General features: G+C 70.2%; 36 protein-coding genes and 1 pseudogene (1 of these 37 running past the window's edge). 29 read left to right on the forward strand and 8 right to left on the reverse strand.

The features are described 5' to 3' along the window. Positions 1-154: the 3' end of a hypothetical protein gene (locus ACFYMC_RS12705; protein WP_388523092.1), read on the forward strand. 290 nt of this gene lie to the left of the window's left edge; only the last 154 of its 444 coding nucleotides appear in the window; its start codon lies beyond the left edge, outside the window; the stop codon is at positions 152-154. Between the two features lie 159 nt (positions 155-313). After that, positions 314-2,131: a chitinase gene (locus tag ACFYMC_RS12710; RefSeq protein WP_388523095.1), complete on the forward strand. Its 1,818-nt coding sequence runs from the start codon at positions 314-316 to the stop codon at positions 2,129-2,131. On the opposite strand, the gene ACFYMC_RS12715 is transcribed toward ACFYMC_RS12710, so the two are convergent. Together ACFYMC_RS12715 and gabT are read right to left on the reverse strand one after the other, a co-directional pair. Further along, positions 2,119-2,703 carry a phosphatase PAP2 family protein gene (locus ACFYMC_RS12715; protein WP_388522987.1) on the reverse strand — a complete coding sequence of 195 codons (585 nt, stop codon included), beginning with the start codon at positions 2,701-2,703 and terminating at the stop codon, positions 2,119-2,121. The two genes, ACFYMC_RS12710 and ACFYMC_RS12715, sit on opposite strands and share 13 nt — an antisense overlap. Positions 2,704-3,150: 447 nt before the next feature. Further along, positions 3,151-4,485, reverse strand: coding sequence for a 4-aminobutyrate--2-oxoglutarate transaminase (gabT, locus tag ACFYMC_RS12720; RefSeq protein ID WP_388522990.1), 1,335 nt, complete (start codon positions 4,483-4,485; stop codon positions 3,151-3,153). A gap of 215 nt (positions 4,486-4,700) precedes the next feature. Here gabT and ACFYMC_RS12725 point away from each other — a divergent pair, with 215 nt between their 5' ends. From ACFYMC_RS12725 to ACFYMC_RS12770, 10 genes are all read left to right on the forward strand, one after another. After that, on the forward strand, positions 4,701-6,794 hold the full coding sequence (locus ACFYMC_RS12725; protein ID WP_388522993.1) for an ATP-binding protein: 2,094 nt from the start codon (positions 4,701-4,703) through the stop codon (positions 6,792-6,794). Between the two features lie 138 nt (positions 6,795-6,932). Then, positions 6,933-8,684, forward strand: coding sequence for a PucR family transcriptional regulator (locus ACFYMC_RS12730; protein WP_388522995.1), 1,752 nt, complete (start codon positions 6,933-6,935; stop codon positions 8,682-8,684). A 178-nt stretch (positions 8,685-8,862) separates the two neighbouring features. Then, on the forward strand, positions 8,863-10,308 hold the full coding sequence (locus ACFYMC_RS12735; protein WP_388522998.1) for an aldehyde dehydrogenase family protein: 1,446 nt from the start codon (positions 8,863-8,865) through the stop codon (positions 10,306-10,308). 680 nt (positions 10,309-10,988) lie between these two features. Next, on the forward strand, positions 10,989-12,959 hold the full coding sequence (locus ACFYMC_RS12740; RefSeq protein WP_388523001.1) for an acyl-CoA dehydrogenase family protein: 1,971 nt from the start codon (positions 10,989-10,991) through the stop codon (positions 12,957-12,959). An 80-nt stretch (positions 12,960-13,039) separates the two neighbouring features. Next, positions 13,040-14,290: a 1-deoxy-D-xylulose-5-phosphate reductoisomerase gene (gene dxr / locus ACFYMC_RS12745; protein WP_388523003.1), complete on the forward strand. Its 1,251-nt coding sequence runs from the start codon at positions 13,040-13,042 to the stop codon at positions 14,288-14,290. Further along, positions 14,287-15,588, forward strand: a complete 1,302-nt coding sequence (locus ACFYMC_RS12750; RefSeq protein WP_388523006.1) for a M50 family metallopeptidase — start codon at positions 14,287-14,289, stop codon at positions 15,586-15,588. Before dxr ends, ACFYMC_RS12750 begins: the two co-directional genes overlap by 4 nt. A gap of 190 nt (positions 15,589-15,778) precedes the next feature. Further along, the gene (gene ispG / locus ACFYMC_RS12755) at positions 15,779-16,936 is read left to right on the forward strand and encodes a flavodoxin-dependent (E)-4-hydroxy-3-methylbut-2-enyl-diphosphate synthase (protein ID WP_388523009.1); all 1,158 of its coding nucleotides are present in this window, start codon (positions 15,779-15,781) and stop codon (positions 16,934-16,936) included. 82 nt (positions 16,937-17,018) lie between these two features. Further along, positions 17,019-17,864 carry a GNAT family N-acetyltransferase gene (locus ACFYMC_RS12760; RefSeq protein WP_388523012.1) on the forward strand — a complete coding sequence of 282 codons (846 nt, stop codon included), beginning with the start codon at positions 17,019-17,021 and terminating at the stop codon, positions 17,862-17,864. Between the two features lie 56 nt (positions 17,865-17,920). After that, positions 17,921-18,469 (forward strand): GNAT family N-acetyltransferase, encoded by a 549-nt coding sequence (locus ACFYMC_RS12765; protein WP_388523015.1) that lies wholly within the window; start codon positions 17,921-17,923, stop codon positions 18,467-18,469. 77 nt (positions 18,470-18,546) lie between these two features. Further along, positions 18,547-20,244, forward strand: coding sequence for a proline--tRNA ligase (locus tag ACFYMC_RS12770; protein ID WP_388523018.1), 1,698 nt, complete (start codon positions 18,547-18,549; stop codon positions 20,242-20,244). Between the two features lie 49 nt (positions 20,245-20,293). Here ACFYMC_RS12770 and ACFYMC_RS12775 read toward each other — a convergent pair whose 3' ends face one another. Both ACFYMC_RS12775 and ACFYMC_RS12780 read right to left on the reverse strand, forming a co-directional pair. Then, entirely contained in the window at positions 20,294-21,196 is a 903-nt protein-coding gene (locus ACFYMC_RS12775; RefSeq protein WP_388523021.1) for an aminoglycoside phosphotransferase family protein, read from the reverse strand. Positions 21,197-21,212: 16 nt separating this feature from the next. Then, complete coding sequence (locus ACFYMC_RS12780) at positions 21,213-21,686, reverse strand: ferritin-like domain-containing protein (protein ID WP_388523098.1); 474 nt, start codon at positions 21,684-21,686, stop codon at positions 21,213-21,215. A gap of 735 nt (positions 21,687-22,421) precedes the next feature. Between ACFYMC_RS12780 and rimP the strand changes: the two genes are divergently transcribed. The 9 genes from rimP to ACFYMC_RS12825 all read left to right on the forward strand — a co-directional run bounded on the left by rimP (position 22,422) and on the right by ACFYMC_RS12825 (position 34,523). Then, complete coding sequence (gene rimP / locus ACFYMC_RS12785) at positions 22,422-22,928, forward strand: ribosome maturation factor RimP (protein WP_388523024.1); 507 nt, start codon at positions 22,422-22,424, stop codon at positions 22,926-22,928. A 2-nt stretch (positions 22,929-22,930) separates the two neighbouring features. Continuing rightward, complete coding sequence (gene nusA / locus ACFYMC_RS12790) at positions 22,931-23,926, forward strand: transcription termination factor NusA (RefSeq protein ID WP_388523026.1); 996 nt, start codon at positions 22,931-22,933, stop codon at positions 23,924-23,926. Between the two features lie 123 nt (positions 23,927-24,049). Then, on the forward strand, positions 24,050-24,325 hold the full coding sequence (locus ACFYMC_RS12795) for a YlxR family protein (protein ID WP_388523029.1): 276 nt from the start codon (positions 24,050-24,052) through the stop codon (positions 24,323-24,325). A 147-nt stretch (positions 24,326-24,472) separates the two neighbouring features. Continuing rightward, a complete protein-coding gene (gene infB / locus ACFYMC_RS12800; protein ID WP_388523031.1) occupies positions 24,473-27,595 on the forward strand; it encodes a translation initiation factor IF-2 in 3,123 nt (1,040 codons plus the stop codon). 146 nt (positions 27,596-27,741) lie between these two features. Beyond that, on the forward strand, positions 27,742-28,035 hold the full coding sequence (locus ACFYMC_RS12805; protein WP_388523034.1) for a DUF503 domain-containing protein: 294 nt from the start codon (positions 27,742-27,744) through the stop codon (positions 28,033-28,035). A gap of 26 nt (positions 28,036-28,061) precedes the next feature. Further along, on the forward strand, positions 28,062-28,502 hold the full coding sequence (gene rbfA, locus ACFYMC_RS12810) for a 30S ribosome-binding factor RbfA (protein ID WP_388523037.1): 441 nt from the start codon (positions 28,062-28,064) through the stop codon (positions 28,500-28,502). Further along, positions 28,499-29,416, forward strand: a complete 918-nt coding sequence (gene truB, locus ACFYMC_RS12815) for a tRNA pseudouridine(55) synthase TruB (RefSeq protein ID WP_388523040.1) — start codon at positions 28,499-28,501, stop codon at positions 29,414-29,416. Before rbfA ends, truB begins: the two co-directional genes overlap by 4 nt. A gap of 333 nt (positions 29,417-29,749) precedes the next feature. Further along, the gene (locus ACFYMC_RS12820) at positions 29,750-33,523 is read left to right on the forward strand and encodes a serine protease (RefSeq protein WP_388523043.1); all 3,774 of its coding nucleotides are present in this window, start codon (positions 29,750-29,752) and stop codon (positions 33,521-33,523) included. 43 nt (positions 33,524-33,566) lie between these two features. Then, positions 33,567-34,523, forward strand: a complete 957-nt coding sequence (locus ACFYMC_RS12825; protein ID WP_388523045.1) for a bifunctional riboflavin kinase/FAD synthetase — start codon at positions 33,567-33,569, stop codon at positions 34,521-34,523. A 63-nt stretch (positions 34,524-34,586) separates the two neighbouring features. On the opposite strand, the pseudogene ACFYMC_RS12830 reads toward ACFYMC_RS12825, so the two are convergent. Further along, positions 34,587-36,329: pseudogene (locus ACFYMC_RS12830) on the reverse strand (AAA family ATPase); the annotation flags it as partial. Positions 36,330-36,635: 306 nt separating this feature from the next. Beyond that, positions 36,636-36,875, reverse strand: coding sequence for a DUF397 domain-containing protein (locus tag ACFYMC_RS12835; protein WP_388523047.1), 240 nt, complete (start codon positions 36,873-36,875; stop codon positions 36,636-36,638). Positions 36,876-37,216: 341 nt separating this feature from the next. Here ACFYMC_RS12835 and rpsO point away from each other — a divergent pair, with 341 nt between their 5' ends. The 5 genes from rpsO to ACFYMC_RS12860 all read left to right on the forward strand — a co-directional run bounded on the left by rpsO (position 37,217) and on the right by ACFYMC_RS12860 (position 42,634). Then, positions 37,217-37,504 carry a 30S ribosomal protein S15 gene (gene rpsO / locus ACFYMC_RS12840; protein ID WP_322725099.1) on the forward strand — a complete coding sequence of 96 codons (288 nt, stop codon included), beginning with the start codon at positions 37,217-37,219 and terminating at the stop codon, positions 37,502-37,504. Between the two features lie 281 nt (positions 37,505-37,785). Beyond that, a complete protein-coding gene (locus tag ACFYMC_RS12845) occupies positions 37,786-40,008 on the forward strand; it encodes a polyribonucleotide nucleotidyltransferase (protein ID WP_388523100.1) in 2,223 nt (740 codons plus the stop codon). Beyond that, the gene (locus tag ACFYMC_RS12850; protein ID WP_388523050.1) at positions 40,005-41,384 is read left to right on the forward strand and encodes a M16 family metallopeptidase; all 1,380 of its coding nucleotides are present in this window, start codon (positions 40,005-40,007) and stop codon (positions 41,382-41,384) included. Before ACFYMC_RS12845 ends, ACFYMC_RS12850 begins: the two co-directional genes overlap by 4 nt. A gap of 26 nt (positions 41,385-41,410) precedes the next feature. Beyond that, positions 41,411-42,163 carry a 4-hydroxy-tetrahydrodipicolinate reductase gene (gene dapB / locus ACFYMC_RS12855; protein WP_388523053.1) on the forward strand — a complete coding sequence of 251 codons (753 nt, stop codon included), beginning with the start codon at positions 41,411-41,413 and terminating at the stop codon, positions 42,161-42,163. Positions 42,164-42,178: 15 nt separating this feature from the next. Beyond that, on the forward strand, positions 42,179-42,634 hold the full coding sequence (locus ACFYMC_RS12860) for a hypothetical protein (protein WP_388523056.1): 456 nt from the start codon (positions 42,179-42,181) through the stop codon (positions 42,632-42,634). Positions 42,635-42,764: 130 nt separating this feature from the next. Here ACFYMC_RS12860 and ACFYMC_RS12865 read toward each other — a convergent pair whose 3' ends face one another. Together ACFYMC_RS12865 and ACFYMC_RS12870 are read right to left on the reverse strand one after the other, a co-directional pair. Further along, positions 42,765-43,334, reverse strand: a complete 570-nt coding sequence (locus tag ACFYMC_RS12865; RefSeq protein WP_388523059.1) for a hypothetical protein — start codon at positions 43,332-43,334, stop codon at positions 42,765-42,767. Positions 43,335-43,428: 94 nt separating this feature from the next. After that, positions 43,429-43,668, reverse strand: a complete 240-nt coding sequence (locus ACFYMC_RS12870) for a hypothetical protein (RefSeq protein ID WP_388523061.1) — start codon at positions 43,666-43,668, stop codon at positions 43,429-43,431. A 184-nt stretch (positions 43,669-43,852) separates the two neighbouring features. Between ACFYMC_RS12870 and thyX the strand changes: the two genes are divergently transcribed. The 3 genes from thyX (at position 43,853) to ACFYMC_RS12885 (ending at position 47,667) form a co-directional block, all read left to right on the forward strand. Further along, entirely contained in the window at positions 43,853-44,587 is a 735-nt protein-coding gene (gene thyX / locus ACFYMC_RS12875; protein WP_388523064.1) for an FAD-dependent thymidylate synthase, read from the forward strand. A gap of 370 nt (positions 44,588-44,957) precedes the next feature. Beyond that, on the forward strand, positions 44,958-45,857 hold the full coding sequence (gene dapA / locus ACFYMC_RS12880) for a 4-hydroxy-tetrahydrodipicolinate synthase (RefSeq protein WP_388523067.1): 900 nt from the start codon (positions 44,958-44,960) through the stop codon (positions 45,855-45,857). 124 nt (positions 45,858-45,981) lie between these two features. After that, entirely contained in the window at positions 45,982-47,667 is a 1,686-nt protein-coding gene (locus tag ACFYMC_RS12885; RefSeq protein ID WP_388523070.1) for a ribonuclease J, read from the forward strand. Positions 47,668-48,075: the final 408 nt, after the last annotated feature.

The following is a 48,075-nucleotide window of genomic DNA, read 5'->3' on the forward strand; positions in this document are numbered from 1 at the left end:
CATCGGTACCGGGAGCTGGGTCGTCGTGCCCTATCCGGGTCGGGAGACGGGCGGGGTGCGCTGGTTGGTACCTCCTGACGGGTCCGGCGCCCTCAACGACCCGGTGGCTTTGGAGCTTGCGATGCACGAGGCGGCGGGCGGCCAGCTGCCATAGGCATGACCGCCGAAGTCCGTTACGGCCAGAGCTACTTCGGTGGTGGAGCGAGGGGGCTTCGGCGTGCGGGGCCCTTGACACCGGGATTGGTCCGGACCAAGTTGAGGGTGCTCGGCACCCCTCGACCCCCCCCCACCACCGGAGGCAGTTGTGTCGTCCGTGCACACGCGTGCCCGCACCCGGATCCCAATCCTGTCCACGCTCCTGGCCGGAGCCCTCGCCCTGACTGGCCTCCTCGCGGCCGGTTCCACCGCCACCGCAGCCGACCCCGACCTCGCGCGCAACGGCGGATACGAAGCCGGCCTCGACGGCTGGAGCTGCAGTGCGTCCAGCGCAGTCGTCGTCGCCACCCCGGTGCACGGCGGCAACTCGGCGCTGGGGGCCACCCCGAGCGGTCAGGACCGCGCCCAGTGCAGCCAGCTCATCCAGGTCGAGCCGGACTCCTCCTACACGCTCAGCGCCTGGGTCCAAGGCGGCTACGTGTACCTGGGCGCCTCCGGCACCGGCACCACCGACGTCTCCACCTGGACCCCCGCGGCGGCCAGCTGGCAGCAGCTCAGCACCACCTTCCGGACCGGCCCCGCCACCACTTCGGTGACCGTCTACACCCACGGCTGGTACGGCCAGTCCGCCTACTTCGCCGATGACCTCACGCTCAGGGGCCCGGCCCCCGGCGGCGACCCCGATCAGCCGCCAACTGCTCCGACCGGCCTGACCGTGGTCTCCCGTGCCGCCACCTCGATCGGACTCAAGTGGCAGCCGGTCGAGGGCGCCACCACGTACCACCTCTACCGGGACGGGAGTAGAGCCCTCTCCGTAGAGGGCACCTCGGCCCAGATCGGCGCTTTGGAGCCCGAGACGAGCTACACCTTCCAGGTGAGCGCGGCCAATGCGGCGGGGGAGTCCGCCAGGAGCTCCGCCGTCACCGCCGTCACCACGGGCGGCAGCCCGCCCGGCGACGGTCTGCCGGTCCACGCCCTCGTCGGCTACCTCCACAGCAGTTTCACCAACGGCTCGGGCTACGTCCGCATGAGCGACGTCCCGGACTCCTGGGACGTAATCAACCTCGCCTTCGGTGAGCCGACCTCGGTCACCTCCGGGGACATCCGCTTCAGCCCCTGCCCGGTGGCCAGTTGCCCGAACGCGGAATCGCCGGAGGAGTTCAAGGCGGCCATCAGGGCCAAGCGTGCCGCGGGCAAAAAGGTCCTCATCTCCATCGGCGGCCAGAACGGGCAGGTCCGCCTGACCACCACGGCCGCCCGCGATGCCTTCGTGTCCTCGGTCAGTCGGATCATCGACGAGTACGGACTCGACGGACTCGACGTCGACTTCGAGGGCCACTCGCTCTCCCTGGCCACCTCAGACGATGACTTCCGCAACCCCACCACCCCCGTGATCGTCAACCTCATTTCGGCGCTGAGGACCCTGAAAGCGAAGTACGGGGCCGGATTCGTGCTGACCATGGCGCCGGAGACCTTCTTCGTGCAGCTCGGCCACCAGTTCTACGGTTCGGGTCCGTGGGGCGGCCAGGACCCGCGTGCCGGTGCCTATCTCCCGGTCATCCACGCTCTGCGCGAGGACCTCACGCTGCTCCACGTCCAGGACTACAACTCCGGTCCGATCATGGGGCTGGACGGTCAGTACCACTCCATGGGGGGCGCGGACTTCCACATCGCGATGACGGACATGCTGCTCGCCGGCTTCCCGGTCGCAGGCAACAGCGCCCGCGTCTTCCCGCCGCTACGTCCCGAACAGGTGGCCATCGGCCTGCCGGCGACCACTCAGGCGGGCAACGGCCACACCTCGCCCGCCGAGGTGGTCAAGGCGCTGGACTGCCTGACCCGAGGGGCCGGCTGCGGTTCCTACCAGACCCACGGCACTTGGCCCGGCCTGCGAGGGCTGATGACCTGGTCGATCAACTGGGACCGCTTCGGCCACTGGGAAATCTCCCGGAACTTCGACTCCTACTTCGGCTGATCCCGGCGCACGGCCCAGCGCACAGGGGCCAGCAGCGCGATGCACAACAGGGCGCTGGCCAACACGTCCAGCGGCCAGTGGAACCCTCGCAACACCAGACCGATCGCCGTCGCCCCCGTGAGCAGCAAGGCGACGGCCATCGGCCAGCGCGTTGTGGTGTACGGGGCGAGCAGCAACGCGGTGCCGACGTAGGCCACGGCCGCCGTGGCGGTATGGCCGGAGGGGTAGTAGCCGGATGCCCAGGGCTCCAGTGGTCCGGGTCGGGCCGTCCACACCTTCAGTGGAACGACCAGGGCCGGTATGGCGGCCATGGCCAGCCCCGCGAAGAGCGGTGCCCGCCACCAGTTACGGAGGCCTCCCGTCCGGCCGCGCCAACCCGCGAAGACCAGCGCCGTGGCCAGGACGGGAACCGCGACCGTGATGTTGCCCAGGTCGCTGAGGCCCTCGGTGATCCGGTCGGGGACACCCTGGACCACAAGGCTGCTGAGCCGTGCGTCAGCCACCAGCAGGGGTCCGTTGTTGAGCACCTGCCAGGTGATCAGCCAGAAGGCGGCGAAGGAGGCGGAGAGCACCAGGGCGGCGGACGGCCTCCGAAAGACGGAGGCGGCCGGCCGTCCCGGAACGGGGGGGATGGTTCCGGGAGGGCCGGCCGGATCGGTGTGCCGCGCGCCCCGGGGGGTGTGGGGCGTGCGGCCGTCCGATCGGTGAGGAGTGCCGGAGCGGGGAGCTCCGGCGTGGTGCGCCGTGGCGCGCCCAGGTGGGAGCTGGGGAAGCTCCGGTCCTGGATCGTCCGCGGATTCCCGCGGACGGGGTGTTTCTCTCATCTGCCCACACCGTACGGCAGCGAAAGGGGGGCCGGCAGTAGGAAACCTCGCGCCGCCATCGCCCCCCCACAGCTTCTTCACAGGCCCTGACCGTTACCGGCGGTACCTACGTGTTACCGGTGGTACCTGCGGGCGGGCCGTCCCTCGCATCCCGACACGGGCGCGAGGACGGCCAAGGACCCGGCCCTGCCTCGTTCAGATGCCGGCAAACGCGTTCTCGATGATGTCCATGCCCTCGTTCAGCAGGTCCTCACCGATCACGATCGGAGGCAGGAAGCGCAGCACGTTGCCGTAGGTACCGCAGGTGAGCACCAGCAGTCCCTCCGCGTGGCAGGCCTTGGCCAGCGCACCGGCCGCCTCGGGGTTGGGCGTCTTCGAGGCGGGGTCCTTCACGAGCTCGATGGCGATCATGGCGCCGCGGCCACGGATATCGCCGATGATCTGGTACTTCTCCTGCATGGCGGCCAACCGGGTCTTCATGATCGACTCGATCTTCTTCGCCTTGGCGTTCAGGTCGAGCTCGCGCATCGTCTCGATGGAGCCCAGCGCACCGGCGCAGGCAACCGGGTTGCCACCGTAGGTGCCACCGAGGCCGCCCGAGTGCGGGGCGTCCATGATCTCGGCGCGACCGGTCACCGCCGCCAGCGGCAGACCGCCGGCGATGCCCTTCGCGGTGGTGATCAGGTCCGGGACGATGCCCTCGTCCTCACAGGCGAACCACTGGCCGGTACGGCAGAAGCCGGACTGGATCTCGTCGGCGACGAAGACGATGCCGTTCTCGTTGGCGAACTCGACGATCGCCGGCAGGAAGCCCTTCGCCGGCTCGATGAAGCCGCCCTCACCCAGTACCGGCTCGATGATGATCGCGGCGACGTTCTCCGCGCCGATCTGCTTGGTGATCTGGTCGATCGCCTGCGCGGCGGCCTCCGGGCCGCAGTTCTGCGCACCGGTGGGCCAGCGGTAGCCGTACGCGACCGGGACCCGGTAGACCTCCGGGGCGAACGGGCCGAAGCCCTGCTTGTACGGCATGTTCTTCGCCGTCAGCGCCATCGTCAGGTTGGTGCGGCCGTGGTAGCCGTGGTCGAAGACGACCACGGCCTGGCGCTTGGTGTAGGCGCGGGCGATCTTGACGGCGTTCTCGACCGCCTCGGCGCCCGAGTTGAACAGGGCCGACTTCTTGGCGTGGTCGCCCGGGGTCAGCTCGGCCAGCGCCTCACAGACCTCGACGTAGCCCTCGTAGGGCGTGACCATGAAGCAGGTGTGGGTGAAGTCGGCCAGTTGCGCGGAGGCGCGGCGGACCACGGCCTCGGCGGAGGCACCGACCGAGGTCACCGCGATGCCGGAGCCGAAGTCGATCAGCCGGTTGCCGTCCACGTCCTCGATGACGCCACCGTCCGCGCGGGCGGTGAAGACGGGCAGCACGGAGCCCACGCCGCCGGCGACCGTCTGCAGCCGGCGGGCCTGCAGTTCCTGCGACTTAGGGCCGGGGATGGCGGTGACGAGGCGGCGCTCCTGCGGGAGGGAGGTCATCGGGGGCTCCTGGATGTTTCGGACGCAACTGTGTCTTTCCCGCAGGCTAGGGCTGGCCGGTGGCCCACGGCATGCTCCGTTCGGGAGTGAACACCACGTGTCCTTGTCCGCGGCGGACATAGGCACGCCGAAACGGTGGCTGCCCGCCTACGGGCCGCACACCGCCGGCGGGCACTAGATTGAGCGCGAGCGGTACGGCAAAGGGGGCACGGGTCATGGACACCGAGGACACGAAGGACGCCACGGCGCCTCGCGCCGGACAACTGCCGCTACCACGGCCCCCGGTACCGCCGCCCCCCACGCACGCCCCCGCCAGCGGCCCCTCCATCACGGAATGGCTGCGCACACCGCGAAGTGCCGATGGGCCGGGAGTGTGGAGCTACGGGCACGCTCCGCGAGGCGCTGAGGAACCCGAGCGCACCCCCACCCGCCAACTCGTCAGCGGTGCGCTGATCTCCCTGCTCGCGGGTCTGCTCCTGTGGTCGCTGCTGTGGAACGGCTACCTCGGCCAGTTCTGGGTCTGGCCCCTCTACATGTTCACCCCCGACTCCTGGGTCGACCCCGAGCCCACGATGGCCGCCGTCGTCGCCTCCTACCTCTGGTACGCGCTGGTCATCGGCGCGCTGCTGTTCACTTTCGGTCGCCTGGGGCGCTGGCCGGAACTCGGCCGGCGCCTCGTCGCCCCCTTCACCGGAGCGGCAGCCGGTGCCAGGGCACAACCGGGGTCCGAACCGAGGAGAGAGGCGGATCCGGCAGCCTGGCCGCAACTGCGTGCCGCCGGCCTCGACGAACCCGCCGACCGGCTCGCCGCCGAGATCGGCGCCGGCCGGATGAACGACGTCGACTACGCCCGGATCCGCCGCGCCTGGCAGTCGGTACAGAGCGACCCCAGCCGACTCGCCGCCTTCGCCGAGGCGGTGCGGACCCGGGGCGCAGCTGCCTGCCTGCACCCGTCCGGCGCCCGTGACCTGCCGCTCCGGGCGGCCCGCCACGATCTCGCGGCCCGCCAGGTGCTCCTTGGCACCGTCGAGGCGAGCCCCCGCAACCCCTACCAGCGGCGTGGCACCGGACTCGCTCTCGACCCCGGTGTGCTGGGCACCTCGCTACTGGCGGTGGGCCCCTCCGGCGCGGGCAAGACCCGCAAGTTGGTGCGGCCCGTGGTGGAGTCCCTCGCCCTCCAAGCGCTCGCCGGGCAGGCCGCCGTCATCGCGGTGGGCGCCGCCGGCGCCCCGCTCGGTCCCGACGCGGCCTACGACGTGGTGATCCGCATCGGTGATCCCGACTCCGTCTACGACCTCGACCTCTACGGCGGGAGCAGTGATCCCGATGAGGTCGCCGCAGTCCTCGCGGAGGCCTTCGTCGGCCCGTTGCCCGGCGTGGACACCCGCCGGGGCGCCACGGTGCTGGCCCAGCTGATCGGTCCCTTCCGCACCGCGCACGGCCGCTTCCCGTCGGTCCCGGAGCTACGGGAACTCCTCGACGGTTCGGCCACGGCCCTGGGCGAGTTGCGTGCTCGACTGGAGGGGGCCGGGGAGCAGGCGATGTTGCGCGAGATCGATGCCCGGGCCCGCCAGCAACACGCCGCCGGCGATCTCGGTGCGCTCCTGGCCGACCGTGTCGCGCTCCTCGACCGGCCGGCCTTCGCCGGGTTCTTCGACACCAGCGGGCAGGGGCGGCCGTTCAGTCTGCGTACCCTCGAACACCCCTTGCGGGTCCGCATCGATCTGCCCGAACGCGGCCATGCGGATGCCTCCCGGATGCTGGCCCGCCTGGTGCTGGCCCAGTTCAACGCGAGCGCCGCGGCCCGCGCCGACCGTTCCTTGTTCGTGTGCCTGGTCCTCGACGACGCCTCGCACACCCTCACCGCCGAGACGGTTCGCGGGGTGCAGCGGTTGCGCTCCGCCCATGCCGGAGTCGTTCTGACCCTGCGCAGCCTGGAAGACGTCCCGGAGGAACTGCGTACACCGTTGCTGGGAGCCGTTGGCTGCCGGATGGCCTTCTCGGGGGTGACCACCTGGGACGGCAAGCGGTTCGCCGAGGCCTGGGGCACCGAATGGGTGGAGGCCCGCGACGTGACCAGCCGGACGGTCTTCGCGGACCAGCCGCTGACCCGGGCCATCCACTCCTTCCGGAAGCTGGTCACCGGAAAGGCGGTGACCACGGACGCAGTCACCGTCCGCCAGGTGGAGCGGGAGCGCTGGTCCGCCTCGGAGCTGGCGCACGCCGTTCCCGCCGGGTGCGCCGTGCTGTCGCTGACCTCGGTGCGCGGGGAGTACGTGGCGCCTCTCCTGGTCGAGCTGCGGGGCTGAGAAGCCGGGCCTGGGCGGTCCCCGCCCCCGCCGGTACGGCTGTCGACGATCCGTACGGGGTGGCAGAATCGAGCTGGGCCGTTCATACGGAACGGCGAAATCCGGGGCTGCCCCCATCCCCCGCCCGAACAGGTGCCCATGCCGCTCACCCTTGCCACGCTCGTCCAGCACTCGGCTCTCAAGCTCAAAGTCCGGGCCGGGGAGCGCCAGCTCGACACACCGGTCCGCTGGGCACACGTCAGTGAGCTCACCGACCCCGTGCCGTATATGGAGGGCGGCGAGCTGCTCCTGATCACGGCGATGAAGCTGGACGCCGAGGACCCGGCGGAGATGCGCCGCTACGTGCGGCGGCTCTGTGCCGCCGGAGTGGTCGGCATCGGTTTCGCCGTGGGAGTCAACTACGAGGACATCCCGCAGGCGCTGCTGGACGCGGCGCGCGAAGCGGACCTGCCGTTGCTGGAGGTGCCGCGACGCACGCCCTTCCTCGCCATATCCAAGGCCGTCTCGGCGGCCCTGGCGGCGGACCAGTACCGGGCCGTCACCGCCGGATTCGAGGCCCAACGGGAACTGACCCGTGCAGCCCTCTTCGCTGACGGGCCCGGCGAACTCCTGGCCAGACTGGCCGCGCACGTGCACGGCTGGGCAGCGCTCTACGACGCCTCCGGAGCGGTCGTGGCCGCCGCACCGGACTGGGCGGCGCGCCGGGCCGCCCGGCTCACCCCCGACGTGGAGCGCCTCCGGGACCGGCCCACCCCGGCCACCGCCGTGGTGGGAGGCTCCGAGGACCGGGTGGAACTCCAGTCCCTGGGGACCGGCCGGCGATCACGCGGCGCGCTCGCCGTCGGCACCGGAGCACCCCTGGGCACCGCCGAGCGGTACGCGGTGCACTCCGCCATCGCGCTGCTGACCTTGACCACGGAGCGGTCCCGCTCGCTGCGGGACGCCGAATCCCGGCTGGGCTCGGCAGTCCTGCGGATGCTCCTCGACGGCGAGGCAGAACATGCCGAGGCGGTCGCGGGCGAGCTGTACGGCTCCCTGCTTCGCAACCGGGTCCGCCTGGTCATCGCCGAACCCACGGCTTCGGGCGCGCCCCCCACGGCACCCGCACCGCAGGAGGCCGCCGCCGGGCAGCGCACCGCTCCCGGGCGCCCCGGCGGGCGCTCCGGGCGATCCGGCCCCGCGGTTACGGCGCCCGGTCCGGACCCGGCGGTCGCCACGGGAGGCGACCACAAGGCCCGGGCCGCGCCCGAAGCCCTGGGGCAACTGGTCGACGCCATGGAGTCGGCCGCCGCGCGCACCGGCGAGTCGGTCCTACTGGTCGTCGAGGAGGAGCGCCTGATCGCCCTCGTGGCGGACGAGGGCGCCGCGATCGATGCCTGTCTGACACACGCACGTGCGACGGAGTCACGCCAAGGCGCGTCCTTCGCCCGCCACGGTCCCGCAGCCACCGGCCCGGCCCCCGAGGAGCTGGTGATCGGTCTGTCCGCCCCGGCCGACCCGGTGGCCGCGGGCATCGCCCGGCGGCAGGCGGAACAGTCGCTCGCCGTCGCCCGCCGCCGGGGCCGCACTTTGGTGGAGCACGAGGAGTTGGCCGCCGGTTCCGTGCTGCCGCTGCTCGCCGACGACGCCGTCCGGGCCTTCGCCGACGGGATGCTGCGCTCCCTGCGCGAACACGACGCCACCGGCCGCGGTGACCTGATCGCCTCCCTCCAGGCCTGGCTGTCCCGCCACGGCCAGTGGGACGCGGCTGCGGGTGACCTCGGCGTGCACCGGCACACCCTCCGGTACCGGATGCGGCGGGTCGAGGAGATCCTGGGGCGTTCGCTGGACGACCCGGACGTACGCATGGAGCTCTGGCTGGCGCTCAAGGCGAGCCCGGGGCCCGAATAGGACGCGCAGGCGCGCACAGGACTCCGGCGCGGCCGAACCACAGGTTCGGCCAGGGCGCAGGTGACAAAGAGGCGAACCAGTACCCCCGGGCGCTCCACCCCGGACAAACGCCGAACTCCCTCCGCCGCCCTACGGTGGAGGAAACAGGACCACCACTCTTGAAGGGCCGGGAACCGCGATGACTTCCACCCACGCCTTCTGGCTCGCCGGCCGCCAGGCCACCGGCGAGGACAGCTTCGACGTCACTTCCCCGTGGGACGGCCGACTGGTCGGCAAGGTCAGCGTGCCCACCGATGCCCAGGTCGAGGAGGCCGTGGCAGCAGCGCACGCCGCGACCGCCGCCTTCTCCGCGACCCCCGCGCACGTCCGCGCGGCAGCCCTCGACCACGTCTCCAAGCGGCTGGTCGAGCGCACCGAGGAGATCGCGCAGCTGATCTCCGCCGAGAACGGCAAGCCCATCAAGTGGGCCCGGGGCGAAGTCGGCCGGGCCGTCTCCGTGTTCCGCTTCGCCGCGGAAGAGGCGCGCCGGTTCAACGGCGGCGAGGCCCAGCGACTGGACACCGACGCCGGTGGCGTCGGCCGGCTCGCGCTGACCCGGCGCTTCGTCAAGGGACCCGTCCTCGGCATCGCTCCCTTCAACTTCCCGCTGAACCTCTGCGCACACAAGGTGGCCCCCGCCATCGCCGTCGGCGCGCCGATCATCCTCAAGCCGGCTCCTGCCACCCCGCTCTCCGGCCTCGTCCTCGGCGAGCTGCTGGCCGAGACCGATCTGCCGGTCGGCTCCTGGTCCGTACTGCCGGTGGCCAACGACAAGATGCCGGCCCTGGTGCAGGACGAGCGACTGCCCGTCATCTCCTTCACCGGTTCCGACAAGGTCGGCTACGCCATCCAGCAGTCCGTGCCGCACAAGCACTGCACGTTGGAGCTCGGCGGCAACGCTGCCGCCGTGGTCCTCGATGACTGGTCCTCCGAAGCCGACCTGGACTGGGCCGCGACCCGTATCGCGACGTTCTCCAACTACCAGGCCGGCCAGTCCTGCATCTCCGTGCAGCGCGTGATCGCCGACGCAAGCGTCTACGACGCCCTGGTCGAGAAGGTCGTCGAGAAGGTCGGTGCGCAGGTCACCGGTGACCCGACCGATGCCGCCACGGACGTCGGCCCGCTGGTGAGCGAGGACGCCGCCAAGCGCGTCGAGTCCTGGGTGGACGAGGCCGTGGCCGCCGGTGCCAAGCTGCTGGCCGGTGGCAAGCGGGACGGCGCCTCCTACGCGCCGACCGTGCTCGCCGAGGTCCCGGGTGAGGTCACCCTCGCCACTGAGGAGGTCTTCGGCCCGGTCCTGACCCTGACCCGGGTCGACGGAACCGACGAGGCCTTCGCCGCGGTCAACGACTCCAAGTTCGGCCTGCAGACCGGCGTGTTCACCCACAACGTACAGACCGCCTTCCGGGCCCACCGCGAACTTGAGGTAGGCGGTGTGATCGTGGGCGACGCCCCCTCCTACCGTGCCGACCAGATGCCCTACGGCGGTGTCAAGCAGTCCGGCGTGGGCCGTGAGGGCGTGCGTTACGCCATGGACGACTACACCTACGAGCGGGTGCTGGTCCTCACCAACATCGACCTCTAGGAGGCCGATGCACGAAACCGGCGGCCGGAGCCCACTGTGCGGGGGCTCCGGCCGTCCCCCTTTTTTCCTTGCTGACCCGGGAGAACAGCGGGGTCGGCGGTGCGGGCGCTGAATCGATCGGATGCGGCGGGACGAGCGTCTCGAACCCGCGTGCCGGCGCCCTTGAGGCAGGTGGGTCAAGGTCTGAGAGCCGTCCACGGTGGACGACCTCGCCGACCTCCCTCGTGGCATACGGCGCTGAGGGTTGCCCTTGTTCCCACCGGGATGAGCAGGGACAAGGCAGGGACAAGATCGCGGGCAGCCGCTGCGGGCACGGACCGGACGAGGAACGCGCTGGTCGGCGCGGAACCGCAGGTCAGCGGGATCCGCTGGGTGGTCGCTGCACGTGGCTCCGGCCGTCGCGGGCGCTGGCCTGGTGGCCGCCACCGAGATGCGGCGCAATCGCGGGAGTGTCGAGCAGCAGCGGTGCGCGGGTAGCCCTCCTCGCATGGCGGGCCGCGGAATTCGCCCAGCCCGGGATTCAGCCAACTGCGCGACCACTGGTGCGCTCCTCGCGGATCGGGTACAGACTCCCTGGAGAGCACCGACTCCGAAGTAGCACCGGCCGGTAGCCCGCGAACGGCTGGCCGCCGGCGTCCATGACGCTCCATCGGCCGAACCAGTGGCGAGGTGAGCCCTTCATGTCTGCACCATCCACGCCGTCCCAGTCCTCCGGGCAGATTCCCCAGACACCCCCAAAGGTGACCGAGCGCGAGGCCCGCCAGGTCGCCGAGGCCGCTCGGGAGCAGGACTGGCGCAAGCCGAGCTTCGCCAAGGAGCTCTTCCTCGGACGTTTCCGGTTGGACCTGATCCACCCGCACCCGCTACCCGCCGCTGAGGACGTGCGCCGTGGTGAGGCCTTCCTGGAGCGCCTGCGGGAGTTCTGTGAGCGCGAGGTGGACGGCGCCCGGATCGACCGCGAGGCGCAGATCCCCGACGAGACCATCCGTGGCCTGCGGGAACTAGGCGCGCTCGGCATGAAGATCGACGTGAAGTACGGCGGACTGGGCCTGACCCAGGTGTACTACAACAAGGCCCTGGCACTGGTGGGGTCCGCGAGCCCGGCCATCGGCGCCCTCCTCTCCGCCCACCAGTCCATCGGTGTGCCCCAGCCGCTCAAGATCTTCGGGACCGAGGAGCAGAAGGACACCTTCCTGCCGCGCTGTGCCCGTAGCGACATCTCCGCCTTCCTGCTGACCGAACCGGACGTCGGCTCCGACCCGGCCAGGCTCGCCACCACGGCCGTTCCGGACGGGGAGGAGTACGTACTCGACGGGGTGAAGCTCTGGACCACCAACGGCGTGGTCGCCGACCTCCTGGTGGTCATGGCCCGGGTTCCGCGCAGCGAGGGGCACCGCGGTGGCATCACCGCCTTCGTCGTCGAGGCCAACTCACCCGGCGTCACCGTCGAGAACCGCAATGCCTTCATGGGATTGCGCGGCTTGGAGAACGGCGTCACCCGCTTCCACCAGGTCAGGGTCCCGGCGGATCAGCGCATCGGACCGGAGGGCGCAGGCCTGAAGATCGCTCTGACCACCTTGAACACGGGCAGGCTCTCGCTGCCGGCCATGTGCGTGGGTGCCGGCAAATGGTGTTTGAAGATCGCGCGTGAGTGGTCCTCGGTACGTGAGCAGTGGGGGCGCCCGGTCGCCCGTCACGAAGCCGTGGGCTCCAAGATCTCCTTCATCGCCGCCACCACCTTCGCGCTGGAAGCCGTCGTCGACCTCTCCTCCCAGATGGCGGACGAGGACCGCAACGACATTCGTATCGAGGCGGCGCTCGCCAAGTTGTACGGCAGTGAGATGGCCTGCCTGATGGCCGACGAACTGGTGCAGATCCGTGGCGGCCGGGGCTTCGAGACCGCCGATTCGCTGGCTGCCCGCGGCGAGCGGGCGGTGCCGGCCGAGCAGATGCTCAGGGACCTGCGGATCAACCGCATCTTCGAGGGTTCTACCGAGATCATGCACCTGCTGATCGCCCGTGAGGCCGTCGACGCCCACCTGTCGGTGGCCGGGGACCTCATCGATCCGGACAAGGACCTCGCCGACAAGGCCAGGGCGGGCGCCCGTGCCGCCGGGTTCTACGCCCGCTGGCTCCCCAAGCTCGCGGCCGGACCTGGTCAACTACCCGTCAGTTATCGTGAGTTCCACCCGCCGGGGCATCCCGATCTGGCGGCCCATCTGCGCTACGTCGAACGTGGTTCGCGCCGGTTGGCCCGCTCCAGCTTCTACGCCATGTCCCGCTGGCAGGGCCGGATGGAGAGCAAACAGGGGTTCCTCGGGCGGCTCGTCGACATCGGCGCCGAGCTCTTCGCGATGAGCGCGGCCTGCGTGCGGGCCGAACATCTGCGGGCCAGTGGTGACCACGGCCGGGAGGCCTACCAGCTCGCCGACGCCTTCTGCCAACAGTCCCGGTTGCGCGTCGAGGAGCTCTTCGGTCGCCTGTGGAACAACACCGACGACCTGGACCACAAGCTGGTCGACGGGGTGTTGGGCGGTGCCTACGACTGGCTGGAGCGCGGAGTGGTCGACCCCTCCGGCGAGGGCCCTTGGATCGCGGACGCCTCGCCCGGCCCGTCCAAACGGGAGAACGTCCACCGGCCGGTGCGCTGAGGGCTGGTCCCCGGGCCCGCGGACCAGCCCGTGGGGGACGCCCTGTCCACCGCGCGGACGGATAAGGCAACAATGGGGGGATGAGCGACAGCCCATCCCCCCTCGCCGATCCGCATCTCCTCTTCGACCCCGCACCGGGTCGCCGGGACATCGTGATCCTCGGCTCCACCGGCTCCATCGGCACCCAGGCCATCGATCTGGTGCTGCGCCACCCCGACCGCTTCCGGGTGACCGCGCTGTCAGCGGCCGGCGGGCGGGTCGAACTGCTCGCCGAGCAGGCCAGGAAGTTGCGGGTGCAGACCGTGGCGGTGGCCCGGCAGGACGTGGTTCCGGCGCTGCGCGCCGCCCTGGCGGCCGGCTACGGCACGGAGCCGCTCCCCGAGATCCTGGCGGGGGCGGACGCGGCCACGCAGGTGGCGGCCTCGCCCTGCCACACGGTGCTGAACGGGATCACCGGCTCGATCGGGCTGGCTCCCACCCTGGCCGCGCTGCGGGCGGGCCGGACCTTGGCGCTCGCCAACAAGGAGTCGCTGATTGTCGGCGGGCCGTTGGTGAAGGCACTGGCCGAGCCCGGGCAGATCATCCCGGTCGACTCCGAGCACGCGGCGCTCTTCCAGGCTCTGGCGGCGGGTACCCGGGCGGAGGTGCGCAAACTCGTCGTGACGGCTTCGGGTGGGCCTTTTCGTGGTCGGTCCCGGGCGGAGCTGGAGCGGGTCACCGTCGCGGACGCGTTGGCCCACCCGACGTGGGCCATGGGGCCGGTGATCACGGTCAATTCCGCCACCTTGGTGAACAAGGGGCTGGAGGTGATCGAGGCGCACCTGCTCTATGACATTCCCTTCGACCGGATCGAGGTCGTCGTCCACCCGCAGTCCTACGTTCACTCGATGGTGGAGTTCAGCGACGGTTCCACGCTGGCCCAGGCCACCCCTCCGGACATGCGCGGCCCGATCGCGATCGGTCTGGGTTGGCCGCAGCGGGTGCCGGACGCGGCGCCTGCATTCGACTGGACCCGGGCCTCCAGCTGGGAGTTCTTCCCCCTGGACGTCGAGGCGTTCCCGTCTGTCGGCCTGGCCAGGCACGTCGGTGAGCTTGGTGGTACCGCGCCGGCCGTGTTCAATGCGGCGAACGAGGAGTGTGTGGCGGCGTTTCTGGCCGGTCGGCTTCCGTTCACAGCGATCGTCGATACCGTCGCGGATGTGGTTGCAGACCACGGGACGCCCACGGCGGGAACTTCTCTGACCGTCGCGGACGTCCTCGAAGCGGAGACCTGGGCCCGCGCCCAAGCGCGGGAAAGGGCCGCTAAGGCCGCAGTGGAGGCGGGCGCATGACAATCCTGATGACGGTCGTCGGCATAGTCGTCTTCTTCGTCGGACTGCTCTTCTCGATCGCTTGGCACGAACTCGGTCACCTCTCGACCGCCAAGCTCTTCGGTATCCGCGTGCCCCAGTACATGGTGGGCTTCGGCCCGACCATCTTCTCGCGCACGAAGGGCGAGACCGAGTACGGCGTCAAGGCCATCCCGCTCGGCGGCTACATCCGGATGATCGGCATGTTCCCGCCCGGTGACGACGGCAGGGTCACCGCTCGTTCGACTTCACCATGGCGCTCGATGATCGAGGACGCGCGGTCGGCCGCCTACGAGGAGCTCGAACCGGGCGACGAACAGCGGCTCTTCTACACGCGCAAGCCGTGGAAGCGCGTCATCGTGATGTTCGCCGGCCCCTTCATGAACCTCATCCTGGCGGTGGCGATCTTCCTCGGCGTGATGATGACCTTCGGGGTCAACACCCAGACCACCACCGTCGGCAAGGTCTCCGACTGCGTGATCCAGCAGAGCGAGCGCCGGGACACCTGTGGCGCCTCGGACCCGGTCGCCCCCGCCAAGGCGGCGGGTCTCCAGGCACGCGACAAGATCGTCGCCTTCGACGGGGCGAAGATCGACGACTGGGCAGCTCTCCAGCAGCACATCCGCGAGACGGTCGGACCAGCCACCATCACCGTGGAGCGGGACGGCAAGACCCTCGACCTCCAGGCGAGCCTGATCAGCAACCAGGTCAGCAAGTCCGACGGACACGGCGGCTACGTCGAGGGCCAGTACGTCACCGCCGGCTTCCTCGGCTTCAGCCCGGCCTCCGGCATCGTGGAACAGTCCTTGGGCCAGTCCGTGCAGCGGATGGGCGACATGATGGAATCCGGCGTCCAGTCGCTGGTCGCCATCCCCTCCAAGGTGCCCGACCTGTGGAACGCCGCATTCAGTGACGGCGAACGCAAGGCCGACTCGCCGATGGGTGTGGTCGGTGCCGCACGCGTCAGTGGAGAGATCGTCAACCTCGACATCCCGCCGCAGAACCAGCTGGCGATGTTCCTCTTCCTCGTCGCGGGGTTCAACCTCTCACTGTTCCTGTTCAACATGGTTCCGCTGCTGCCCCTCGACGGCGGTCATATCGCCGGCGCCCTGTGGGAAGCGGTGCGCCGCAACACCGCGCGCCTCTTCCGTCGCCCCGATCCGGGGCCGTTCGACGTCGCCAAGCTGATGCCCGTCGCCTATGTGGTCGCCGGCATCTTCATCTGCTTCACCCTGCTCGTCCTGGTGGCGGACGTGGTGAACCCAGTGAAGATCACCTGATCCGGCCGGCCGGAACCCGGAGGGGTGAGCGGATATCGGCCCGCGGGGGTGGACCCAACCGGGTCCGCCCCCGCGATCGAGTGCACCCGCCCGGTCGGATGCACGGGAGCGGCGCTGTTTGGCGTAACCTCGAACCCTCAGTGCCCGCCGATCTCGGGACTTTGATCCACACCTTGGGGTTGCACAGCAGATGACTGCCATTTCTCTCGGAATGCCGTCCGTCCCGACGAAGCTCGCCGAGCGCCGGGTCAGCCGGAAGATCCAGGTCGGTACGGTCGCCGTCGGCGGCGACGCACCCGTGTCCGTGCAGTCGATGACGACGACCCGGACCTCCGACATCGGTGCGACGCTCCAGCAGATCGCCGAGCTGACGGCTTCCGGCTGCCAGATCGTCCGAGTCGCCTGCCCCACCCAGGACGATGCGGACGCGCTGGCCACCATCGCGCAGAAGTCGCAGATTCCGGTGATCGCCGACATCCACTTCCAGCCGAAGTACGTCTTTGCGGCGATCGACGCCGGCTGCGCCGCGGTGCGGGTCAACCCGGGCAACATCAAGCAGTTCGACGACAAGGTCAAGGAGATCGCCCGGGCGGCTTCCGCCACGGGTACGCCCATCCGGATCGGCGTGAACGCGGGCTCCCTGGACGCGCGCCTGCTGAAGAAGTACGGCAAGGCCACTCCCGAGGCGCTGGTGGAGTCCGCGCTGTGGGAGGCCTCCCTCTTCGAGGAGCACGGCTTCCGCGACATCAAGATCTCGGTCAAGCACAACGACCCGGTCGTGATGGTCAACGCCTACCGGCAGCTGGCCGCCCAGTGCGACTACCCCCTGCACCTGGGCGTGACCGAGGCAGGTCCGGCCTTCCAGGGAACGATCAAGTCCGCCGTCGCTTTCGGTGCCCTGCTCTCGGAGGGCATCGGCGACACCATCAGGGTCTCCCTCTCGGCCCCGCCCGCGGAGGAGGTCAAGGTCGGCATCCAGATCCTGGAGTCCCTGAACCTGCGCCAGCGCCGACTGGAGATCGTCTCCTGCCCCTCCTGCGGCCGTGCCCAGGTGGACGTCTACAAGCTCGCCGACCAGGTCTCCGCAGGTCTGGAGGGCATGGAGGTCCCGCTGCGGGTGGCCGTGATGGGCTGCGTCGTCAACGGCCCCGGCGAGGCCCGTGAAGCCGACTTGGGCGTGGCCTCCGGCAACGGCAAGGGGCAGATCTTCGTCAAGGGCGAGGTGATCAAGACGGTCCCCGAGTCCAAGATCGTCGAGACCCTCATCGAAGAGGCGATGAAGATCGCCGAGCAGATGGAGAAGGACGGCGTGATGTCCGGCGAGCCCGAGGTGTCGGTCGCAGGCTGACGGCCGATCGCAGCGCGGGCGCACCCGCCCGCCTGCGGGTACAGTGCGGGGATCAGCAGACCCGCATGGTGAGGCCCCGCCCGTGTTGACGCAGACCACCACCAGGGTCCTTGAGCCCAGCGACCTCGCCGCCGCGCTTGAGGTCCTCGATCGCGACCCGGTCGCCAACGCCTTCATCGCCGCGCGGGTCCAGGTCGCCGGGCTCGACCCCTGGCGGCTGGGCGGCGAGATGTGGGGTTGGTACGCGGACGGGGTCCTCACCTCGCTGTGCTACGCCGGCGCCAACCTCGTCCCGGCGTGCGCCACCCCCGAAGCCGTAAGGGCCTTCGCTGACCGGGCCCGCAGGACCGGGCGGCGTTGCTCTTCGATCGTCGGCCCGGCGGAGCCCACCGCACAGCTCTGGCGGCTCCTCGAACCCAGCTGGGGGCCGGCCCGCGAGGTCCGCGCCCACCAGCCGCTGATGGTCACGGAGGCGTCCTCAGCGCAGGTCCGGCCCGACCCCCTGGTCCGGCGGATCCGCAAGGACGAGATGGAACTGATCATGCCTGCCTGTGTGGCCATGTTCACCGAGGAGGTCGGGATCTCCCCACTCGCCGGTGACGGCGGCCTGCTCTACCAGGCCAGGGTCGCAGAACTCGTCGGAGCCGGACGGTCCTTCGCCCGGGTCGACGACGGGAAGGTCGTCTTCAAGGCCGAGATCGGTGCCGCCACGGATCGCGCCTGCCAGATCCAGGGGGTGTGGGTGGCCCCCGAGTTCCGCGGCCGAGGACATTCCGAGACGGGCATGGCAGCCGTCCTTGAATACGCGCTCGCGGACGTCGCTCCCGTGGTCAGCCTCTACGTCAACGACTACAACACCGCAGCGCGGGCCGCCTATCGACGGGTTGGATTCCGTGAGGTCGGCGCGTTCATGAGCGTGCTGTTCTGAGACGGGTTGCCCGCATCCGGTGCTGACGGGCGGGGCCGCGAAGTAAGGTTCCCGGCATGCTGCATTCCTCTGCCGAGGTCGAGATCGGCGCTCTGGACCTGGCCGCCCGGGTGGACGAGGCACTGGCCGTCCAGGCCGTGGCCTTCGGGCTGAGCCCTGAGGAGGTCGGCGTCCGCCGGCACATCGTGCAGCGCCACATGGCCTGCCCGGGTGCCCGGGCCCTGGGAGCCGTCACCGCCGGCGGGAGATTGGCCGGGTTCGTCTACGGGATGCCCAACGACCGCCTGCACTGGTGGTCCACGGTGGTCGAGCCCTATCTGCGCGCAGACGGCCTCGGTGGCTGGCTCGACGACTCCTTCGCCATCACCGAGCTGCACGTGCACCCGGAGTTCCAAGGGCGCGGCATCGGCCGCTCGTTGATCACGAAGATCACCGACACCGCGGAGCAGCCCCGCTCGATCCTTTCGGCCATCGACACCGAGAGCCCCGCACGCCGCCTCTACCACGCACTCGGATATACCGACCTCGCCCGCCGGGTCTACTTCCCCAGCGCTCCCCAGCCGTACGCCGTCATGGGCGCCGTTCTGCCACTACGCCGTGGATAAGGATTTCCGAGCGTCACGACGCCCGCACTAACCTCTGGCTCACCGAACCAGCACCCTTCCCCGAGCAGGAGCCCCCCATGTCGCAGGTCCAGCGGATGTCCCGGCTGATGGTCAAGACCCTGCGAGAGGACCCGGCGGACGCGGAGACGCTCAGCCACCGGCTCCTCGTGCGTGCCGGCTACGTACGTCGCAACTCCGCCGGGGTGTGGACCTGGTTGCCGCTCGGCAAGAAGGTGTTCGACAACGTGGCCCGCGTGGTGCGCGAGGAGATGGACGCCATCGGCGGGCAGGAGGTGCTGCTCCCCGCACTGCTGCCCAAGGAGCCCTACGAGGCAAGCGGCCGCTGGGAGGAGTACGGCGACCTGCTGTTCCGCCTCAAGGACCGCAAGGGCGCCGACTACCTGCTCGGCCCCACCCACGAGGAGATCTTCACCCAGGTGGTGAAGGACATGTGTTCCTCGTACAAGGACCTGCCGGTCATCCTGTACCAGATCCAGACCAAGTTCCGGGACGAGGCGCGCCCCCGCTCGGGGGTCCTGCGCGGTCGCGAGTTCCAGATGAAGGACTCGTACTCCTTCGACACCACAGACGAGGGGCTCGCCGAGTCCTACCGGCTGCACCGCGAGGCCTACATCCGCATCTTCGACCGGCTGGGGCTGGACCACCGGGTCGTCTCGGCGGTCTCCGGGGCGATGGGCGGCTCGGCCTCCGAGGAGTTCCTGGCGCCCGCCGCGGCGGGCGAGGACACCTTCGTGGACTGCCCCGGCTGCTCCTACGCCGCGAACACCGAGGCGGTGACCTTCGAGGCGCCGGAGGTCCGCGGGACCGCAGAGCATCCGGCACTGCAGGAGCTCGACACCCCGGACACACCCACCATCGAGGCGCTCGCCCAGTACATGGAGGTACCGGCGTCCGCCACGCTGAAGAACCTGCTGGTGAAGGTGGACGGGGAGATCGTGGCCGTGGGCGTTCCCGGAGACCGGGAGGTGGACCTCGGCAAACTCTCGGAGCACCTCGCGCCCGCAGTCGTCGAACTCGTCACGGAGGAGGACTTCGCGGCCCGACCCGACCTGGTGCGCGGCTACGTGGGTCCGCAGGGCCTGGACAAGGTGCGCTACCTCGCGGACCCGCGGGTGGCACCGGGCACCGCGTGGATCACCGGCGCGAACCGACCCGGCACGCACGCCCGCAACGTGGTGTGCGCTCGCGACTTCGAGGTGGACTCCTATCTCGATGTCGTCGTGGTCCGCGAGGGAGACCCCTGCCCGTCCTGCGGAAGCGGCCTGCGTCTGGACCGCGCCATCGAGATCGGCCACATTTTCCAGCTCGGTCGAAAGTACGCCGACACCTTCGCCCTCGACGTCCTCGGGCCCCAGGGCAAGCCGGTGCGCGTCACCATGGGGTCCTACGGCATCGGGGTGTCGCGTGCGGTCGCTGCGCTGGCCGAGCAGACCGGGGACGGGCAGGGCCTGTGCTGGCCCGCCGAGGTCGCCCCTGCTGACGTCCACGTCGTGGCGGCAGGCAAGACCGCCCAGACCGAGCTCGCCCTGCGGGCTGCGCAGGCCCTGGCCGCCGCCGGCCTGCGGGTGCTGGTCGATGACCGGCCCGGGCTCTCCCCTGGCGTGAAACTCACCGACGCCGAGCTGATCGGCGTGCCGAAGATCCTGGTGGCCGGCCGGCGGGCCGCCGAGTCGGTGCTGGAGCTGAAGGACCGTCGCACCGGGGACCGTGAGGAGCTTCCCCTCGAAGAGGCGGTCCGCGTGCTCGCCGGCTGACCGGGCCGGTCCCCTCGGTTGGCCGCCGAGGGGGCCCCAAGTCCGCGGGCTACAGCCAGGCGGCGAACTCCAGGAGCAACTCGGCGTCCTGCCGACGTCCCGCGGTCAGGGCCCGGGCCCCGCTCTCCACGGCGCGGAACAGCGTCCAGCCGCGCAGCCGCTCCCGATCCACCTCCAGGGAGTCGGCGAGCCGGTTCACCCGGCGCCGGGCCGCTGCGGCGCCACCGCTCGCCGCGACCTGGTCGTCCAGCCGGTCCCTGACCAACCGGGCCAGGTCGTAGGCGCGTTCACCCACCAGTGGATCGGGACCGACCGCCAGCCACGGTGCCCGCTCGCCGGCCAGCACCTTGCCCTGTTTGAAATCGCCGTGCAGCAGCAGTTCCTCCGGCGGCGTCGGGGCCAGTTCGGCCTGTGCCGCCCGTGCCGCCGCCACCAGGTCCGCGACCTCGGAGGGTGCCCGCTCCAGGACGGTCAGCTGTCGGCGGGTGTGCTCGGCGACCGTCTCGAAGGGATGCCCGGCGGGCGGGGTCACCCACAGGCGCCGGATGATGCCGGCCGCCTCCAGGAGGGCCTTGGACTCGGGCAGCGAGCGCAGCGAGATCTCGGGGCGAAGTCGCTCCAGCAGCAGCGCCCCGTCGTGGTGTCGGCTGTCCAGCAGGCGCACGGCGCCGAAGCCGCCCCAGTGGCCCAGTGCGGCGAGCTCGCGCTCGGGGCGCGCCACGGGTGGCGCGAACTTCAGCGCGGCCGGGGTTCCGTCTGTGTACTCGACGAGCACCACCAGGCTGCTGCGACCTCCGGGTTCGAGTACCCGCTGAGCCGTCAACTCGCGTAGGGACAAGGCCTTCTCGACGGTCGCGGGGAGTTCGGCGAGCCATCCGGCCGTGCCCTCCCCACCGTCCTGGGGCATCTCGCCGAGCGCCCTGACAAGCCGCTGCGGCGGTTCGAAAGCCATACGTGCAAGGTCCCTTTCAGCTGGTTGGGGCTCGTTCGGCGAGCCCAGGGAAGGCTACGCCGCCGCCGCGCCAGCGCGCCGCCCGCAGCGCGGCTTCACGGAGCGCTTCGGCTGCCAGGGTGCGCAGCTGCCCCTCGCCGGCGCGCACCAGATCCCCGTAGGAACCAGCGATTCGCTCCTCGATCCAGACGGCCAGTCGTACGGTGTCCGCCGGCGCGGACACCCCGAAGGGCAGGGCGTACGCCGCCAGGGAGGGCCGAGGTGATCCGCCCAGTTCGTGCACCGCCTCCAGCAGCGCGTCCCGCCCGTCCCGGTGCGCCGCATAGTCCTGTCGGGCTTCGGCGCGTCGGTCCGCGGACGTCCTCGCGCCGATGACGCCGTAGCCGTAGACCGCGGCGTGCTCGGCGGCCAGTGCGGACTGGGCGGCTGTGAGGGCGGCGGCCCGCTGGGGTGTGTCCCGGTCGTCGTCAGGGAGCCCGGCGGGGGTGATCCGCTGCCCGTTCCCGGGCTCGTCAGTGTTCAACAGCTGCACGTGTACGGCACCGCAGGCTGCCACGGAGGCCAGTACTCGGGCCAGTTCGCCGGGGGCCTGGGCCAGAGCGGTGGTCCGGGCGGCGGCGGTGGCGCGCTCTGCCTGCGCCAAGGCGGCCAGAGCGGCGGCGGCATCGGCCGGCGCAGGCGCCGACGCGCTGCTCCTCGGGGTGGCGGTGGCGCTGGGGGAGGGGCCGGGCGGTAGCCCGGGACCGCTGGGCGGGGGAGCGAAGGCGGTGCTGTGGGCCGCCACCGCCTTCCTCAGCGGGCCGAGGCGGGCGGCGAGCGCGGGATGTGCGGCGAGAGTCGCGTCGTAGGCCGCCTGGAGCCGCAGGCTCTCCCGGACGGCTGTTTCGCGGATCCGCTGTTCGGGGGAAACGCGTCGCCCCCCGCTGCCCTGGCCGAGTCCCTCGGTGGACTCCTCGGAGCAGCCGGCGAGCGGGACCAGGCCGGCCGCGACGGCCAGCAACAGCGACCTGCGGTGCGGCCCTGCGGGCCGCGGCGGTGGCGGCGGAAACGGCACGGTTCGTCCTTGGTGTGGAGGTGCGGACGGGAGGGGGGCTCGGGCCCGTGATCACCGTACCGGTGGCCGCGTGGATACGGGGCGTACGGCAACACCCCTTGGGACCGGATACCCTTTGACCTGACACGCGACGGAAACCACAACAGCACACGCGGCCGAGGAGTCACCCGGATGAGCACCACCCAGAGCGACAGGCTGCGCGAACTGCTGGCGCCGCTCGTCACGGAGAGGGAGCTGGACCTCGAAGAGATCGAGGTCTCCCGGGCCGGCAAGCGGCGGATGCTGCGGATCACCGTGGACTCCGACGAGGGCGTGGAGCTGGACGAGTGTGCCGAGCTCAGCCGCCTCATCTCCGAGAAGCTGGATGCTACCGATGCGATGGGCGAGGGCGAGTACGTCCTCGAAGTGAGCTCTCCGGGTGCTGACCGGCCGCTGACCGAGCACCGTCACTACGTACGGGCCGTCGGCCGCCTCGTGAAGTTCCAGCTGTCCGCCGGGGCGGGGGGCGGCGATCTCGTCGCCCGGATCCTCGAAGTGGACGAGGACGGGCTTGACCTGGAAGTGCCGGGCCTGAAGGGCCGCAAGGCCACCGGTCGCCGCCTCGCCTTCGTCGAGATCGTGAAGGCGCGTGTCGAGATCGAGTTCAGCCGCAAGGACAAGAAGGAAGAGGAGGCGTAGCCGTGGACATCGACATGAGTGCCCTGCGGGGTCTGGTCCGCGAGAAGGAGATCTCCTTCGACCTGCTCGTCGAGGCGATCGAGTCGGCCCTCCTCATCGCGTACCACCGCACTGAGGGAAGCCACCGTCGGGCTCGCGTCGAGCTGGACCGCGCCAACGGTCACGTGGTCGTCTGGGCCAAGGAAGACCCGCAGGACCTGGAGGAGGGGCAGGAGGCCAAGGAGTTCGACGACACACCGTCGGGCTTCGGCCGGATCGCCGCGACCACCGCGAAGCAGGTCATCCTGCAGCGTCTGCGGGATGCCGAGGACGATTTGACGTTCGGTGAGTTCGCGGGCCGTGAGGGCGATGTCATCACGGGCGTCGTCCAACAGGGCAAGGACCCGAAGAACGTCCTGGTGGACATCGGGAAGCTGGAGGCGATCCTGCCGGTGCAGGAGCAGGTCCCGGGTGAGGAGTACACCCACGGGTTGCGTCTGCGGACGTATGTCGTGCGGGTGGCCAAGGGGGTGCGCGGTCCGTCCGTGACCCTCTCGCGCACCCACCCCAACCTGGTGAAGAAGCTGTTCGCGCTGGAGGTGCCGGAGATCGCCGACGGGTCCGTGGAGATCGCGGCGATCGCTCGCGAGGCGGGTCACCGCACCAAGATCGCCGTACGGTCCACCCGCTCGGGCCTCAACCCCAAGGGCGCCTGCATCGGGCCGATGGGTGGCCGGGTGCGCAATGTCATGGCCGAACTGCACGGCGAGAAGATCGACATCGTCGACTGGTCGGACGATCCCGCGGAGATGGTGGCCAACGCCCTCTCACCCGCCCGGGTGAGCAAGGTCGAGGTCGTGGACTGGGACGCCCGCTCCGCGCGCGTAACGGTGCCCGACTACCAGCTCTCCCTTGCCATCGGCAAGGAGGGGCAGAACGCCCGCCTCGCCGCCCGGCTCACCGGCTGGCGCATCGACATCCGCCCCGACACCGAGCAGCCGGCGTCTGACGCGGAATAAAACCACTACCCGTCGGGGTTCCCCGGCGGGTAGACACAGAGCGCGGGGGCGAGTGTTCCGCGACAACATCCGTTCGATTTTTCGCCCAAAGGGGTGAGGTCGGCGCGGGGAGGTAGACTAACTGTGTCTGGCCGGACGCATGTCCGCGCATGCCCTGAGCGCACCTGTGTGGGGTGCCGGGAGCGAGCGGCCAAGAGCGATCTGCTGCGCATCGTGGCGATCGGGGACCAATGCGTACCCGATCCTCGCGGTACGCTGCCCGGCCGGGGTGCTTATCTGCACCCCGCCGTGGTCTGCCTCGACCAGGCGGTCCGCCGCCGGGCGTTCGCCCGGGCCCTACGGACCCAGGGAACGCTCGATACCGCGGGTCTGGGAAAGGTCGTCGAGGCGACAGCGTAAGAAGAAGTACGGCACGGAACCCCGTGCGGTCAGGTACCTCGCGAGTTGGAAGTAGGTCGAGATTGCGATGAGCACTCGATGAGTACGCGATGAGTACGCCCATGAAGTAGCGACGGTCCGGCGTAACCCGGACCTAAAAGGAGCGAAGTGGCTAAGGTCCGGGTATACGAACTCGCCAAGGAGTTCGGCGTTGAGAGCAAGGTCGTCATGGCCAAGCTCCAAGAGCTCGGTGAATTCGTCCGTTCGGCGTCCTCGACGATCGAGGCGCCGGTTGTACGCAAGCTGACCGATGCACTGCAGGGTCCCGGCGGTAACGCCGGCAAGACCGCTGCGAAGCCGGGCGCGCCCCGCAAGGCCGCGCCCTCCCCCGCTGCGCCCAGCCGCGCAGCCAACACCCCCTCGCCCGCGACGGCGCGCCCCGGTGCGCCCAAGCCCGGCGCCCCGGCCCCCAAGCCGGCCGCCGCGCAGCCGCCGGCGAGCAGCGGTCCGGTCACGCCGGCCGCTCCCGGCCCGCGTCCGGGCCCGAAGGCTCCGGCCGCCCCGAAGCCCGCCCCGGCGGCCCCCGTGGCGACCGAGTTCACCGCGCCTCCGGCGGCTCCCGCCGCCCCGCAGGCGCAGCGTCCGACGGGTGGTGCGACCCCCGGTCCCCGCCCCGCACAGCAGCGCCCCGCCGCCCCCGGCCAGGGCGGTGCCCGTCCCGGCGCCCCGCGCCCGGCCGGCCAGGGTGGTGCCCAGGCGCCGCGCTCCGGTGGTCAGGCGCCCCGTCCCGGTGGTGCCCGTCCCTCGGGCCCGCGTCCGGGCAACAACCCCTTCACCTCTGGTGGCTCTACCGGCATGGCGCGCCCGCAGGCGCCCCGCCCCGGTGGCGCTCCGCGCCCCGGTGGCCCCGGTGCCGGCCAGGGTGGCCCCCGTCCGCAGGGTGCCGGCCAGGGCGGTCCCCGTCCGCAGGGTGCCGGCCAGGGCGGTCCCCGTCCCTCGCCGTCCGGTATGCCCCGCCCGCAGGGCGGTGCCCGCCCCGGGCCCGGGGCGGGTGGCCCCGGCGGTAACCGCCCGAACCCGGGCATGATGCCGCAGCGTCCGGCCGCCGGGCCCCGTCCCGGTGGTGGCCCCGGCGGTGGCGGTCGTGGCCCCGGTGGCGGTGGCCGTGGTCCCGGCACCGGCGGTGCCGGTCGTCCCAGTGGCGGCTTCGCCGGTCGTCCGGCGGGGCCCGGTGGCGGCGGTCGTCCCGGTGGTGGCGGCGGCTTCGGCGGTCGTCCCGGTGGCGGTGCCCCCGGTGGTGGCGGCGGCTTCGGCGGTCGTCCCGGTTTCGGTGGTCGTCCCGGTGGCCCCGGTGGTCGTGGCGGCACGCAGGGTGCCTTCGGTCGTCCCGGCGGTCCGGCCCGACGTGGCCGCAAGTCGAAGCGTCAGAGGCGCCAGGAGTACGAGGCCATGCAGGCCCCGTCCGTGGGCGGCGTGATGCTGCCTCGCGGCAACGGCGAGACCGTTCGCCTGTCGCGCGGTGCATCCCTCACCGACTTCGCGGAGAAGATCAACGCCAACCCGGCGTCGCTGGTCGCGGTCATGATGAACCTCGGCGAGATGGTCACTGCCACGCAGTCCGTCTCCGACGAGACCCTCCAGCTCCTCGCGGGCGAGATGAACTACACCGTTCAGATCGTCAGCCCGGAGGAGGAGGACCGCGAGCTGCTGGAGTCCTTCGACATTGAGTTCGGTGAGGACGAGGGCGGCGAGGAATACCTCATGCCGCGTCCGCCGGTCGTGACCGTCATGGGTCACGTCGACCACGGTAAGACCCGACTGCTCGACGCCATCCGCAAGACCAACGTCATCGCGGGCGAGGCCGGCGGCATCACGCAGCACATCGGCGCGTACCAGGTCTCCACCGAGGTCAACGACGAAGAGCGTCGCATCACCTTCATCGACACCCCCGGCCACGAGGCGTTCACCGCCATGCGTGCCCGTGGTGCCAAGTCGACCGACATCGCGATCCTCGTGGTGGCGGCGAACGATGGTGTGATGCCGCAGACGATCGAGGCGCTGAACCACGCCAAGGCGGCCGAGGTGCCGATCGTGGTCGCGGTCAACAAGATCGACGTCGAGGGTGCGGACCCGACCAAGGTGCGCGGTCAGCTGACCGAGTTCGGTCTGGTGGCCGAGGAGTACGGCGGCGACACCATGTTCGTCGACATCTCCGCCAAGCAGGGTCTGAACATCGACTCGCTGCTGGAGGCCGTCGTCCTCACCGCCGACGCCTCGTTGGACCTGCGGGCCAACCCGGAGCAGGACGCTCAGGGTATTGCGATCGAGTCCCACCTCGACCGTGGCCGTGGTGCCGTCGCGACCGTCCTCGTCCAGCGCGGTACTCTCCGCGTCGGCGACACGATGGTCGTGGGTGACGCCTACGGTCGTGTCCGGGCGATGCTCGACGACAAGGGCAACAACGTCGAGGAAGCAGGTCCCTCGACCCCCGTCCTGGTCCTGGGTCTCACCAACGTCCCCGGTGCCGGCGACAACTTCCTCGTCGTCGACGAGGACCGCACGGCCCGCCAGATCGCCGAGAAGCGGGCGGCGCGCGAGCGCAACGCCAACTTCGCCAAGCGCACGCGCCGGGTGTCCCTGGAGGACCTCGACTCGGTGCTCAAGGCTGGTCTGGTCCAGGAACTCAACCTCATCATCAAGGGCGACGCGTCCGGTGCGGTGGAGGCCCTGGAGTCCTCGCTCCTCCAGCTCGACGTCGGCGAAGAGGTGGACATCCGCGTCCTGCACCGCGGTGTGGGCGCGGTCACCGAGTCCGACATCGACCTGGCGATGGGCTCCGACGCCATCGTCATCGGCTACAACGTCCGTGCGGCCGGTCGCGCCGCGCAGATGGCGGAGCGCGAGGGTGTCGACGTCCGGTACTACTCGGTGATCTACCAGGCCATCGAGGAGATCGAGGCGGCCCTCAAGGGTCTGCTCAAGCCGGAGTACGAAGAGGTCGAGCTCGGCACGGCGGAGATCCGCGAGGTCTTCCGCTCGTCCAAGCTGGGCAACATCGCGGGTGTGCTCATCCGCTCCGGCGAGGTCAAGCGCAACACCAAGGCGCGCCTCATCCGTGACGGCAAGGTCATCGCTGAGGACCTCACCATCCACGGTCTGCGCCGCTTCAAGGACGACGTCACCGAGATTCGTGAAGGCTTCGAGGGCGGTATCAACCTCGGGAACTACAACGACATCAAGATCGACGACGTCATCGCGACGTACGAGATGCGCGAGAAGCCGCGCGGCTGACGCCCGGCTCTGCGGTCACCGGTCCGGGGCCGGTCGGCGGAAGTATTTCCGTCGATCGGCCCCGGCCGTTGCGTGTACGGTTCTGGTGTCCCGCCAAGTGGTTGGTGGGACACCGAACCCGAACCGGCGGGACATCCGGCAACCGCATGTATGTGGGGACTCTGTCCTTTGACCTGCTCCTCGGCGACGTACGGTCGTTGAAGGAGAAGCGCTCCGTGGTACGCCCGATCGTCGCCGAACTCCAGCGGAAGTTCTCCGTGAGCGCGGCCGAGGTGGGCGAACAGGACCTGCTCCGCCGGACCCGCTTGGGGGTCGCCATGGTGACCGGGGACACGGGGCACCTCTCGGACGTACTCGACCGTTGTGAACGGCTGGTCGCGGCGCGTCCGGAAGTGGAGCTGCTGTCCGTGCGACGGCGGGTCCACGGTGATGAAGACTGAATGCAAGAAAAGAAGGAGACGGACCAGTGGCCGACAACGCGCGGGCGAAGAAGCTGGCGGACCTCATCCGGGAGGTGGTGGCCGAGAAGCTGCAGCGTGGCATCAAGGACCCCCGCCTCGGTACGCACGTGACCATCACGGACACCAGGGTCACCGGCGACCTCCGGGAGGCCACGGTCTTCTACACGGTTTACGGTGACGACGAGGAGCGGGCCAGCGCCGCGGCCGGTCTGGAGAGCGCCAAGGGCATCCTGCGCTCCGCGGTGGGCTCGGCGGCGGGCACCAAGTTCACGCCCACCTTGACCTTCGTCGCGGACGCCCTCCCGGAGAACGCCAAGACCATCGAGGACCTCCTCGACAAGGCGCGTGCCTCCGACGCCCGGGTGCGAGAGGCATCCTCAGGCGCCGACTACGCGGGCGGCGCAGACCCGTACCGCAAGCCCGACGAGGACGAAGCGGCGGAATGAAACGCTCCACCGAAACCACCCCGGACGGCTTGGTGATCGTCGACAAGCCGTCCGGTTTCACTTCGCACGACGTGGTGGCGAAGATGCGCGGGATCGCCCGGACCCGCCGGGTCGGGCACGCCGGCACCCTGGACCCGATGGCCACGGGCGTGCTGGTCCTCGGGGTGGAGAAGGCGACCAAACTCCTGGGTCACCTCGCGCTGACCGAGAAGGAGTACCTGGGTACCGTCCGCCTCGGTCAGACCACGGTCACCGACGACGCGGAGGGCGAAGTCACCGCCACGGCTGAGCCCTCGGCGGTCGAGGCGGTCACCCGTGCCGCCGTGGACACGGCGATCGCCAAGCTCACCGGCGAGATCATGCAGGTGCCCTCCAAGGTGAGCGCCATCAAGATCGACGGGGTCCGCTCGTACAAGCGGGCCCGCGACGGCGAGGACTTCGAGATCCCGGCCCGGCCCATCACGGTCTCTTCCTTCCAGGTTCACGATATGCGCCAGGCCCACACCGAGGACGGCCGGCCCGTGATCGATCTGGTCGTGTCCGTGGTCTGCTCCAGCGGTACCTACATCCGTGCCCTCGCCCGTGACCTCGGAGCCGACCTCGGCACCGGCGGCCACCTCACCGCCCTGCGCCGTACCCGGGTGGGCCCGTACAAGCTGGACCGGGCCCGCACCCTGGAGCAGCTCCAGCAGGAGCTGACCGTGATGCCCATCGGCGACGCGGCCACCGCGGCCTTCCCGCGCTGGGACCTCGACACCCGCCGGGCGAAGTTGCTGGGCAACGGGGTCCGCCTGGAAATGCCGGACGAGTACGCCACGGGGAGCCCCGTGGCGGTCTTCGATCCCCACGGGCGGCTCCTGGCGCTCGTGGAGAGCAAGGGCGGAAAGGCCAAGGCGCTAGCCGTCTTCGTCTGATGTCTTTCCGGACGCGGCGTCCCTCTCCGGCCGCCTCGCACGGACATCGGGCCCGGCCCCGCCTCTACGGTGGGCCGGGCCCGCCGTGTGTGCGAGGGCGCCCGGGGAAGGGCGGAGCGGTGAGCGCGTCCCCTCCACCGCCCACCGCTCCACACCCCCCTCGACGACTCTCTATCCATCGAGCGGGCGATATTCACCCGACCGTGCAGGCGCTCGGAGTGAAGACGGGGAGCGCGCGGGGGCGCAATGGTGATGGGCCCTACCCCGCTGATCATTGCCCGCCTAACGTCGATATGACAGGCGCAGTGGGGGAGGTTCGGAGATGGATCGGCCATGGTAGAGCTGGTACGCATCTTCGACTGCGCCGGCAGCCCCCGGGGCACCGGATTCGTCGCCGATGACCGGGGGACCGTGGTCACGGCCCACGAGGCCGTGGACGGTCTGGGCACCGTGGTGCTCCGAGGGCCGGCAGGAGTCAGCCACCGGGCCGGAGCCGAGTCCCTCACCTTGCTGCCCGAGCTCGGCCTCGCCCTGGTGCAGACGAGCGGTCTGGGGGTGCCTCCGCTGCCCGTGGCAGCCATCGAGCAGGTCAGTCGGGGGTCCTACGTCACGCTGGTGGCCGGAGGCCGGCGGCAGGCGAGGGTCCTGGGAGAGTGTGGAGCGACCCATCCCGCGGCGGGGCGGTCGCACCGGGTGGAGGGCGTCCTGGAGCTGGCCCTGGGTACGGACGGGCGCGATGTGCTGCGGATGGGCGGACAGGTCTGCGGTGGCCCGGTGCTGGATGCCACGTCCGGAGCGGTGGTCGCCGTGTTGGGCACCGCACTGCGGGCCGAAAACCGTTCCGCGGTCTTCGCCCTGCCGCTGCGGGCCCTGGCCGCCCGGCACCCGGCAGGACCCCTGGCCGAACTCCTCACCCGCAACGGTGCCACCGTCCCGGCCTACGGAAGCGACCTCAACCTCGCCGGCGCGCTCCACCTGACCGCCATCTGCACGCGCGCCGACAGTGGTCCGCCGGCCTGGCTCAACCTGGTCCGCCGAGCCGAGCCCGCACGGGAGTTCAGCGCCTTCTCGGCCGGTGATGCCACGGTGCTGGGACTGGTCGGAGCCCCCGGCACGGGCCGCACCACCGAACTCGCGGCACTGGCCGCCCGCCGCGCCAGCGGCCCCCGCCCGGCTCCGACCGTCTGGCTCCGCGGCGCCGACCTCTTCGAAGGGGACGCCTCGATCGCCTGCGCCCTCGCCCGGGCCCTGACCGGGGCGGCACGCATCCTGACCGCGTCGGGGGCCAGGGAGGTCACCGGGGCCACCCCGGAGCGGATCGCCGCGCTCGCCGACGCGGCCGGACGCCCCCTGCTGGTCCTGCTCGACGCACCCGAGGAGATGCCCCCGGAGCTCGCCCACCGGCTGACCGAGTGGACCGCCCGGACCGCGGACTGGCTGCGCTCGCACCACGCACGCCTGGTGGTCGCCTGCCGCCCCGAGCACTGGGAAGGCGCCGGACGCCGCTACCCGGAGCGGGATCTGCACCGGCCGAGCGGTGAGCAGCGGCGCACCGGCCGGCCGCTCCCCCCGTGCGTGCCCCTGGGGGACTACACACCGCAGGAGGCCGCCCAGGCCCGGGCGGACCACGGCATCCCGAACACCGCACTGGCCGGACCGGAGCGCGCCCACCCACTGACCTTGCGTCTGCTCGCCGAGGTGCGGGCCGCGCAGGTCACCCACGGCGCCCCCGACCGGGACGAGGTGTTCAGCGCCTACCTGGACCTGATGTGCCTGCGCATCGCCGTGCGCCTCGCGGCAGGTGTGGTCCCCCCACTGCGTGGATCTGCGGTCCGTCGCCTCGCCGCCCAGGTGTCCGGTCGGGTGCACGAGGCGGCCCGGCGCTGCCTCGGACCCGGCCAGGGCCAACTCTGCCGCGCCGGGTTCGAGGAGCTTTTCCCCTGGCGATCCGGCTGGGCACCGGCCGTGCTCACCGAGGGCCTCCTCGTACCTGCCGGGAACGGCTACCGATTCGCCCACGAAGAACTGGCCGACTGGTTGCAGGGGGCCCACCTCGACCTGGCGGGGGCACTCGACTCCCTCGTGCACCGCCATGTCGGTTCGACCGCGCGGCGCAACGAACGGCGGGGCGACGAGGGGCGGCCGGGCGTGCCCAGACACCGGATCGGTCCGGTCCTGCAATCCCTCCTCCAACTCAGCCGTCGCAGGGGTCCGGAGCCCCTCGCCCGACACCTGGGCGGACTGTTGGACTCACTGGAGGCGCTGAAGGCCGAGACAGGTGCAGGGCCCCTCGGTGCCCGCCAGCGGGAAGCCGGCTGGTGGGCCGGTCGCCTCCTGGCCGAAGCGTTGTCGCGGCTGCCCGACGCCAGTGCACAGCTCCCGCTGCTCCGCTCCCTCGCAGAGCGGATCGCCGCCCAACCCGGCCGCTGGTCGCCGGACCAGCAGGACGACGGGCCGGCGGAGTTCGGCGGCCGGTTCTGGTGCGAGCTGGCGCTCGCAGAAGCCGACCGCCTCGACCTGCTGCGCCGTCTGGTCCCCGCTGACCCCCCGCCCGGGGCACCGGCCCTGAGCGGGAAGGGCGACCGGTACCTCGATGCCGCTGCGGACCGCCTCAAAGCCGAGCCGGAAGCCGTGGTGCCCTTGCTGTGCGGCTGGTTCCGCGACGAGCGCCCCATCGCCCCGGTCGACGCCCCAACGGGTGCGGGCGGCACACCGGCGCGACCGACCAGGGAGCGCCCGAGCGCACCGGACGGCCACTGGAGCCCCGTGACCGCTCCGGGCCGCGCGAACCGCTGGGTCGGGCTCACCGGCGCTCCCGGCGCCGGCCCGATCCCCAGACAGCCCGACGCCGCCGACCGACGCATTTCGCCCACTCTCCGCGGGCCGGTGGCTTGCGGAGCCCCGGTTACCGTCGCGACCGCGGCCCAGGCACTGCTGCACACCCATCGCCGGGCCGCCACGGACGTACTCACCGAAGCCCTCGTCGCCTGCGCGCACCCCCGCGCCGACGAGTTGCTCGTTGCGCTCGCCGAGGACGAACCTGCCGCGCTGTGCCGCGCGGTAGGCCGCTGGGCCCACGACGAGCGCCCCGAACGTCGGGTCGCCGCCGCCACCTACGGCCGGTTCCTGGTCCCGTCGGCGGTTGCCGCCACCGGGCGTGACCTGCTGCGGCGCGCGGCCCTCGCCTTGCTGGACCACCCCGGTGACACCAGCCTCCACCCGGCCGCCCTCACCCTCCTCGTCCGGGACGAGGGGACCCGCCCCGATCACCTCCCGGCGGCGCTGTCGTTGTTCGTCGCCGGCGACCGGCGGATCTGTCCCGCGGTCCTGGCCATGGCGCTGCCCACCCATCCCGAACAGGTGGCCGCCGCATTCCGCGCCCGACTCCTCCGGCCGGGCGCCGCAGCGGCCGAAGTCCTGCGTGCTCTGGCCGAGCCGATCGATGGCGGCGCGGCGCGCCGGGCGGGCGCCCTCGTGCAGGAGTACCTCGACCACCATCCGGAAGGCATCGCCCATGTGGCGGCCTTCGTGGAGCGCCGCCTCGAACACGGCCCGGTTGCCCGGGAAAGCCTCTTCCCCCTGGTTCTCGACCTGCTACACCGACCCGTCCGCGGGATGCGCGCCGCGCTGGCGCCGCTGCTCGGCGCCGCTGGCGGGTCCTGTGGTCAACCTCTGCGGGGCGAGCTCCTCGACGTGCTGCTGACCGTCCTTGAACTCGAAGCTTCGGCCATCCCAGGCTCGTCCGCCGCTGAGGATCTCGCCGCGCTGGAGCGGCTGTTGAGCGACTTCGCCGGCACCGCGGCACAGGCGGGCTCTCGCCCGAGGGACTTGGTCCACCGGATCGGGCGGATCATGGTGCGCACGCCTGAGGGCGCGGCCCTGCTCGATCGGCGGCTGGTGGAGTTGGCCCGTGGCCATCCCGCTTTCGCGCGGCAGATGGCCCGATGGCTGGCGGAGGATCCGAGCTACTGGTCGACGCTGCTCGGGCCGAGTGCCCGCCGGATGCTTGAGAGGCTGGGGGAGCCCCGCACGTCGACCGGTTCCATCCCGCCAGCCCCACGGCTCGATACCGATGCGGGGCCGAGAGCGAGGGCATGGCAGTCTTAGACCTCGTATCAGGTAGTCGAGGTTCGGGTGAGGAGCGGTCACAGTGCATCGCTGGCGTGGCTTGGAGGACATCCCCCAGGACTGGGGGCGCAGCGTCGTCACCATCGGCTCGTACGACGGGGTGCACCGCGGCCACCAGCTGATCATCGGGCGGACCGTGACCCGGGCACGGGAGCTCGGCATCTCCTCGGTGGTCGTCACCTTCGACCCCCACCCGAGCGAGGTCGTGCGGCCCGGGAGCCATCCGCCGTTGCTCGCCCCGCACCATCGGCGCGCGGAACTGATGGCTGAGCTCGGCGTCGATGCCCTGCTGATCCTGCCCTTCACCGCAGAGTTCTCCCAGCTCTCGCCGGCCGAGTTCATCGTGAAGGTCCTCGTCGACAAGTTGCACGCGCGGGCGGTCATCGAGGGGCCCAACTTCCGGTTCGGCCACCGCGCCGCGGGGAACGTGCAGTTCCTGGCCGAGCTCGGAGAGACCTACGACTACGAGACCGAGGTCGTCGACCTCTTCGAGCGCGGCGCCGCGGGCGGTGGCGAGGCCTTCTCCTCGACCCTGACGCGCCGTCTGGTGGCGGAGGGTGACGTAGTCGGCGCCGCCGAGATCCTCGGCCGGCCGCACCGCGTCGAGGGTGTGGTCGTGCGCGGGGCGCAGCGCGGCCGGGAGCTCGGCTATCCGACGGCGAACGTCGAGACGTTGCCCCACACGGCCATCCCCGCCGACGGGGTCTATGCGGGGTGGCTGACCGCTGGCGGCGAGCGTATGCCGGCTGCGATCTCTGTGGGAACGAACCCGCAGTTCGACGGAACCGAGCGCACCGTGGAGGCGTACGCCATCGATCGCGTCGGTCTGGACCTCTATGGGATGCACGTGAGCGTCGACTTCCTCGCCTACGTGCGGGGGATGGCGAAGTTCGAATCGGTCGAGGTCCTGCTTGAGGCGATCGCCGACGATGTGAAGCGGGCCCGTGCGCTGACCCAGGAGTACGACACGGCTCGCTGAGGGCCCGGCGGACGTCGGGGCCGGTGCCGTGACCACGACACCGGCCCTCGTCGCGTTCCTCGGCTAAGGCCGGGGCGGCTGGTGGAAGGCCTGCGGTGGCTGTCCGTCGCCGTCCTTGCGCGGTTGTTGGACGGGCGCCCCGGGCAGCGGCGGGGCGAACTGCGGCGGCGGGTTGCCGTCGGTGGTCCACAACCCCAGTGCGTTCTGGGCCCGGGCGAAGTCCTCGGCGACGAGCGCCGCGAGGTGGAAGTAGGCGTCCCGGGTCTTGGGCCGCATGAGGTCCAGGTCGACTTCGGCGCCGGCGGCGAGATGCTCGTCGAAGGGCACGACCACGACACCGCGGCAGCGGGATTCGAAGTGTCGGACGATATCGTCAACTTTGATCATCTTTCCGGTCTCCCGGACCCCTGAGATGACGGTCAGCGAGCGTGAGACGAGCTCGGCGTACCCGTGCGCGGAGAGCCAGTCGAGGGTGGTGCTCGCGCTGCTCGCCCCGTCCACCGAAGGGGTGGAAATGATGATCAGTTGGTCGGCGAGGTCGAGCACTCCGCGCATCGCGCTGTACAGCAGTCCGGTGCCGGAGTCGGTGAGGATGATCGGGTACTGCTTGCCGAGCGTCGCGATGGCGTTGCGGTAGTCCGCGTCGTTGAAGGTGGTCGAAACAGCCGGGTCCACGTCGTTTGCGATGATCTCCAGCCCGGACGGAGCCTGCGAAGTGAACCGCCGGATGTCCATGTAGCTGTGCAGGTACGGGATGGCCTGCACCAGGTCGCGGATGGTCGCGTCGGTCTCCCGTCGCACCCGGCGGCCCAGGGTGCCCGCGTCCGGGTTGGCGTCGATGGCGAGGATCTTGTCCTGGCGTTCGGTGGCCAGGGTGGCGCCCAGCGCGGTCGTCGTGGTGGTCTTGCCGACGCCGCCCTTCAGGCTGATCACGGCGATGCGGTAGCAGGACAGCACGGGCGTACGGATCAGGGCCAGTTTGCGCTGCCGCTCCGCCTCCGCGGCCCTGGCACCGAACCGGAATCGGCTGCCGCGGCTCCCCGCGCTCTTGTTCTTCTGCCTGCCCCGCAGCAGCCGGTCCGAGGAGAGCTCCACAGCGGCGGTATAGCCCAACGGCGCCGCTGGCGGCTGGCCCTGCTGTACGGGCCCCGACCAGGTGCCCTGCGGTTCGAGTGGCTGCGCCACGGGCGGCCCGGGGCTGTGCGCCGGCGGCGCGGGGCTGAAGCCACCGCGCTGCGCGGGCTCCCCGTAACCCTCCGGCGGTGGACCGTAGCCAGCAGGGACGGTGGGCGGCTGGGTGGGGAACCCGTAGCCCACCTGCTGCTTCGGTGCGGGCTCCGCGAGGCCGTAGCCGCCTGGAGCGGCAGCGGGGGACTGCGGTGCGTCCGACGCCGCTGCACGATGGGCCGGTCCGTCCTGCAAGGTGGGAGCCACGATGCCGGCCGGGTCCGGACCAGGATCGACGAATACGTCGGTTCCGGCCTGCTCCTTTGCGCGCGGCTCCGCTCCCTCCGGGGCGAGGGGTTGTTCCACCGGCGTCTCGGCCGCCGGCTCCACGGGCGCAGCCGGCCCGAGCGCTCCCCGGCCAATACCGTGCTCGGCCATCGTCCCTGGGCTGGCGGCCCGCTCGGATCCCACTTCGATGTCCGGTTCCGGGGCGGCGCCGTCGACGAGGGGTCGCGCGGTGTCAGCCCGCGGTTCGAAACCGCTGTTCGGCGGCAGGGCGGGCACCGGCAGCGCGGCCGGGGCCCGCAGAGACCAGGGCGGGGGGTGTTCTTCGTTGGTGGGCTCGCCCGCCACCTCGGGCTCCGCGTCGGACTGATCCTCCTGGCGGGCGTCCCGCGCGCCGCCGCGGCTCTCGTCCCGATCGCCGTGCACTCTGCCTCCTGGTGTGGTCGAACGAGCTGCGGCGCCCCCGCGCCGCGCCCACGCTCAGCCTAATCACCCAGTGCGATCAGCCGGCAGGCGCGCCTTCGCACCCGAGTGGCCGCCTCACACGTCCTGAGGGCCCAGATGCTTCTGACGCCGATGCAGCTAGGGCCGGAAAGTGGGGATGCCTCCCTGTTTCCGGCCCTAGAGCGGGGTCCGTGCCGCCTGCCGGCGCGCGGACCCCTACTTCAAGTCGAACTCGCCGTCCCGAGCTCCCAGGACGAAGGCGGTCCACTCGGCTTCCGTGTAGCGCAGCACGGTGGCCGGATCCAGGGAGGAGCGCATCGCCACGGCTCCACCCGGCAGGTGCGCGATCTCCACGCGTTCCTCGTCCTGTGAAGTCCCCGGTGCGCTGAGCCACTCGACCCCCGAGATGTCCAGGGCGTAGAGCTCGTCCTTCTCGCGCTGGCGTGCGTCGTCCATCAGCGTCTTCCCCTTCGGCAGTACCAACGGCCTCGCCCGGCATGCTACTTGCCGGGCGAGGCCGTTGGTCCGATATCCGGTGAAGCCCTCCGAGGGGGTGAAGCGCATCCGGCGCGACAGTGGATGCGAGGCGCGGGCCCAACCCGGGGGTCAAGGCTGCCGGAGAACTCCCGGGCGGCCCCGCCCGCCGAGCTGGTACTCTGTGTGACGGCCGTTTGTGTACGCGCCCCGGGTTCATGGGGGCAGCGCCCAGCGGGCCTCGCCATCCGAGTCACGGAAGATCCCCAGAGAAGTGGACCTGGGGCACTCGGTGGCCACGAAGACATCACAGAGGAGTACGCGTGTCGCTCGACGCCGCTACGAAGAAGCAGATCATGGCCGAGTTCGGTACCAAGGAGGGCGACACCGGCTCCCCCGAGGTCCAGGTCGCCATGCTTTCGCGTCGCATCTCGGACCTGACCGAGCACCTCAAGACCCACAAGCACGACCACCACTCCCGTCGTGGTCTGCTGATCCTGGTCGGCCAGCGCCGCCGCCTTCTGCAGTACCTTGCCAAGAAGGACATCCAGCGCTTCCGTACCCTGGTGGACCGCCTCGGCATCCGCCGCGGTGCTGCGGGCGCCAAGTAAGACGCTGTGAAGGGAGCGGTTCCCCACGATGAGGGAGCCGCTCCCTTTGCTGTACGTGCGGCACCTACCGGACGCTTTGTAGTCTGGGAGCACGCGCACAACTGAAGAGGGGAAGCGCCCTCAACCGCCGCCGGTCCTCGGTAGTGGCATCCGGAAGGCCGATCGGCCCCGCCCCGGATGCTTCGATCGAAGACCGGCCCGCACGGCAAGGAGCGCTTCTCCGCACCCGTCCCCCGCCACACGGGCGCCGGACGTGGACGACGAATATGGAGAAAACGCTAGTGGAGAACGAGACCCACTACGCCGAGGCCGTCATTGACAACGGCTCCTTCGGCACCCGCACCATCCGCTTCGAGACGGGCCGTCTGGCCCGCCAGGCCGCCGGCTCCGCCGTTGCCTACCTGGACGACGACACCATGGTGCTTTCCGCCACCACGGCGTCGAAGAAGCCCAAGGACCAGCTCGACTTCTTCCCGCTCACCGTGGACGTCGAGGAGCGGATGTACGCGGCAGGCAAGATCCCCGGCTCCTTCTTCCGCCGTGAGGGCCGGCCCTCCGAGGACGCGATCCTCACCTGCCGGCTGATCGACCGCCCGCTGCGCCCGTCCTTCCGCAAGGGCCTGCGTAACGAGATCCAGGTCGTCGCGACGATCATGGCGCTCAACCCCGACCACCTCTACGACGTCGTCGCGATCAACGCCGCGTCCGCGTCGACCCAGCTGGCCGGCCTGCCCTTCTCCGGCCCGATCGGCGGCGTCCGCGTCGCGCTGATCCGCGGTCAGTGGGTCGCGTTCCCGACGCACACCGAGCTTGAGGACGCTGTCTTCGACATGGTGGTCGCCGGGCGCACCCTGGAAGACGGCGACGTCGCCATCATGATGGTCGAGGCCGAGGCCACCGAGAAGACCATCCAGCTGGTCAAGGGCGGTGCCGAGGCGCCGACCGAGGAGGTCGTCGCCGCTGGTCTGGAGGCTGCGAAGCCCTTCATCAAGGTCCTGTGCAGGGCCCAGGCCGACCTGGCAGCCAAGGCCGCCAAGCCGACCGGGGAGTTCCCGGTCTTCCTGGACTACCAGGACGACGTCTACGAGGCCCTCACCGCCGCGGTCAAGGGCGAGCTCGCCCAGGCACTGACGATCGCCGGCAAGCAGGACCGCGAGACCGAGCTGGACCGAGTCAAGGACCTTGCCGCCGAGAAGCTCCTGCCGGCCTTCGAAGGCCGTGAGAAGGAGATCTCCGCCGCCTACCGCAGCCTGACCAAGGCCCTGGTGCGCGAGCGCGTCATCAAGGACAAGGTGCGCATCGACGGCCGTGGCGTGACGGACATCCGTACGCTGGCCGCCGAGGTCGAGGCGATCCCGAGGGTTCACGGTTCGGCGCTGTTCGAGCGCGGCGAGACCCAGATCCTGGGCATCACCACCTTGAACATGCTCCGGATGGAGCAGCAGCTGGACACCCTCTCCCCGGTGACCCGCAAGCGCTACATGCACAACTACAACTTCCCGCCGTACTCCGTCGGTGAGACCGGCCGTGTCGGCTCGCCCAAGCGCCGCGAGATCGGCCACGGCGCGCTGGCCGAGCGGGCGATCGTGCCCGTGCTGCCGACGCGTGAGGAGTTCCCGTACGCGATCCGGCAGGTGTCCGAGGCCCTCGGCTCCAACGGGTCGACCTCCATGGGTTCGGTCTGCGCCTCCACCATGTCGCTGCTGAACGCCGGTGTGCCGCTGAAGGCCCCCGTGGCCGGCATCGCCATGGGCCTGATCTCGCAGGAGATCGACGGCAAGACGCACTACGTCGCCCTCACCGACATCCTCGGTGCGGAGGACGCCTTCGGTGACATGGACTTCAAGGTCGCCGGCACCAAGGAGTTCGTGACCGCCCTCCAGCTGGACACCAAGCTGGACGGCATTCCGGCCTCCGTGCTGGCCGCAGCCCTCAAGCAGGCCCGCGACGCCCGCCTCCACATCCTCGACGTGATGATGGAAGCCATCGACACGCCTGACGAGATGTCCCCGAACGCCCCCCGGATCATCACCGTCAAGATCCCGGTGGACAAGATCGGTGAGGTCATCGGCCCCAAGGGCAAGATGATCAACCAGATCCAGGAGGACACCGGCGCCGAGATCACGATCGAGGACGACGGCACCATCTACATCGGTGCCGCCGACGGCCCGGCCGCCGAGGCCGCCCGTGCCACGATCAACGGCATCGCCAACCCGACCATGCCGGAGGTCGGCGAGCGTTACCTGGGTACGGTCGTCAAGACCACCACCTTCGGCGCCTTCGTCTCCCTGCTTCCGGGCAAGGACGGGCTGCTGCACATCTCTCAGATCCGCAAGCTCGCCGGTGGCAAGCGCGTGGAGAACGTCGAGGACGTGCTCGCGGTCGGCGCCAAGGTCCAGGTCGAGATCGCCGAGATCGACCAGCGCGGCAAGCTCTCCCTCATCCCCGTCATCGAGGGTGAGTCCGAGGGCGCCGAGGCCGACAAGGACGACGCTGCCAAGTGACGTCGCGTAGTTCCCGTGTGACGGCCCGCCCCTCTTCGGAGGGGCGGGCCGTCGCCCGTACCCAAACCCTGCTGGCCGGTAGGGACGGCATCGGCACCGTCCGTCGCACCACGCTCCCCGGTGGGCTGCGCATCGTCACCGAGACGTTGCCCTCGGTTCGCTCCGCGACCTTCGGAATCTGGGCGCACGTGGGCTCCCGTGACGAGACGCCCGCCCTCAACGGCGCCACCCACTACCTGGAACACCTCCTTTTCAAGGGCACGAGGAAGCGCAGCGCCCTCGACATCTCCTCCGCCATCGACGCGGTCGGCGGCGAGATGAACGCCTTCACGGCGAAGGAGTACACCTGCTACTACGCCCGCGTCCTCGACACCGACCTTCCGTTGGCGATCGACGTCGTCTGCGACATGCTCACGGGCTCCCTGATCCTCGAATCCGACGTGGATGCGGAACGCGGGGTCATCCTCGAAGAGATCGCGATGACCGAGGACGACCCGGGCGACTGCGTGCACGACCTGTTCGCGCACACGATGCTGGGTGACACCCCGTTGGGCCGCCCGGTGCTTGGCACCGTCGACACCATCAACGCTCTTGGCCGGGACCAGATCGCCCGCTTCTACAAGAAGCACTACGATCCCACCCGCCTGGTCGTGGCAGCCGCAGGCAACGTCGACCACGCCAAGGTGGTGCGACAGGTACGGGCCGCCTTCGACAAGGCCGGAGCGCTCGGCCGCCCCGAGACCGAGCCGCGCGGACCGCGCACCGGAGCCAAGTCCATCCGGACCGCAGGCCGGGTCGAACTCCTGGACCGCAGGACCGAGCAGGCGCACGTAGTCCTCGGCATGCCGGGCCTGGCCCGCACCGACGACCGCCGCTGGGCGCTCGCAGTGCTCAACACCGCCCTGGGCGGCGGCATGTCCTCCCGTCTCTTCCAGGAGGTCCGCGAGAAGCGAGGCTTGGCCTACAGCGTGTACTCGTACACCTCGGGCTTCGCCGACTGCGGGCTCTTCGGCGTCTACGCCGGCTGCCGCCCGAGCCAGGTCCACGACGTGTTGAGGATCTGCCGCGACGAACTGGACCAGGTCGCTTCGGAGGGGCTCACCGACGAGGAGATCAGCCGAGCCATCGGCCAGCTCTCCGGTTCCACGGTCCTCGGCCTGGAGGACACCGGCGCGCTGATGAACCGCATCGGCAAGAGCGAGCTGTGCTGGGGCACGCAGATGTCCGTCGACGACATGCTCGCCAAGATCTCCGCGGTCACTCCGGACGACGTGCGCGCGGTGGCCCGGGAGGTGCTGGCTCGGCGGCCGTCCCTTTCGGTCATCGGCCCGCTGAAGGACAAGCAGGCCGACCGCTTGCACCAAGCGGTCGCCTAAACCGTTCTACCTGCGAAGGAAGCAAGATGAGCAAGCTGCGCGTGGCCGTCCTCGGTGCTCGGGGACGGATCGGGTCGGAGGCGGTGCGGGCCGTGGACGCCGCCGAGGACATGGAGTTGGTGGCGGCCCTGGGCCGTGGCGACCGGCTGGAGACGCTCGTCGAGGCCGGTGCGCAGGTCGTGGTCGAGCTGACCACCCCTGCGTCGGTCATGGGCAACCTGGACTTCTGCGTCCGCCACGGCATCCACGCGGTGGTCGGCACCACCGGCTGGACCGAGGACCGCCTCGCGCAGCTCGACACCTCGCTCGCGGCCTCCCCGGAGACCGGGGTGTTGATCGCCCCCAACTTCTCGATCGGCGCTGTTCTCACCATGAAGTTCGCCGCCCAGGCAGCGCGATACTTCGAATCGGTCGAGGTCATCGAGCTGCACCACCCGAACAAGGTCGACGCCCCCTCCGGGACGGCCACCCGCACGGCCCAACTGATCGCCGAGGCCCGGTCGAAGGCAGGTTGCGCTCCGCAGCCCGACGCCACGACCACCGCCCTCGACGGGGCCCGCGGCGCGGACGTGGACGGCGTCCCGGTGCACGCGGTCCGGCTGCGTGGGCTGCTGGCCCACCAGGAGGTGCTGCTCGGTGGGGAGGGGGAGACCCTGACGATCCGCCACGACTCGCTGCATCACAGCAGTTTCATGCCGGGCATCTTGCTCGGCGCCCGCCGAGTGGTGAGCACCCCCGGTCTCACCTTTGGCCTGGAACACTTCCTCGACCTCGGCTGAGAAGTAGTCACCACGATGCGCGCAAAGATCACTTACCTCATCACGGCTGCCGTCCTGGCCTTCTACTTCGTCCTGGTCGGCAGCCGTGGCCTGCTGCTCATCAAGCACGGCACCCTGCTCACCGTCACGTTCGGCGTGGCCGTGCTGATCCTGCCGGTCATCGGCGTCTGGTTCCTGTGGAAGAACACCCGGTTCGTCACCAAGGCCAACCGGCTCGCCGCAGAGCTTGAGGCCGAAGGCGCACTCCCCGTGGACGAACTGGTCCGTGACGAGTACGGGCGGGTGCTGAGGGAGTCGGCCGACGAGGTGTTCGCACGCCGCCGGGCGGAGACGGAGGCCACGCCCCAGGACTGGCGTTCCTGGTTCCGCCTGGCGGTCGCCTACCACGATGCGCGTGACACTCCGAGGGCCCGCAAGGCGATGCAGCACGCGATCGCCCTCCATGACAGCCGGCCGGTCCCCGCGCCCTGAGGACGCCGGCTGGCTGCCGAGAACGTCCGTGGGGAGCCCTCGGGAGTCTGAACACTCCCGAGGGCTCCCCACGGACGTTTCGTGCGTCGTGCGGGCAGCGCCGTCGATCTGCGGGCGGGGCCCCAACCCTTCAGGGCAGGTACGCCGGACGGTACTCGTCCGCCCATGCCTCGACGGTGTCGGCGGCCCGGTCGAAAGCCTCCACCCGGGAGAGGAAGTCGGCGTTGTGGTCGGTCAGCAGAGCGAGCCTCTCACCTCCGCGCGGGGTGGCGGTGAGAGCCTGCCCCTGCACGGTCCGTGGGAGCCCCAACCACCGCACCGGCTGCTGCACCGTGCGGACCTCGCCGACCTCGCCCCAGGCGATGGTGCGGGTGGTCAAGAGGGTCACCCGGCGCAGGCCGTCGCGACTGACCCAGACCCCGACCCGCAGGATCCGCAAGGCCACCGCCACCACCAGCGAGGCTGCTGCCAGACAGGCGAAGGCACCGGACAGGGCGCCCGCGAAGGCGACGATCACCGTCGCCAGCAGCATGAAGGAGGCCAGGAGCAGCAGGAGCGCTCCAGCTCCTACCCGCCAGGGGCCGGGCCGGTAGGGCCGTCGCCAGCCGGAATGGTCGTCGTAGGGCAGGGGGGAATCGTCTGCGCCGTCGGGGTGCCGCGCGTCGAATGCGCTGTCCGCCGTCAGGAAGGGCAGGGGCACGACTGGTCCTCACTCAATGCACACTCGGTTGGGCTGTGCCAGGTGAGGCTACCCAGCCCGAAATCCGCGGGCTACTTCAGGGGGGCCGGACGGGTCAGCGTTGCTGTGCCGCTTCGGGCTGCTGGGTACCGCCGGGGGCCTCCTGGGGCCGGAGGGCGGGTAGCCCGAAGAGCAACGCACCGACCAAGCCGGCCACCAACGTGACTCCCATCAGGGTACGACCGGCCAGCTGAGTCATGGTCAGATGCTCACGGGGTGGCGCAGTGACGTTACTGCGAAAGCGGTCGGCTTCCGCGACGAAGGCGAACGGGACTGGCTCGCGCCGGCGGAACATCTAGGAGCTCTCCTCACCACGGGTACCCAACGCACTGCTCTCACTGAGTACAGACGTGCGGGAGGGCCGTTCGGTGCCCGGCTGTCCCCTGCCACCGACGAACGGTGCTGTTCGACGGTGAAGGGGGTGGTGCCGGACGCCTAAGGTGGGGTCCGACCGCGCGAAGCAACTTGGAAGGACGCCGGTGAGCGAGACCCCCGAACTGAAGCTCCACTTCCGTAGCGATATCACCGTTGAGCTGGTGAGATCCGCCGCCCAGGACTCCGACGTGCTGTGGGCCGCCAGAGTCTCCACGGCGGGGGAGCAGTCGTTGGAGGAGCTCCAGAAGGACCCCGAGCGCTCCAAAGGCCTCATCAACTACCTGATGCGCGACCGCCACGGCAGCCCCTTCGAGCACAACTCGATGACCTTTTTCATCAGTGCCCCGATCTTCGTCTTCCGGGAGTTCATGCGGCACCGCGTCGGCTGGTCCTACAACGAGGAATCCGGTCGCTACCGCCAGCTCGAACCGGTCTTCTACGTCCCGGACGAGTCCCGCAAGCTGGTCCAGCAGGGCCGCCCCGGCAAATACGTCTTCGTCGAGGGCACCCAGGCCCAGCACGAACTCGTCGGCCGCGCGATGGAGGACTCGTACCGTCAGTCCTACGAGGCCTACCAACAGATGCTGGCCAACGGTGTGGCCCGAGAGGTGGCCCGTTCGGTGCTTCCGGTCGGCCTGTACTCCTCGATGTACGCCACCTGCAACGCCCGCTCGCTGATGCACTTCCTCGGGCTGCGCACCCAGCACGAGCTCGCCACCGTGCCTTCCTTCCCGCAGCGGGAGATCGAAATGGTGGGCGAGAAGATGGAGGCGCAGTGGGCGAAGCTCATGCCGCTGACCCACGCCGCCTACAACGCCAACGGTCGCGTCGCGCCCTGAGGGAGGTCCGTGGCGCCCGGCGGACCCACTGCACCGGCTTCGAGTCTGAGGCTCTCACCCGAATGCGCGGGGCGCTCCCTGGAGCGGAAACCAACCCCGTGCCCGGCTGTGTGCCGTGCGGCCCCTGCGGCGCGTGGCCGGGGCCGACGTTCCTGGTACACATGTGCGGCACAGAGTGCCGAAGTGTCCGTATTGCGGCGTTTCGAGAAGTTCATCTAGGCTGATCAAACGGACCCGGCACTGCTTGAACCCCCGAGCAGGCAGTGCCGGGCTCCATGAGCTTCCACACCGCGAAATGCCGGGGTGACCCGAGGCTTCACAGTCCCCCCGAGGGGGTACCCGGAGCTGAGCAGCGAGTAGCGTGTTACCCATGGCTCCGATCTCCACTCCGCAGACCCCCTTCGGGCGGGTCCTCACCGCCATGGTCACGCCGTTCACGGCGGACGGCGCACTCGATGTCGACGGCGCGCAGCGACTCGCCACGCACCTGGTGGACGCAGGCAACGACGGCCTGATCATCAACGGCACCACAGGCGAGTCCCCCACCACCACCGACGCGGAGAAAGCTGACCTGGTACGAGCCGTGCTCGACGCCGTCGGCGACCGAGCCCACGTCGTGGCCGGAATCGGAACCAACGACACACGCCACAGCCTCGAACTGGCCAGGGAGGCGGAGCGCGTCGGCGCGCACGGCCTCCTCGCCGTCACCCCCTACTACAACAAGCCTCCGCAAGAAGGTCTCTACCAGCACTTCTGGGCGATCGCAGATGCCACCGGACTTCCCGTGATGCTCTATGACATTCCGGGTCGAAGTGGCGTACCGATCAACACGCAAACCCTCGTACGCCTTGCCGAGCACCCCCGTATCGTCGCCAACAAGGACGCCAAGGGCGATCTCGGCCGCGCCAGTTGGGCCATCGCCCAGAGCGGTCTCGCCTGGTACTCGGGCGACGACATGCTCAACCTCCCCCTGCTTTCTGTCGGCGCCGTCGGCTTCGTGTCCGTCGTGGGGCATATCGTCACCCCCGACCTGCGTGCGCTCCTCGATGCGCATCTGAACGGTGACGTCCAGAAGGCGACGGAGATCCACCAGAAGCTGCTCCCGGTCTTCACCGGCATGTTCCGTACTCAGGGAGTGATGACCACCAAGGCGGCGTTGGCGCTCCAAGGCCTGCCGGCGGGCCCGCTCCGGCTGCCGATGACCGGACTCACGGCAGAGGAAACCGCCCAACTCAAGATCGATCTCGCGGCTGGCGGGGTACAGGTTTAGCCACAGACTTCAAAACTGAACAGACAAATCAAATAGCAACACCCCCATTCCCCATGCAAGTGCACGAATGTCATACGCGCCACGTGCCAGGAAGGTACGTGGCGCGTGTGGTGAGGAGAGTCTTTTGAGCCATCCGCACCCTGAACTCGGTCCCCCGCCGAAGCTGGCCAAGGGCGGTCTGCGTGTCACCCCTCTGGGTGGTCTCGGCGAGATCGGCCGCAATATGACCGTATTCGAGTACGACGGCAAGCTGCTGATCGTCGACTGCGGTGTCCTCTTCCCCGAAGAGGACCAACCCGGTGTGGACCTGATCCTGCCGGACTTCACGTCCATCCGTGACCGACTGGACGACATCGAGGGCATCGTCCTCACCCACGGCCACGAGGACCACATCGGAGCGGTCCCGTACCTGCTGCGCGAGAAGGCGGACATCCCGCTCATCGGGTCCAAGCTCACACTCGCTCTGATCGAGGCGAAGCTCCAGGAGCACCGCATCCGCCCGTACACCCTTGAGGTGGCGGAGGGGAACCGCGAACGCGTCGGGCCCTTCGACTGCGAGTTCATCGCGGTCAACCACTCCATCCCGGACGCTCTCGCGGTCGCCATCCGCACCCCCGCGGGCATGGTGGTGCACACCGGCGACTTCAAGATGGACCAGTTGCCTCTCGATGGTCGACTGACCGACCTGCACGCCTTCGCGCGGCTCAGCGAGGAGGGCATCGACCTCCTGCTGTCCGACTCCACGAACGCCGAAGTGCCGGGCTTCGTGCCGCCCGAGCGCGACATCTCCAACGTGCTGCGGAGCGTTTTCGCGCACGCCCAGAAGCGCATCATCGTGGCCAGCTTCGCCAGCCACATCCACCGCATCCAGCAGATCCTCGACGCCGCCCACGAGTACGGTCGAAGGGTCGCCTTCGTCGGTCGCTCGATGGTCCGCAACATGGGGATCGCCCGCGACCTCGGATACCTGAAGGTACCCGCCGGCCTGGTCGTGGACGTCCGTACCCTCGATGACCTGCCCGACCACGAGGTCGTGCTCGTCTGCACGGGATCCCAGGGCGAACCGATGGCCGCACTGTCCCGGATGGCCAACCGCGATCACCAGATCCGCATCGTCCAGGGCGACACCGTGATCCTGGCGTCCTCCCTGATCCCGGGCAACGAGAACGCCGTCTACCGAGTGATCAACGGCCTGACCCGCTGGGGCGCCAACGTGGTGCACAAGGGCAACGCCAAGGTGCACGTCTCGGGCCATGCCTCCGCTGGTGAGCTGCTGTACTTCTACAACATCTGCAAACCGCGCAACCTGATGCCGGTCCACGGCGAATGGCGCCACCTTCGGGCCAACGCCGAACTCGGCGCACTGACCGGCGTACCCAAGGACCGCATCGTCATCGCCGAAGACGGGGTGGTCGTCGACCTCATCGACGGCAAGGCGCGGATCACCGGCAAGGTGCAGGCCGGCTACGTGTACGTGGACGGGCTCTCCGTCGGCGACGTCACCGAGTCGTCCCTCAAGGACCGCCGCATCCTCGGAGACGAGGGCATCATCTCGGTCTTCGTCGTGGTGGACAGCACCACCGGCAAGGTGGTGGGTGGCCCGAACATCCATGCACGTGGCTCCGGCATCGAGGATTCCGCTTTCGGTGCGGTGGTCCCCAAGATCGAAGAAGCCATCGCCAAGGCGGCTGCCGACGGAGTGGCCGAACCCCACCAACTTCAGCAGCTCATCCGCCGCACGCTGGGCAAATGGGTCTCCGACGGCTACCGGCGGCGCCCCATGATCCTCCCGGTCGTGGTCGAGGTCTGACCCCTCCCGCACGACCTCCACTGGAGCGGGGCGCTCGGATTTGCATCCGGGCGCCCCGCTCCAGTAAGTTTGCCGCTCCACCCCAGGGAACGCCCGGCACTTCGTGTGCCCGTAGACGGACCATGAGGGAATGGATCTCCGACCCAGAGGAATCTGATAGCGTCGGAAATGCGGAAAGGGAAATCGCGAAAGCGAGGGACCTTAAAGCGATCCCGTTTCGACTGGGAGTCAGGTCCGAAAGGATCTGGTAGAGTCGGAAACGCCGAAAGGGGAAATCGCGAAAGCGAGGAACTGGAAGGCGGACCCGCTTCGACCGGGAATCGGACGCGAAAGAGTCTGATAGAGTCGGAAACGCAAGAACAGAAGGGAAGCGCCCGGAGGGCCCGGTAACGGGAACGAAGGAAGCGT

The sequence above is a fragment of the Streptomyces sp. NPDC006879 genome, from assembly GCF_042869595.1.
Lineage (GTDB): Bacteria > Actinomycetota > Actinomycetes > Streptomycetales > Streptomycetaceae > Streptomyces.

Bases quoted from the DNA above. Each gene is read 5' to 3' on its own strand.
- gabT (WP_388522990.1), bottom strand. From the start codon at position 4,485: ATGACCTCCCTCCCGCAGGAGCGCCGCCTCGTCACCGCCATCCCCGGC.
- ACFYMC_RS12725 (WP_388522993.1), top strand. From the start codon at position 4,701: ATGGACACCGAGGACACGAAGGACGCCACGGCGCCTCGCGCCGGACAA.
- ACFYMC_RS12730 (WP_388522995.1), top strand. From the start codon at position 6,933: ATGCCGCTCACCCTTGCCACGCTCGTCCAGCACTCGGCTCTCAAGCTC.
- ACFYMC_RS12735 (WP_388522998.1), top strand. From the start codon at position 8,863: ATGACTTCCACCCACGCCTTCTGGCTCGCCGGCCGCCAGGCCACCGGC.
- ACFYMC_RS12740 (WP_388523001.1), top strand. From the start codon at position 10,989: ATGTCTGCACCATCCACGCCGTCCCAGTCCTCCGGGCAGATTCCCCAG.
- dxr (WP_388523003.1), top strand. From the start codon at position 13,040: ATGAGCGACAGCCCATCCCCCCTCGCCGATCCGCATCTCCTCTTCGAC.
- ACFYMC_RS12750 (WP_388523006.1), top strand. From the start codon at position 14,287: ATGACAATCCTGATGACGGTCGTCGGCATAGTCGTCTTCTTCGTCGGA.
- ispG (WP_388523009.1), top strand. From the start codon at position 15,779: ATGACTGCCATTTCTCTCGGAATGCCGTCCGTCCCGACGAAGCTCGCC.
- ACFYMC_RS12765 (WP_388523015.1), top strand. From the start codon at position 17,921: ATGCTGCATTCCTCTGCCGAGGTCGAGATCGGCGCTCTGGACCTGGCC.
- ACFYMC_RS12770 (WP_388523018.1), top strand. From the start codon at position 18,547: ATGTCGCAGGTCCAGCGGATGTCCCGGCTGATGGTCAAGACCCTGCGA.
- ACFYMC_RS12775 (WP_388523021.1), bottom strand. From the start codon at position 21,196: ATGGCTTTCGAACCGCCGCAGCGGCTTGTCAGGGCGCTCGGCGAGATG.
- rimP (WP_388523024.1), top strand. From the start codon at position 22,422: ATGAGCACCACCCAGAGCGACAGGCTGCGCGAACTGCTGGCGCCGCTC.
- ACFYMC_RS12805 (WP_388523034.1), top strand. From the start codon at position 27,742: ATGTATGTGGGGACTCTGTCCTTTGACCTGCTCCTCGGCGACGTACGG.
- truB (WP_388523040.1), top strand. From the start codon at position 28,499: ATGAAACGCTCCACCGAAACCACCCCGGACGGCTTGGTGATCGTCGAC.
- ACFYMC_RS12820 (WP_388523043.1), top strand. From the start codon at position 29,750: ATGGTAGAGCTGGTACGCATCTTCGACTGCGCCGGCAGCCCCCGGGGC.
- ACFYMC_RS12835 (WP_388523047.1), bottom strand. From the start codon at position 36,875: ATGGACGACGCACGCCAGCGCGAGAAGGACGAGCTCTACGCCCTGGAC.
- dapB (WP_388523053.1), top strand. From the start codon at position 41,411: ATGAGCAAGCTGCGCGTGGCCGTCCTCGGTGCTCGGGGACGGATCGGG.
- ACFYMC_RS12860 (WP_388523056.1), top strand. From the start codon at position 42,179: ATGCGCGCAAAGATCACTTACCTCATCACGGCTGCCGTCCTGGCCTTC.
- ACFYMC_RS12870 (WP_388523061.1), bottom strand. From the start codon at position 43,668: ATGTTCCGCCGGCGCGAGCCAGTCCCGTTCGCCTTCGTCGCGGAAGCC.
- dapA (WP_388523067.1), top strand. From the start codon at position 44,958: ATGGCTCCGATCTCCACTCCGCAGACCCCCTTCGGGCGGGTCCTCACC.